The following is a 57,671-nucleotide window of genomic DNA, read 5'->3' as shown; positions in this document are numbered from 1 at the left end:
GGATGCGAAAAAGCGGTACAGGTGAAAGTGAAAACACTGCCAGACGCCCAGTTCGAAGTGGTTCATTCACTGGCGAAGTGGAAGCGTCAGACCCTGGGACAACACGACTTCAGCGCGGGCGAAGGGCTCTACACGCACATGAAAGCCCTTCGCCCCGATGAAGATCGCCTTTCACCGATTCATTCTGTTTACGTTGACCAGTGGGACTGGGAGCGCGTAATGGGTGATGGTGAACGTCATATCGGTACGCTGAAATCCACCGTTGAGGCGATCTACGCCGGGATCAAAGCAACCGAAGCGGCAGTGAGCAAAGAGTTTGGTCTGGCAACGTTCCTGCCGGATACGATCCACTTTGTCCACAGCCAGGAACTGCTGACCCGTTTCCCGGATCTGGATGCCAAAGGCCGCGAGCGTGCGATCGCCAAAGAATTAGGTGCTGTGTTCCTGATCGGTATCGGCGGCAAATTGTCTGATGGCAAACGCCACGACGTTCGTGCGCCTGATTATGATGACTGGAGTACTGCGGGTGAGGGCGAATTTGCCGGGCTGAACGGCGATATTCTTGTCTGGAACCCGATACTGGAAGACGCATTCGAGCTCTCTTCTATGGGGATCCGCGTGGATGCTGACGCGCTGAAGCGCCAGCTGGCGGTCACCGGTGATGAAGACCGTCTCAAACTCGAGTGGCACCAGGCGCTGCTGCGCGGAGAAATGCCGCAGACGATTGGCGGTGGTATCGGCCAGTCCCGTCTGACCATGCTGCTGCTGCAATTACCTCATATCGGTCAGGTTCAGTGTGGCGTCTGGCCGCAGCAGGTACGTGAAAGCGTTGGCTCTCTTCTGTAATTAACGCTGCCAGCGTCTGAGCAGGCGACTACGCAGCCCGGTATCAAAGCGCCAGATATGATCGAAGATGCGCATGATGCCGGGTTTTCCATGGGCGGACATCGCCACCGCATGAAAACGGTGTTGATGCACCCGCTGTAATTCCTTCACCTTATTGACCACATCATCCGGTAGCCGCTGGGCAATAAAATCGGAAATCACCACAGCGTCAGCGTCGTACCAGTCGCCGCCCTGCATACGCTCCACAATGCTGCGAAAACAGCTTGCCAGATCGGTTCCACCGCGAAAACGCTGGCTCAGGAAGCGGATTGCCTGCTCGATCCCCTGCTGGTTCGTCAGCTCATAGCCCACGACTTCGCTGGAGAACAGCATGATGAAGCAGCGACGGCGATCGGCGAGCGCCACGCGCATCAGTGCCAGACAGAACGCCTTCGCACACTGCTCGTTAAACCCACCCATCGATCCGGACGTATCCACGCAAACTATGAATGGCCCGCGCGGCTGTTCATCAAAATCCTGATGAACCACAGGACGCTGGCTTACCTTCTCGCGCCAGGCTTCGCCGTGCAGCCGGTAGGTGAGGAGCTGTTTTTCCACCAGCCGACGGTAAAACTCATACTCCAGCTCGGTCATCCCGAGCGTGCTCAGTTCCGTGGGCAGCAGGCGTAAAATGTCATCACTCTGCTGGAGCCCGTCGACCTGCTCCGGCACGGTAGCCGGTTCGCGCACCAGGGTGCGGAAAGTCTCCATGGGGGCATCTTTCTTTGGGACCGACTTTGCCTCCCTTGAGCGACCCAGCTGTTCTGCAAGCTTCATCAGCTCGGGCTGCTGCGCCAGAAAATCGCCGTATTTGACGATCAGCTGATAGTCCCCGCGCCGGAGCTGACCGGCGCTCATATCCCAGAGACGCCCTGCGGCGTTTTCATTCTCCACCAGCACCTGCTCAAGCTGGCCGCTTATGGTCATGCGCTCCTGAACTTCACTGAGCAGCTGTTCGCGCTCTTCGTCCAGCAGCTGCTGGTTTAGCGTCGTGGCCTGCACCACCAGGCTGAGGCGCCAGCGCTGTAAGAAGAGGGTGTGCAGTGCGGGAGTGAACGTGGCGTTATCCGTGACCAGCGCCCGGGCCTGGCTGGCAAACGGAGAGTGGACCTTGTCGAGCAGCGTCAGGGTTTGCGGAAGCTGAACGATAAACTGCGATGTGGAGAGCCGCTGGCACTGCTGATAACAGGCCACCTCTTCCGTTAGCTCAGGCGGAACTTCGGTCTCCCTGAACCGCTGACGCAAATTTTCCCGCCAGCGCGGAAGATCGTCCGTCATTGCTTTTTTGAGCTTCGGAAATTTTTCAAAGAAGGCTGCCAGCTGCGGCGAAGCCAGAAGGGTTATGACCACTTCTTCGATCAACCCTTCCTCGCTGACGGCCAGCATGACGTTAAGCGTATCCAGAGTTAGCATTGACGCGCCTGTTTAATCTGCGCGCTGACGTCCTGCAGGCTGGCTTCGATGCGACCTAGCCAGTCACTATGAATAAAGAGGCATTTTTGCTGCTCGCTAAAGCGGGTGTGCTGCTGGTGCCATTCCGTATCCAGCGCGTCCAGCTGCTGCTTAATCTCCTCGGGGACGCTGTCAGAGGCGGTTCCCGGCAGCGCGAGACGCGAGCCCTGCAGGCTGACGTCGCGGATCACCAGGTGCTGGCTGCTGTCCACTTCCATATTCAGCGGCTGCGCGAAACCGATGCCGTTGAGCTTTCCACGGATCTCTCCGCCCTTATCCAGCCACTGTGCCAGCGCCTCACGCTCAATCGTCACATGCACCACCTGCATATCATGCAGCTTAAGCGGCTGTTGGAGCAGCAGGGTCAGCGTCGGGCTGTTGAGTTCGGTGGGTAATTCATAGTGCGGTTTGCGTGCGAACATTCCCCCCAGGCGATTCACTTTCAGCGCGGTTTTATCACTTTGCTGCTGCTGGAGCTGGATGCGCCGCTGGGCAATCGCCCCCAACTGATTGAGCATCGCCTGCTGTCCCCAGGCGTGTCCGGTCATCAAAACGTCAAGCTGCTGCTGCATCAGGTTCATGCCTTCCGCGTCGTGCCAGAGGCAGTCTTTCAGCAGGATCAGATCAATGGGTGCCACGGCATCGCGGCCGCTGAACAGGGCGCTGGCCTGCAGCAGACGGATCGCTTTTTTCCAGCGGCGATCGGAGACATAGGGCGCCGAGGGAAGGTGATCAAGCTGCTGACGCAGCAGATAGATCAGCTCGAATACCGCGTCCGGCAATTTGATTTTGCCAATATCCTGCTGCCACTGGTGGTACTCCTCATCCGTCACCTGCAGCGAAGCGGGTACCGGATTTTCGCTCTCGTCCTGCTGGCTGACCAGCATGGAGCGGAAGTTGGATTTATCCTGTACTTTGTCCAGCCACAGGCGGATCAGCATACGGTCATACAGCGCTTCCAGGCTGCTGTCGGCTTCAGGCAGTTCGTTTGAGGCGGCCACCAGCAGGCGCATTGGGATTTTTTCTTCACTGGCGCCGTTGCGGAACCGACGTTCGTTTATCGCCGTGAGCAGGGTGTTCAGAATGGCCGGTCCCGCTTTCCAGATCTCATCAAGAAAGACAATTTCAGCCTCCGGAAGATACCCTTCTGTCAGACGCTGATAGCGCCCCTCATCTTTCAGTGCCTGAATGGAAAGTGGGCCAAAAACTTCTTCTGGGGTGGAAAACCGGGTCATGAGATATTCGAAGGCGCGGGCGTTCTGAAAAGCAAATTTTAGCCTGCGGGCAATCAGGCTTTTGGCAATGCCCGGCGGACCCAGCAAAAACACGCTCTCGCCGCTCAACGCCGCCAGTAAACAGAGGCGAATGGCGTGGCTACGCTCGAAAAGGCCTTTCTCCAGCGCGCTGCTAAGGCGGGAAATTCTTTCTGCTAATAAATGTGAGTGAGCCATAATAGTTTTGCATCCTTTCGCCGTCGTGGCGGCCAATTGAAGCGAGTATAGACGTTTCAGTCAGGGCTGGTAATAGACTGAAGTGCGGCGCAATTTTCTTTGCGCTACATTAATGCGGTTGCATTTAGGGGTACGATTTTGCAATGAATCGTGCATACTGTGCGCTTTTTGTGGGCCAAGGGACCAGGAACACATTTGTTATTTAAACGAAAAGACTAGTCTATGAGCACTGATAATAAGCAATCATTACCCGCAATAACGCTTGCGGCGATCGGGGTTGTCTACGGTGATATTGGCACCAGCCCGCTTTATACGCTTCGTGAATGTCTGTCCGGCCAGTTTGGCTTTGGTGTTGAGCGCGATGCCGTATTTGGCTTCCTGTCCCTCATCTTCTGGCTGCTGATCCTGGTGGTTTCCGTTAAATATCTCTCCTTCGTTATGCGTGCTGATAACGCAGGTGAAGGCGGGATCCTGACCCTGATGTCCCTTGCAGGGCGCAACACCTCAGCCAGAATGACCTCCGTTCTGGTGATTATCGGCCTGATTGGCGGCAGCTTCTTCTACGGAGAGGTGGTTATCACGCCCGCGATTTCGGTCCTCTCGGCGATAGAGGGGCTGGAAATTATTGCCCCGCAGCTCGATTCATGGGTTGTTCCTCTGGCCATTATTGTCCTGACGCTGCTGTTTATGATCCAGAAGCACGGTACCGGGCTGGTGGGCAAACTGTTTGCGCCGATTATGCTGGCCTGGTTCCTGATCCTGGCCGCGCTTGGTTTGCGCAGCATTATCGCGAATCCGGAAGTGCTGCATGCGCTAAACCCTTACTGGGCCGTGCATTTCTTCCTTGAATACAAAGTGGTTTCCTTCGTGGCGCTGGGTGCCGTCGTGCTCTCCATCACCGGTGTGGAAGCGCTATATGCTGACATGGGGCACTTCGGGAAACTGCCTATCCGCGTGGCATGGTTTATTGTGGTGCTACCGTCGCTGGTGCTGAACTATTTCGGCCAGGGCGCGCTGTTGCTTAAAAATCCGGAAGCGATCAAGAACCCGTTCTTCCTGCTGGCGCCTGACTGGGCGCTGGTGCCGATGCTGATTCTGGCGACGCTGGCGACCGTCATTGCCTCTCAGGCGGTGATTTCCGGCGTGTTTTCTCTGACGCGCCAGGCCGTGCGTCTGGGGTATCTCTCACCGATGCGCATCATCCATACCTCTGAGATGGAGTCGGGCCAGATCTACATCCCGTTCGTTAACTGGCTGCTCTATTTCGCGGTTGTGATTGTTATCGTCAGCTTCGAGCACTCCAGCAACCTGGCGGCGGCGTACGGTATTGCGGTAACCGGTACGATGGTGCTGACATCGCTTCTCTCCACCACGGTAGCGTACCGAAACTGGCACTGGAATAAATTCCTCGTGGCGATGATTCTGGTGGGCTTCCTGTGCATTGACGTGCCGCTATTCTCCGCAAACCTCGACAAGATTGTCTCCGGCGGCTGGCTGCCGCTGACGCTGGGTCTGGTGATGTTCATCGTCATGACCACCTGGAAAAGCGAGCGTTTCCGTCTGCTGCGCCGCATGCACGAGCACGGGAACTCTCTTGAGGCGATGATCGCTTCTCTGGAGAAATCCCCGCCGGTCCGCGTGCCGGGCACAGCGGTGTACATGTCTCGCGCCCTGAACGTCATTCCCTTCGCGCTGATGCATAACCTCAAGCACAACAAAGTGCTGCACGAGCGCGTGATCCTGCTGACGCTGCGTACCGAAGATGCACCTTACGTTCACAACGTGCGTCGTGTGCAAATCGAGCAGCTCTCCCCGACATTCTGGCGTGTGGTGGCGAGCTACGGCTGGCGTGAAACGCCAAATGTGGAAGAGGTGTTCCACCGCTGCGGTCTGGAAGGGCTGAGCTGCCGGATGATGGAGACGTCGTTCTTTATGTCTCACGAATCGCTTATCATCGGCAAGCGCCCTTGGTATTTGCGCCTGCGCGGCAAGCTGTACCTGATCCTGCAGCGTAACGCCCTGCGCGCGCCTGACCAGTTTGAGATCCCGCCTAACCGCGTGATAGAGCTGGGTACGCAGGTCGAGATTTAAGTCCTTTCGAAAATGCCGGGTGGCGCTGCGCTTACCCGGCCTACCAAACCCGTAGGCGCGTGCAAGTGAAGCGCCGTCGGGCTATTTCTCCCATCAATATTTCACTTAGCGAAACGTTTCGACGTCGATCACAAATCTGTTACGTCATGATGGTTTTCTGAACATTTCTGGCGCTACACTACTTTTAGCGAAACGTTTCGCTAGTGGAGCAAGAAAATGAAGAAAGGCACGGTACTCAACTCAGAAATCTCATCGGTTATTTCCCGTCTTGGGCATACCGATACGCTGGTGGTTTGCGATGCAGGCTTACCGGTTCCGCGCAGCACAACCCGTATTGATATGGCGTTAACGCAGGGTGTTCCTTCGTTTATGCAGGTACTGGAAGTCGTGACGGCGGAGATGCAGGTTGAGGCAGCCATTCTCGCGGCGGAAATCAAACAACATAATCCGCAACTCCACGAAACGTTGCTCAGCCATATTGAGCAACTGCAACAACACCAGGGAAACACCATAGAAATTCGTTACACAACGCACGAGCAGTTCAAACAACAAACCGCAGACAGTCAGGCGGTAATTCGCAGCGGGGAGTGTTCCCCGTATGCGAATATCATTCTCTGTGCTGGCGTCACCTTCTGAGGCCATCATGGACGCATTACTGCAACTCAAAGGGATCGATAAGTCGTTCCCGGGCGTAAAAGCCCTCTCCGGCGCGGCGCTGAACGTCTACCCCGGGCGCGTAATGGCGCTGGTGGGGGAAAACGGCGCCGGCAAATCAACCATGATGAAAGTGCTGACCGGTATCTATCAACGCGATGCTGGCTCACTCCTCTGGCTGGGTAAAGAAACCACCTTCACTGGCCCGAAATCTTCTCAGGAAGCGGGTATCGGCATTATTCACCAGGAGCTGAACCTGATCCCGCAGCTCACCATTGCGGAAAACATCTTCCTCGGCCGCGAGTTTGTTAACCGGTTCGGCAAAATCGACTGGAAAACTATGTATGCCGAAGCGGACAAGCTGCTGGCAAAGCTGAACCTGCGCTTTAAGAGCGACCGTCTGGTAGGCGATTTGTCGATTGGCGATCAGCAGATGGTGGAAATCGCGAAGGTGCTGAGCTTTGAGTCGAAGGTCATCATTATGGATGAACCGACCGACGCCCTGACCGATACCGAAACCGAATCCCTGTTCCGCGTTATCCGCGAGCTGAAGTCGCAGGGGCGCGGGATTGTCTATATCTCTCACCGCATGAAAGAGATCTTCGAGATCTGCGACGACGTCACCGTTTTCCGTGACGGGCAGTTTATTGCCGAGCGCGAAGTGGCCACGCTGACCGAAGATACGCTCATTGAAATGATGGTGGGACGTAAGCTTGAAGATCAATATCCGCATCTGGATAAAGCGCCGGGAGAGATCCGCCTGAAGGTAGACAACCTCTGCGGTCCGGGTGTGAACGACGTGACCTTTACCCTGCGCCAGGGCGAGATCCTGGGCGTGGCGGGCTTGATGGGTGCCGGACGTACCGAGCTGATGAAAGTATTGTACGGCGCACTGCCGCGCACCAGCGGTTATGTCACCCTTGACGGCCATGAAGTGGTCACCCGCTCTCCGCAGGATGGTCTGGCGAACGGCATCGTCTATATCTCCGAAGACCGCAAACGCGATGGCCTGGTGCTGGGCATGTCGGTAAAAGAGAACATGTCCCTGACCGCGCTGCGCTATTTCAGCCATAGCGGTGGAAGCCTGAAGCATAAAGACGAACAGCAGGCGGTCAGCGATTTTATCCGCCTCTTTAACGTCAAAACCCCGTCGATGGAGCAGGCGATTGGCCTGTTATCCGGCGGGAATCAGCAGAAAGTGGCGATTGCGCGCGGGCTGATGACGCGCCCGAAAGTGCTGATCCTCGACGAGCCAACCCGCGGCGTGGACGTGGGCGCGAAGAAAGAGATCTATCAGCTGATTAACCAGTTTAAGGCCGACGGTCTGAGCATCATTCTGGTCTCTTCCGAGATGCCAGAAGTATTAGGCATGAGCGATCGCATTATCGTTATGCATGAAGGGCATCTCGGCGGTGAATTCACTCGCGAGCAGGCCACCCAGGAAGTTCTGATGGCTGCCGCTGTGGGCAAGCTTAATCGCGTGAATCAGGAGTAAGAAGATGACTACCCAGGCTGTTTCTGGTCGCCGCTATTTCACAAAGGCGTGGCTGATGGAACAAAAATCGCTGATTGCCCTGCTGGTGCTGATCGCGATTGTATCGACCATGAGCCCGAACTTTTTCACCGTTAATAACCTGTTCAACATTCTGCAGCAGACGTCGGTGAATGCCATTATGGCGGTCGGCATGACGCTGGTAATTTTGACCTCAGGTATCGATCTGTCCGTCGGTTCCCTGCTGGCCCTTACCGGCGCGATCGCCGCTTCGCTTGTCGGGATTGAAGTCAACGCGCTGGTGGCCGTGGCCGCGGCCCTGGCGGCAGGGGCCGCGATTGGCGCCGTCACCGGCGTGATTGTGGCAAAAGGTCGCGTTCAGGCATTCATCGCCACGCTGGTGATGATGCTGCTGCTGCGCGGGGTGACCATGGTTTATACCAACGGCAGCCCGGTCAATACCGGCTTCACCGATAACGCCGATCTGTTTGGCTGGTTCGGTATCGGTCGCCCGCTGGGTGTTCCGACACCGGTCTGGATCATGGCTATCGTCTTCCTGGCGGCGTGGTACATGCTGCACCATACCCGTCTGGGCCGTTATATTTATGCGCTGGGCGGTAACGAAGCGGCAACGCGCCTGTCCGGTATCAGCGTTAATAAAGTCAAAGTTATCGTGTACTCCCTGTGCGGTCTGCTGGCGTCACTGGCGGGCATTATCGAAGTGGCGCGCCTCTCTTCCGCGCAGCCGACGGCGGGTACGGGGTATGAGCTGGATGCTATCGCGGCAGTGGTTCTGGGCGGTACGAGTCTTGCGGGCGGTAAAGGTCGCATTGTTGGGACATTGATCGGCGCACTGATTCTCGGTTTCCTGAATAATGGTTTGAATTTGTTAGGTGTTTCCTCCTATTACCAGATGATCGTTAAGGCAGTGGTGATTTTGCTGGCGGTACTGGTAGACAACAAAAAACAGTAACTGACGACACTACAGGACATCTTAGATATGAACATGAAAAAACTGGCTACCCTGGTTTCTGCTGTCGCGCTGAGCGCAACCGTAAGTGCTAACGCCATGGCGAAAGATACCATCGCGCTGGTTGTCTCAACCCTGAACAACCCGTTCTTCGTCTCCCTGAAGGACGGTGCGCAGAAAGAAGCTGACAAGCTGGGCTACAACCTGGTGGTGCTGGATTCACAGAACAACCCGGCGAAAGAGCTGGCTAACGTTCAGGACTTAACCGTTCGTGGCACCAAAATTCTGCTGATCAACCCAACCGACTCTGACGCCGTAGGTAACGCCGTTAAAATGGCAAACCAGGCGAAGATCCCGGTAATCACCCTGGACCGTCAGGCAACGAAAGGCGAAGTAGTGAGCCACATTGCGTCTGATAACGTGCTGGGCGGCAAAATCGCGGGTGATTACATCGCGAAGAAAGCTGGCGAAGGCGCGAAAGTTATCGAACTGCAAGGGATTGCCGGTACGTCTGCCGCCCGCGAGCGTGGCGAAGGCTTCCAGCAGGCTGTGGCTGCACACAAATTCAACGTGCTGGCGAGCCAGCCAGCAGACTTCGATCGTACCAAAGGTCTGAACGTCATGCAGAACCTGCTGACCGCACACCCTGATGTGCAGGCGGTCTTCGCGCAGAACGACGAAATGGCGCTCGGTGCGCTGCGTGCTCTGCAGACTGCAGGTAAATCTGATGTGATGGTTGTCGGATTTGACGGCACGCCGGATGGTGAAAAAGCAGTAAACGATGGCAAACTGGCTGCGACCATCGCTCAGCTGCCTGAGCAGATTGGCGCCACTGGCGTTGAAACTGCCGACAAAGTGCTGAAGGGCGAAAAAGTTCAGGCTAAATACCCGGTTGACCTGAAGCTGGTCATCAAGCAGTAAAAGGCGAATCAGGCAGTCGCTGGCTGCCTGAGGGACACCAATAAAAGAAAAGTGTGGCATACGCCACCGGGTAACACCGGTGGCGCTCTCAGATGGACAACCCAACCATGAAAACCGCAGGCAACCTCGTCGTCCTTGGCAGTATCAATGCCGATCACATTCTTAACCTTGAATCGTTCCCTGCACCGGGCGAAACCGTCACGGGTAATCATTATCAGGTGGCATTTGGCGGTAAAGGTGCCAACCAGGCCGTGGCCGCGGGTCGCAGTGGGGCGAATATTGCGTTTATCGCCTGCACGGGTGATGACGATACCGGTGAGCGTGTACGCAAGCAGCTGGCGAGCGACAACGTTGATATCGCACCGGTCAGCGTTGTTGCAGGGGAATCTACCGGCGTGGCGCTGATTTTCGTCAATGCTGAAGGTGAGAATGTCATCGGTATTCATGCTGGGGCTAACGCTGCGCTGACGACGGAGCGCGTAGAAGCGCAACGTGCAATCATCGCTGGAGCGGAAGCCCTGCTCATGCAGCTGGAATCACCGGTTGAAAGCGTGCTGGCCGCCGCAAAAATTGCACATGAAAATCATACCACTGTTGTACTGAATCCGGCCCCAGCACGTGTATTATCAGACGAGCTGCTGGCGCTGGTGGACATCATTACGCCGAACGAAACCGAAGCCGAAAAGCTGACGGGCATTCGCGTAGAAAATGATGACGATGCCGCACGAGCCGCGCGTGCACTGCATGATAAGGGCATAGGCACCGTGATTATCACCCTTGGCAGCCGTGGGGTGTGGGCAAGCGTCAATGGCGAAGGTCGTCGTGTGCCGGGCTTTAAGGTGAAGGCGATTGATACTATTGCAGCGGGAGACACCTTCAATGGTGCACTGGTGACCGCGCTGCTGGAAGGCAAGATAATGGATGATGCTATTCGCTTCGCTCACGCCGCTGCCGCGATTGCGGTGACGCGCAAGGGCGCCCAGCCTTCCGTTCCGTGGCGTAAAGAGATCGATGAATTCTTAAGTCAGCAGGGGTAACGCTTGGCTACAATGAAAGATGTCGCCCGTATGGCGGGCGTTTCTACCTCGACGGTCTCCCACGTCATTAATAAAGATCGCTTCGTCAGCGAGGCGATTCGGGAAAAAGTCGAAGCTGCGGTAAAAGAACTCAACTATGCACCGTCTGCGCTGGCGCGCAGCCTTAAGCTCAATCAGACGCGCACCATCGGTATGCTGATCACCGCAAGTACCAACCCCTTTTATTCAGAACTGGTTCGCGGCGTGGAGCGCAGCTGCTTCGAGCGCGGCTACAGCCTGGTGCTGTGTAACACCGAAGGTGACGAGCAGCGCATGAATCGTAACCTGGAGACGCTGATGCAAAAACGCGTCGACGGGCTACTGTTGCTCTGCACCGAAACGCACCAGCCCTCGAAAGAGATCATCCAGCGCTATCCTTCTATTCCCACCGTGATGATGGACTGGGCCCCATTCGACGGAACCAGCGATCTCATTCAGGATAACTCCCTGCTGGGTGGTGATATGGCGACTCAGTATCTGATTGATAAAGGCTATACCCGCATCGCCTGTATTACCGGTCCGCTGGATAAAACCCCGGCGCGTTTGCGTCTGGAAGGGTATCTCTCCGCCATGGATCGAGCAGGGCTCGCCATTCCTGATGGCTACCGGATCACTGGTGATTTCGAATTTAACGGTGGCTTCGAGGCAATGCAGAAACTGCTGACGCAAGCGCAGCGCCCGCAGGCGGTCTTTATTGGTAATGATGCGATGGCGTTTGGTGCCTATCAGGCGTTGTACCAGGCGGGGCTACGCGTGCCGGACGATATGGCGGTGATTGGCTACGATGATATTGAACTTGCCCGCTACATGACGCCGCCGCTGACTACTATTCATCAGCCGAAGGATGAACTGGGCGAGCTGGCCATAGATGTGTTGATCCACCGTATGGCGCAGCCCACGCTGCAGCAACAACGCCTGCAGCTTACTCCTGTTCTGATGGAACGCGGTTCGGTTTAGCTTTCTCTTTATGACGCTCTTTAATCAGGTTTCTGCCGTCTTTCGGTTTTAACAGCATAAAGACCAGCGCCGATACCACGGTAAGTGCGCCCATGGTGATAAAGGTATAGTGGAACTGCTCAACGGTATTTGCGTTATCAAAACCCTCATAAAACCTCAGCACCGCTGCACTCACGGCAACCCCTAAACTGATCGACAGCTGTTGCGTTACCGCCAGCACGCTGTTGCCGCTACTGGCGTTCTCGTCAGTCAGATCTGCGAGGGTGATGGTGTTCATCGATGTGAACTGCGTCGACATCGCCATGCCCAACACAAACAGCGGCAGGATCAGCATCCAGACGGGTAACGCGGCGGACTGCAGCGAAAACTGCGCAATCATCAAACCGATAAAGACCGTCACGCCAACCAGCGTCTTACGATAGCCAAACCAGCGCAGCACCTGCGTAACGGTTGATTTTGCCAGAATCGAGCCCATTGCCGTGGGCGCCATCATGCAGCCAGCAATCAGGGCCGGGTAGCCGAAACCCACCTGCAGCATCAATGGCATCAGGAACGGCACGCAACCCGTCCCCAGACGAGACGCAATGTTGCCTGCAATCCCTACGGAAAAGGTTCGGGTGTTAAAGAGCCCCAGGGAGATTAACGGTGTCGGGTGGCGGCGCGCGTGACGTATATAAAGAAGAAATAACAGAATACCGCTCAGGATAACGGAGAGCGCTATCCACGTTGCGACGATCTTCTCGCCAAACAGCTCCATCCCGCTGGAGAATAACACCAGGCTCAGGCCGAACAGGAAAAAGCCGCCCATGTCGAAGCTGCGCCTTGGCGTGGTGAAGTTCGGCATATATTTGCGGGCATACAGCAGCCCCGCAACGCCAATTGGGATATTAATCAGGAAGATCCAGTGCCAGCTTGCCCAGGTGACAAACACGCCACCGAGGACCGGGCCAAGTATCGGGCCAACAAGGCCTGGCATGGTAACGAAGTTGAGCACGGGAAGTAATTCGCTGCGCGGGTAGGCTCGCAGTAGGGCAAGGCGCGCCACGGGCATCATCATCGCGCCGCCGATGCCCTGCAATACGCGGAAGATGACCAGCTCTGTTAATGATGAGGAGAGCGCACAGGCCAGCGAACCGAGCGTAAAGAGCGTTACGGCCAGCATGAAAACTCTGCGGGTGCCAAAGCGGTCGGCCAGCCAGCCGCTGACCGGTATTAACATTGCCACCGTCAGGGTGTAGCTGATGATGGCGGACTGCATCGCCAGTGGGGAACGGTTGAGGCTTTGCGCAATAGCGGGAAGCGCGGTGTTGAGGATGGTGGCATCCAGTGCCTGCATAAAAAACGCCATGGCTGCAATCCACGGCAATCCGGCCATGCTGCGCGCTTTTTTCTTTGTCATTTATTTACCTGCTGGTGGGTTGGCGCGGCCAGCAATGCCTGGCACGCACTCAGGGCTCGTTGCCCGTCGCTTTCCTGGATGGCATCCACTATCGCCTGATGCAAATCCAGTTTTACCACTTCGTTTTGTGTAATAGAGGTAAAGTAGGTGTGATACACAGAATGAAATAAAGAAGCAAAAGAGGTAAGGAACGGATTGGCGCTCATCATATAGATGTGTTCATGCCAGGCCATATCGACCTCAACCCAGCGTTCGCGGTTGAAGTGTTTTTTCAGGAACACCATCTCTTCCATCAACGCGTTAAGCTGCGCTTTCTGCTCTGCTGTTCCCAGCGTAGCGGCAAGCAGACATGCCTGAGGTTCAAGGCTGCTGCGCATCACCAGAAAGTGATCGACGACCTGATGAAAGTTATCTTCCGTCATCCACCAGGAGAGCAACTCCTGATCGAGAAAATTCCAGTTACTCTGTGGCATTACGCGTGTGCCAATGCGAGGACGTGGAAGCACCATACCTTTTGCCGTCAGGGTTTTCACCGCTTCGCGCACGGCGGTACGGCTCACCCCAAACTGCTCACCCAGCTCCATCTCACCCGGCAGGATGCTACCGGGGGCATATTTACCCGCTAAAATCCGCTGCGCCAGCTTTTCTGCCAGCACGTACGACAGGTTTTTTTGGGCGGCCAGCTGTTGTGCGCTTAATGGCATCGCTTTTATTCCTTAAAGATTCATGCTGATAATTATGCCACCTCGAATGTGATTGTGGTTGCAGATACATCAAATAGAACAATTTGTAGCTTGATTTCACCTCTGGTGGTGAAAAAAAACGCGGATGAAAACTTTTTTTAAATTTCCTCTTGTCACGTCGGAATAACTCCCTATAATGCGCCTCCACTGACACGGAACAACGGCACACACGCCGCCAGGTCAGCAGAGAACAGCGTAAATAAACGCTTGACTCTGAAGCGGGAAAGCGTAATATGCACACCCCGCGCCGCTGCGAAAAGCGAAGCGGCACTGCTCTTTAACAATTTATCAGACAATCTGTGTGGGCACTCAAAGTGACATGGATTCTTAACGTCGCAAGACGAAAAATGAATACCAAGTCTCTGAGTGAACATGCGTAATTCATTACGAAGTTTAATTCACGAGCATCAAACTTAAATTGAAGAGTTTGATCATGGCTCAGATTGAACGCTGGCGGCAGGCCTAACACATGCAAGTCGAGCGGTAACACAGAGAGCTTGCTCTCGGGTGACGAGCGGCGGACGGGTGAGTAATGTCTGGGAAACTGCCTGATGGAGGGGGATAACTACTGGAAACGGTAGCTAATACCGCATAACGTCGCAAGACCAAAGAGGGGGACCTTCGGGCCTCTTGCCATCAGATGTGCCCAGATGGGATTAGCTAGTAGGTGGGGTAACGGCTCACCTAGGCGACGATCCCTAGCTGGTCTGAGAGGATGACCAGCCACACTGGAACTGAGACACGGTCCAGACTCCTACGGGAGGCAGCAGTGGGGAATATTGCACAATGGGCGCAAGCCTGATGCAGCCATGCCGCGTGTATGAAGAAGGCCTTCGGGTTGTAAAGTACTTTCAGCGGGGAGGAAGGCGTTGTGGTTAATAACCACAGCGATTGACGTTACCCGCAGAAGAAGCACCGGCTAACTCCGTGCCAGCAGCCGCGGTAATACGGAGGGTGCAAGCGTTAATCGGAATTACTGGGCGTAAAGCGCACGCAGGCGGTCTGTCAAGTCGGATGTGAAATCCCCGGGCTCAACCTGGGAACTGCATTCGAAACTGGCAGGCTAGAGTCTTGTAGAGGGGGGTAGAATTCCAGGTGTAGCGGTGAAATGCGTAGAGATCTGGAGGAATACCGGTGGCGAAGGCGGCCCCCTGGACAAAGACTGACGCTCAGGTGCGAAAGCGTGGGGAGCAAACAGGATTAGATACCCTGGTAGTCCACGCCGTAAACGATGTCGACTTGGAGGTTGTGCCCTTGAGGCGTGGCTTCCGGAGCTAACGCGTTAAGTCGACCGCCTGGGGAGTACGGCCGCAAGGTTAAAACTCAAATGAATTGACGGGGGCCCGCACAAGCGGTGGAGCATGTGGTTTAATTCGATGCAACGCGAAGAACCTTACCTACTCTTGACATCCAGAGAACTTTCCAGAGATGGATTGGTGCCTTCGGGAACTCTGAGACAGGTGCTGCATGGCTGTCGTCAGCTCGTGTTGTGAAATGTTGGGTTAAGTCCCGCAACGAGCGCAACCCTTATCCTTTGTTGCCAGCGGTTAGGCCGGGAACTCAAAGGAGACTGCCAGTGATAAACTGGAGGAAGGTGGGGATGACGTCAAGTCATCATGGCCCTTACGAGTAGGGCTACACACGTGCTACAATGGCGCATACAAAGAGAAGCGACCTCGCGAGAGCAAGCGGACCTCATAAAGTGCGTCGTAGTCCGGATTGGAGTCTGCAACTCGACTCCATGAAGTCGGAATCGCTAGTAATCGTAGATCAGAATGCTACGGTGAATACGTTCCCGGGCCTTGTACACACCGCCCGTCACACCATGGGAGTGGGTTGCAAAAGAAGTAGGTAGCTTAACCTTCGGGAGGGCGCTTACCACTTTGTGATTCATGACTGGGGTGAAGTCGTAACAAGGTAACCGTAGGGGAACCTGCGGTTGGATCACCTCCTTACCTTAAAGAACCTGCCTTTGCAGTGCTCACACAGATTGTCTGATGAAAAGTAAATAGCAAGGCGTCTTGCGATTGAGACTTCAGTGTCCCCTTCGTCTAGAGGCCCAGGACACCGCCCTTTCACGGCGGTAACAGGGGTTCGAATCCCCTAGGGGACGCCACTTGCTGGTTCGTGAGTGAAAGTCACCTGCCGTCATATCTCAAAACTGACTTGCGAGTCACGTTTGAGATATTTGCTCTTTAAAAATCTGGATCAAGCTGAAAATTGAAACGACACATCTTAATGGTGTGTTCGAGTCTCTCAAATTTTCGCAATCAGAAGTGAAACATCTTCGGGTTGTGAGGTTAAGCGACTAAGCGTACACGGTGGATGCCCTGGCAGTCAGAGGCGATGAAGGACGTGCTAATCTGCGAAAAGCGCCGGCGAGGTGATATGAACCTTTGACCCGGCGATGTCCGAATGGGGAAACCCAGTGCAATTCGTTGCACTATCGTTAACTGAATACATAGGTTAACGAGGCGAACCGGGGGAACTGAAACATCTAAGTACCCCGAGGAAAAGAAATCAACCGAGATTCCCCCAGTAGCGGCGAGCGAACGGGGAGCAGCCCAGAGTCTGAATCAGCTTGTGTGTTAGTGGAAGCGTCTGGAAAGTCGCACGGTACAGGGTGACAGTCCCGTACACGAAAGCACACAGGCTGTGAACTCGAAGAGTAGGGCGGGACACGTGGTATCCTGTCTGAATATGGGGGGACCATCCTCCAAGGCTAAATACTCCTGACTGACCGATAGTGAACCAGTACCGTGAGGGAAAGGCGAAAAGAACCCCGGCGAGGGGAGTGAAAAAGAACCTGAAACCGTGTACGTACAAGCAGTGGGAGCACCTTCGTGGTGTGACTGCGTACCTTTTGTATAATGGGTCAGCGACTTATATTCTGTAGCAAGGTTAACCGTATAGGGGAGCCGAAGGGAAACCGAGTCTTAACTGGGCGTTAAGTTGCAGGGTATAGACCCGAAACCCGGTGATCTAGCCATGGGCAGGTTGAAGGTTGGGTAACACTAACTGGAGGACCGAACCGACTAATGTTGAAAAATTAGCGGATGACTTGTGGCTGGGGGTGAAAGGCCAATCAAACCGGGAGATAGCTGGTTCTCCCCGAAAGCTATTTAGGTAGCGCCTCGTGAACTCATCTTCGGGGGTAGAGCACTGTTTCGGCTAGGGGGCCATCCCGGCTTACCAACCCGATGCAAACTACGAATACCGAAGAATGTTATCACGGGAGACACACGGCGGGTGCTAACGTCCGTCGTGAAGAGGGAAACAACCCAGACCGCCAGCTAAGGTCCCAAAGTCATGGTTAAGTGGGAAACGATGTGGGAAGGCACAGACAGCCAGGATGTTGGCTTAGAAGCAGCCATCATTTAAAGAAAGCGTAATAGCTCACTGGTCGAGTCGGCCTGCGCGGAAGATGTAACGGGGCTAAACCATGCACCGAAGCTGCGGCAGCGACGCTTATGCGTTGTTGGGTAGGGGAGCGTTCTGTAAGCCGTTGAAGGTGTGCTGTGAGGCATGCTGGAGGTATCAGAAGTGCGAATGCTGACATAAGTAACGATAAAGCGGGTGAAAAGCCCGCTCGCCGGAAGACCAAGGGTTCCTGTCCAACGTTAATCGGGGCAGGGTGAGTCGACCCCTAAGGCGAGGCCGAAAGGCGTAGTCGATGGGAAACAGGTTAATATTCCTGTACTTGGTGTTACTGCGAAGGGGGGACGGAGAAGGCTATGTTAGCCGGGCGACGGTTGTCCCGGTTTAAGCATGTAGGCGGAACGATTAGGTAAATCCGGTCGTTTTTTAACGCTGAGGTGTGATGACGAGGCACTACGGTGCTGAAGTAACAAATGCCCTGCTTCCAGGAAAAGCCTCTAAGCATCAGGTAACATCAAATCGTACCCCAAACCGACACAGGTGGTCAGGTAGAGAATACCAAGGCGCTTGAGAGAACTCGGGTGAAGGAACTAGGCAAAATGGTGCCGTAACTTCGGGAGAAGGCACGCTGATATGTAGGTGAAGCCCCTGCGGGTGGAGCTGAAATCAGTCGAAGATACCAGCTGGCTGCAACTGTTTATTAAAAACACAGCACTGTGCAAACACGAAAGTGGACGTATACGGTGTGACGCCTGCCCGGTGCCGGAAGGTTAATTGATGGGGTTAGCGGTAACGCGAAGCTCTTGATCGAAGCCCCGGTAAACGGCGGCCGTAACTATAACGGTCCTAAGGTAGCGAAATTCCTTGTCGGGTAAGTTCCGACCTGCACGAATGGCGTAATGATGGCCAGGCTGTCTCCACCCGAGACTCAGTGAAATTGAACTCGCTGTGAAGATGCAGTGTACCCGCGGCAAGACGGAAAGACCCCGTGAACCTTTACTATAGCTTGACACTGAACACTGGTCCTTGATGTGTAGGATAGGTGGGAGGCTTTGAAGCGTGGACGCCAGTCTGCGTGGAGCCGTCCTTGAAATACCACCCTTTAATGGCTGGTGTTCTAACGTAGACCCGTGATCCGGGTTGCGGACAGTGTCTGGTGGGTAGTTTGACTGGGGCGGTCTCCTCCCAAAGAGTAACGGAGGAGCACGAAGGTTAGCTAATCCTGGTCGGACATCAGGAGGTTAGTGCAATGGCATAAGCTAGCTTGACTGCGAGAGTGACGGCTCGAGCAGGTGCGAAAGCAGGTCATAGTGATCCGGTGGTTCTGAATGGAAGGGCCATCGCTCAACGGATAAAAGGTACTCCGGGGATAACAGGCTGATACCGCCCAAGAGTTCATATCGACGGCGGTGTTTGGCACCTCGATGTCGGCTCATCACATCCTGGGGCTGAAGTAGGTCCCAAGGGTATGGCTGTTCGCCATTTAAAGTGGTACGCGAGCTGGGTTTAGAACGTCGTGAGACAGTTCGGTCCCTATCTGCCGTGGGCGCTGGAGAATTGAGGGGGGCTGCTCCTAGTACGAGAGGACCGGAGTGGACGCATCACTGGTGTTCGGGTTGTCATGCCAATGGCACTGCCCGGTAGCTAAATGCGGAAAAGATAAGTGCTGAAAGCATCTAAGCACGAAACTTGCCCCGAGATGAGTTCTCCCTGACCCTTTAAGGGTCCTGAAGGAACGTTGAAGACGACGACGTTGATAGGTCGGGTGTGTAAGCGCAGCGATGCGTTGAGCTAACCGATACTAATGAACCGTGAGGCTTAACCTTACAACGCCGAAGATGTTTTGGCGAAGAGACAAAACAATCAATTTCAGCCTGATACAGATTTAACAGAATTTGCCTGGCGGCTTTAGCGCGGTGGTCCCACCTGACCCCATGCCGAACTCAGAAGTGAAACGCCGTAGCGCCGATGGTAGTGTGGGGTCTCCCCATGTGAGAGTAGGGAACTGCCAGGCATCAAACAAGTGAAGAGGCCATCCGGAAGGATGGCCTTTTTGCGTTTATGGGTCAAAAAACGGTAGGCCGGATAAGGCGAAGCCGCTACCCGGCAAGTCGTCAGATCGCACTCCACTCCATAATAAACTCCGCAATCCCATCCACATCATTTAAATCCAGTACCGGAACTTCAAGTGGCAATACAACATCACTGACCACCGCAATGACATGCTCATCAAGCGTTAACTCGCTGATGTCATGCCCGGCATCGCTTCTGAATAGCAGGATCTTAGGCACGGCCTCATGCTTAAATCCCTCAATCAGCACCAGATCCAGGGTGGAGTGATCCATCCTACTGACAAGATAAGCGAGATCCAGCGGCGCCTCGTCCGGCGTTTCTGCCATTAACGCCCAGCGTTGAGAACTTGCCACCATCGTTTGCGCTGCACCCGCTTTACGCAGCTCAAAGCTGTCTTTTCCCGGTTTATCGACATCCATATTATGGTGCGTATGCTTAATCAATCCTGGACGAATACCTCTGGCACATAGCGCAGGAATGAGCTTTTTCAGGAGCGTGGTTTTCCCGGTCCCACTCCATGCGGAAATGGCTAAAATAGGTATCATTTTTTCTCCTGCATCATCTGCAAATCTTCATGCGTATTCACGTTCACAAACGCTGATTTTAAATCGCTAAAATCAACGGAATGGCCGCCAGACTCACGCATGAAGACCATTACCCTGCGCTCTCCCCCAGCCAGATAGCTCTGCAGAGCAAGCGCTAGCGATCGGTGCATTAATGCGATAGCAGGATGGTCACGCTCGCCGTCATGTACCCAAACCACAGGAGCTGTACCGCGAAGCTGTAATAAACGCTCGGCAAGACAGGACGGAATAAACGGGGTATCGCAGGGGCAGAAGATAAACCACTCTCCTTGAGACTGTTGTATGACCGAAAGCATACCGGCCAGCGGTCCTGGGTAATCCTCAACGATATCCTGGTAGACGGCGTACCCGCTGCTTCGGTAAGTGTCGATATGCCGGTTAGCGCTGATGGCCATTGTCGACACCTGGCCTGAGAGCGTATCGGCGACATGCTGCCATAAGGGTTTTCCATTAAGAAGCTGAAGCCCCTTATCTTTTCCGCCCATTCGCGTTGCTCTGCCGCCTGCCAGAACGACCCCGATGATTTCCTGGCTAAGATTCACGAATATCGCCTCTTTTATTGTGGGATTGACCCTGCTAACGTGTCACTCTAAATGAAAGGAGCACCACCATGAAATGTAAACGTCTGAATGAAGTTATTGAACTCCTACAGCCCGCCTGGCAAAAAGAGCCAGAGCTAAATCTGATGCAATTTTTACAGAAACTGGCGAAAGAGTCAGGTTTTGACGGCGATCTGGCTGACCTTTCTGACGACATCCTGATCTACCACCTTAAAATGCGCGACTCTGCCAAAGATGCTGTTATTCCTGGTATTCAGAAAGATTATGAGGAAGATTTTAAGACCGCATTATTGCGCGCACGAGGCGTAATTAAAGAGTAAAAGCTTGTAAGCGGCGGCACCGAAATCGCCACAAGATGATATCCTGAATCATTCGTATAATTTCCGGATGATCGGATGAACGACCAGGCTTTTACTTTCCAGACATTACACCCGGACACCATTATGGATGCCCTGTTTGAACAGGGTATTCGGGTGGATTCCGGGCTAACACCGTTAAACAGCTACGAAAACCGCGTCTATCAATTTCAGGACGAGGATCGTCAGCGATTCGTTGTAAAGTTCTATCGTCCTGAACGCTGGTCCGCAGAACAAATTCAGGAAGAGCATCAGTTTGCTCACGATCTGCTGGATGACGATGTTCCCGTTGCCGCACCGCTAAAATTCAATAACCAAACGCTCCTCACGCACGAAGGGTTTTACTACGCTGTATTCCCGAGCCTGGGGGGGCGCCAGTTTGAAGCGGATAATATCGATCAGATGGAGTGGGTTGCCCGCTATCTTGGGCGTATACACCAGACGGGACGCAAAAAAGCCTTTATTGCCCGCCCGACTATCGGGATTCAGGAATACCTTCTTGAACCGCGCCAAGTATTCGAAACGTCTGCAATGATCCCCGCAGCGCTAAAGGATGATTTCCTCAACGCCACCGATAAGCTTATTGCTGCAGTGAAAACCTGCTGGCGCGATGATATTTCCGTCCTGCGCCTGCATGGCGATTGTCACGCCGGGAATATTCTCTGGCGTGACGGCCCGCTCTTTGTCGATCTCGACGATGCGCGCATGGGGGCAGCGGTTCAGGACCTGTGGATGCTGCTCAATGGCGATAAAGCCGAGCAGCGCATGCAGCTTGAAACCATTATTGAAGCTTATGAAGAATTTAGCCCGTTTAATTCAGACGAAATTGCCCTGATTGAGCCTTTACGTGCGATGCGTTTTGTTTATTATCTCGCATGGTTAATCAGGCGTTGGGACGATCCGGCATTTCCTCGCAATTTCCCGTGGCTTACCGGAGAGGATTACTGGCGTAGCCAGATATCTACATTTACTGAGCAGGTTAGGGTTCTTCAGGAGCCCCCTCTGCAATTAACGCCGATGTATTAATGGACACACCCAGGAGAGAGTTAATCATGAAAAAAATTTGGCTGGCGCTGGCAGGTATGATTCTGGCATTTAGCGCTTCTGCTGCGCAGTTTACCGACGGCAAACAGTACATCACGCTGGACAAGCCGGTCGCTGGCGAGCCACAGGTTCTGGAGTTCTTCTCGTTCTATTGCCCACACTGCTATCAGTTCGAGCAGGTGCTGCATGTTTCTGACAACGTGAAGAAAAAGCTGCCGGAAGGCACAAAAATGACCAAGTACCACGTCGAGTTCCTGGGCCCATTGGGTAAAGACCTGACTCAGGCATGGGCGGTGGCGATGGCACTGGGCGTGGAAGATAAGATCACTTCGCCAATGTTTGAAGCCGTACAGAAAACACAGACCGTTCAGACCACTGCGGATATCCGTAAAGTGTTCGTTGATGCCGGCGTGAAAGGTGAAGAGTATGATGCCGCGTGGAACAGCTTCGTGGTGAAATCACTGGTTGCCCAGCAGGAAAAAGCGGCTGCTGACCTCCAGCTTCAGGGCGTTCCGGCGATGTTTGTTAACGGCAAATATCAGCTGAACATGCAGGGCATGGACACCAGCAGCATGGATATCTTCGTACAGCAGTATGCTGATACCGTGAAATACCTGGTTGAGAAGAAGTAATTTCACTGATGTAAAAACGCCGGTCACTGACCGGCGTTTTTGTATGAAGATTTAATCCTGCCTATCTGTTCGTCTTTCTCTTTCCAGAGCGTATTAAGCCACTGCTGGAAACGACGTTTGAAATTCTTGTCGTTTACGTAATCACCGTGCAGTTCAGCGTCAATCGGAACCAGGTCGACATGCACGACAATGCGCGTCAGTTTGCCGCTGAGCATATCGAAGAATGGCGTCCTGTCGTTTTCCGGATAGCAGAGCGTGACGTTAAGAAGTTTATCGAACTGTGCTCCCAGCACGTTAAGCGCCATCGCAATCCCCGCTGCCTTTGGCGGCAACAGATGCTGATAAGGAGAGCGAGTTTGCTGGCGCTTCTCTTCCGTAAACCGGGAACCTTCAACAAAGTTCACGATAGTCGTTGGATGCGCGCGAAACTTTTCGCAGGAACGGCGCGTGGTCTCCACATCTTTGCCGCGACGCTCGGGATGACGAATCAAATAGCTGCGCGAATAGCGTTTCATAAAGGGCATATCTAGCGCCCAGCAGGCCAGCCCAATAAAAGGCACCCAGGCGAGCTGCTGTTTCAGAAAGTATTTGTTCATCGGGATGTGTTTGCGAAAAAGCACGCATAACACCACGATGTCCGCCCAGCTGTGGTGATTGCAGATCAGCAGGTACCAGTTCTTCTTGTTAAGACTCTCCAGTCCTTTGATATCCCACTTCAGATGCGGGTTCAGGCACAGCAGGATCGCCAGCCCTTCGCACCAGCAGTACATCATGAAATTACAAAATGCGGACACGGCTCGCCACACCATGGGGACAGGCAGCAGCAGTTTAATGATCCCGGCTACGATGATCGGCACAGAACATGCGACAGTCACCAGAATAGTTAAAATGATGCTTAACAGTAATGTTATTGCAGCGAGCAATCTCGACATGATGAGCTTTTTCAGGTAGTTAGCTGTAAGTTAGCGGCCGGCTATTCGACGCTGGGCGCTGATTTTACCAGAAAACGGACAAATTAATGGCGCTTTCATGTGATGATTTGGCCGCTTTTACCCTGTCGTAGACGATTTCACTGTGATTCCGCGCTTATCAAGGCTTATATCCACATAGACTAAATTGCCATCAGTTGGCCATATAGATAAGATCTAATGCCATAACATCATGATAATTAAGATCTAAAAAATAACTCATATGTGTATTTTGTGTCTGTTATTCATATGAAGTGAAAATATGCACAAACTTATCCACAGTTTGAATTTTGCGAGCGATCCTCACGATCGCAAAATCTTTTCCTGTATCAGGCGCTAATAACTGATGTTTTCATCCTTCTGTGGCATCCTTTACCCATAAATTGATTAAAGGCACGGACATTATGGTTCAGATCCCAGAAAACCCTCTTATTCTCGTCGATGGCTCTTCTTACCTGTATCGGGCATACCATGCGTTTCCTCCTCTGACCAATAGCGCAGGGGAACCCACCGGCGCAATGTACGGCGTGCTGAACATGCTGCGCAGCCTGATCCTTCAGTACCAGCCAACCCATGCGGCTGTGGTCTTTGATGCGAAAGGCAAAACGTTCCGCGATGAGCTGTTTGAGCATTACAAATCTCACCGTCCGCCAATGCCTGACGATCTGCGTGCGCAGATTGAACCGCTGCACACCATGGTAAGAGCGATGGGGCTGCCGCTGCTGGCCGTCTCTGGCGTTGAAGCCGATGACGTCATCGGTACGCTGGCGCGTGAAGCAGAAAAGATGGGTCGTCCTGTACTGATCAGCACCGGTGATAAAGATATGGCGCAGCTGGTGACGCCAGGTATCACCCTGATTAACACCATGACCAACACCATTCTGGGGCCTGAAGAGGTTGTCACTAAGTATGGGGTGCCGCCTGAGCTGATTATCGACTTCCTCGCGTTGATGGGCGACTCCTCGGATAACATCCCGGGTGTCCCTGGCGTTGGTGAGAAAACCGCGCAGGCGCTGCTTCTGGGGCTGGGCGGGCTGGATAAGCTCTACGCGGAATCAGACAAAATAGCCGGCCTATCCTTCCGTGGCGCAAAAACCATGGCCGGAAAACTGGAAGAGAACAAAGAGGTGGCTTATCTCTCCTATAAGCTGGCTACAATCAAAACCGATGTCGAACTGGAGCTGGGCTGTGAGCAGCTTGAGGTGCAACAGCCTTCTGCTGACGATCTGCTGAGCCTGTTTAAGAAATACGAATTCAAGCGCTGGATCACTGACGTGGAAGCCGGTAAATGGCTACAGGCAAAAGGGGCCAAACCTACTGCAAAGCCGAAGGAGACGATTGTTGTTGAAGCAGAAGATCAGGCTGAAGAAGAAGCCGTGGCGCTTTCATTCGACAACTACGAAACCATTCTTGAAGAGTTACAGCTGATCGCCTGGATCGAGAAACTGAAAAAGGCGCCGGTCTTTGCCTTTGATACCGAAACTGACAGTCTCGATAACATCTCTGCCAATATGGTTGGCCTGTCATTTGCGACAGAGCCGGGTATTGCAGCCTACGTTCCTGTGGCGCACGATTACCTGGATGCGCCGGAGCAGATCTCCCGTGAACGCGTGCTTGAGCTGCTGAAGCCGATCCTGGAAGACGAAAAGGTGCTCAAGGTTGGGCAAAACCTCAAGTACGACCGCGGCATTCTGCAAAACTACGGCATTGAACTGCGTGGGATCGCCTTCGACACCATGCTCGAATCCTACATTCTGGACAGCGTCGCGGGCCGCCATGATATGGATTCCCTATCTGACCGCTGGCTCAAGCACAAAACCATCACCTTTGAAGAGATTGCCGGAAAAGGGAAAAATCAGCTCACCTTTAACCAGATTGCTCTTGAAGAGGCGGGTCGCTACGCGGCGGAAGATGCTGACGTCACGCTGCAGCTGCATCTGAAGATGTGGCCAAAACTGCAGAAGCACGAAGGTCCGCTGAACGTGTTCCAGCATATCGAGATGCCGCTGGTGCCCGTGCTATCCCGCATTGAACGCAACGGCGTGAAAATCGACCCAACGGTGCTGCATAACCACTCCGGGGAGCTGGCGCAGCGCCTGACCGAGCTTGAGCAAAAAGCGCATGAGCTTGCAGGCGAGCCGTTTAACCTCTCTTCACCGAAGCAGCTGCAAACCATTCTGTTTGAAAAGCAGGGCATCAAGCCGCTGAAGAAAACCCCTGGCGGCGCACCGTCAACCTCTGAAGAGGTGCTGGAAGAGCTGGCGCTGGATTACCCGCTGCCAAAAGTGATTCTGCAGTACCGTGGTCTCGCGAAGCTGAAGTCGACCTACACCGACAAGCTTCCGCTTATGATCAACCCGAAAACGGGTCGCGTGCACACGTCGTATCATCAGGCTGTCGCGGCGACCGGTCGTCTCTCGTCAACCGATCCCAACCTGCAGAACATCCCGGTACGTAACGAAGAGGGCCGTCGTATTCGCCAGGCTTTCATCGCACCAGAGGATTATCTGATTGTCTCTGCTGACTACTCGCAAATCGAACTGCGCATTATGGCGCATCTGTCCCGTGACAAAGGCCTGCTTACCGCGTTTGCCGAAGGGAAGGATATCCACCGGGCAACCGCGGCGGAAGTCTTCGGCTTGCCGCTGGACAGCGTGACCAACGAACAGCGCCGCAGTGCTAAGGCGATCAACTTCGGTCTGATCTACGGCATGAGCGCGTTCGGCCTTTCACGCCAGCTCAACATTCCACGTAAAGAGTCGCAGAAGTATATGGATCTCTACTTCGAGCGTTATCCGGGCGTGCTGGAATATATGGAACGCACACGCGCGCAGGCGAAGGAAAAAGGTTACGTCGAAACCCTGGATGGCCGCCGTCTCTACCTACCGGACATCAAATCCAGCAACGCGGCGCGCCGCGCTGGCGCAGAGCGTGCGGCGATCAACGCCCCGATGCAGGGTACCGCGGCGGATATTATTAAGCGTGCAATGATCGCCGTTGATGCCTGGCTGGAAGAAGAGAAGCCTCGCGTGAAAATGATCATGCAGGTACACGATGAACTGGTATTTGAAGTGCACAAGGACGACCTCGACGCCGTGTCGAAGAAGATCCACGAACTGATGGAAAACAGCATGACGCTTGATGTGCCGTTGCTGGTGGAAGTGGGAAGTGGTGAAAACTGGGATCAGGCTCACTAACGATTCTTCGCATAACGCGCTATTTATGTAAGTTTGCAACATTAGAACGCGCGTTTTGTGACGATCATTAGAATTCCCTATGTAAAGAATGAAAAAAAACTACAAAAAGTGCTTTTTCTGCAGCACAAAAAGGGGTAGAGTTATCGGCGTAGGGTACAGAGGTAAGATGTTCTATCTTTCAGACCTTTTACTTCACGTAATCGGATTTGGCTGAATATTTTAGCCGCCCCAGTCAGTAATGACTGGGGCGTTTTTTATTGCGGCAAAGAAATGTTCAGGCAAAAAAAGCGCGGACATTGCCGCGCCCGGTATTACTCTTCTTCCGCTTCCTTCGCGGGTTCCAGCTCGCTAAACCAGGTATCGAGTTTCTGACGCAACTTGTCCACGCCCTGCTTTTTCAGCGAGGAGAACGGCTCAACCTGTACATCACCGTTGAACGCCAGCACCGCTTCGCGAACCATATTCACCTGCGCTTTACGCGCGCCGCTCGCCAGCTTATCGGCTTTCGTCAGCAGCACCAGTACGGCGATATCGCTTGCTACAGCCCAGTCGATCATCTGCTGATCGAGATCTTTTAGCGGGTGACGAATATCCATCAGCACCACCAGACCTTTCAGGCACAGACGTTTTTCCAGGTATTCACCCAGCGCACGCTGCCACTTGATTTTCATCTCTTCCGGTACCTGCGCGTAACCGTAGCCCGGTAAGTCGACCAGGCGTTTGCCCTCTGCGACTTCAAACAGGTTGATCAGCTGGGTACGGCCAGGTGTTTTTGAGGTACGCGCCAGGCTCTTCTGATTGGTCAGCGTATTCAGGGCGCTGGATTTCCCCGCATTTGAGCGGCCAGCAAAGGCCACTTCAATACCGGTATCAGAAGGCAGGTGGCGAATATCGGGCGCACTAGTGACAAAATGCGTCTGTTGGTAGTTCCAGGTAGTCACGTGGTCGTCTCCAAAATCGTAATCTGAAGGGGATTATACCCGAATGCAGGCAAAAGGCTTTTCTGATTGCTAATGACCTGTAGGCAAATGCCTCAGGCAGTGTGAGAGATCGGCCAGTAATGCCCTGGGATATTTCAGAGAATTCGCAGGCGTCAAAAAATCCAAACTGTTTTAAATCATAAGCTTATTTTCGGGTAATTGTCTGAAAATCCTTTTTTGTACCGTTTCGTTGCTTGTTAGTTTAACGGAACAAGGTAAAGTGTGCGTCAGGGCGAGGAAGCCAACAGGAAATCGACTTAAGGATTAGGGTCAGGAGCGCCAGGAGGCGAAGACGCAGGATTGTCAGGACGACCAGCGCCTGGAGGCGTTTTAAAAGGAAATGGAACCGTATCACGGACGGTATTAGCCAAGGGATAAACAGGGTTTGTTGTTGGCAAACATGGAATGTCTGACCCGCTAAGGGTTGTGAGTCAGGAAAAAAGGCGACAGATTGCTCTGTCGCCTTTTTTCTTTGCTTGCTTTCTGCTAGATTTCGCCGCAATTCTATACTGAAGAAAACGACTTAAAGATAAAACATCATGAAAAAACCAACCTCCGCTGCGGGCGCGAAACGCCCTGCAAAAGCACGCCGCAAAACGCGCGAAGAACTGAACCAGGAAGCGCGCGACCGCAAACGCGACAAAAAACATCGCGGTCATGCTGCGGGTAGCCGTGCCAACGGTGGTGGTGCAGCGGGCGCTTCTGCAAAAGGCAAGCAGCAGAAAGATCCTCGTATCGGCAGTAAAACTCCCATTCCACTGGGCGTGACAGACACCCCGGTCACTAAGCAGCACAAACCAAAGAGCGAGAAACCTATGCTTTCACCGCAGGCTGAGCTGGATTTGCTGGAGAACGATGAGCGCCTGGACGCGCTGCTGGAACGTCTTGAAGAGGGTGAAACCCTGACCGCTGAAGAGCAGTCATGGGTGGATGCCAAACTGGATCGTATTGATGAACTGATGCAGAAGCTGGGCCTGTCATACGACGATGACGAAGATGAAGAAGAAGACGAGAAGCAGGAAGATATGATGCGTCTTCTGAAGGGTGGAAACTAACATTTGCACCCGGCAGGCACGATAGTCCTGCTTATAACCCTTCCGGTTATATGTTATCTGGTGTGGTTATTCGTTAAACTACGGCGGTTGTCGCGGCGACAGAAGTGGCTGCGCACCCGAATGATGGCCCGCAATGGGGTCAGAACGGGCCGCCGTATACGAACGCGACACCAACGGAAGGAGTGAGCATGTCAGCATCAACTATCGACTGGGATTTGGCCCTAATCCAGAAATATAACTATTCCGGGCCGCGTTATACGTCATACCCCACCGCGCTGGAGTTCTCCGATGCCTTCGGAGAGCGTGATTTCCAGCAGGCTGTCGCGCGCTATCCTGAGCGTCCGCTGTCGCTCTACGTCCATATTCCGTTCTGCCACAAGCTTTGCTACTTCTGCGGCTGCAATAAAATCGTGACCCGCCAGCAGCATAAAGCCGACCAGTATCTTGATGCGCTCGAACAGGAAATTGTGCATCGCGCGCCGCTGTTTAAAGGCCGTCACGTGAGCCAGCTCCACTGGGGCGGCGGTACGCCAACCTATCTGAACAAAGCGCAAATAAGCCGCCTGATGGCGCCTCTGCGCAGCAATTTCAGTTTTAATGCTGACGCTGAGATCTCGATCGAAGTCGATCCGCGTGAAATTGAGCTGGATGTCCTGGATCATTTACGCGCAGAAGGATTCAACCGCCTGAGTATGGGCGTACAGGATTTCAATAAAGAGGTTCAGCATCTGGTGAACCGCGAGCAGGACGAAGAATTTATCTTTGCCTTACTCAACCACGCGCGTGAGATTGGTTTCACCTCGACCAATATTGACCTGATTTACGGCCTGCCAAAGCAAACGCCGGAAAGCTTCGCCTTCACGCTGAAGCGCGTGGCTGAACTTAACCCGGACCGCCTGAGCGTCTTTAACTATGCGCATCTGCCAACGCTCTTTGCCGCCCAGCGCAAAATCAAAGATGCCGATCTTCCTTCTGCCCAGCAGAAGCTGGATATCCTGCAGGAAACCATCACCTCGCTGACCGACACCGGCTATCAGTTTATCGGCATGGATCACTTTGCCCGTCCGGATGACGAGCTGGCCGTTGCTCAGCGCGAAGGGGTCCTGCACCGTAACTTCCAGGGATACACGACGCAGGGCGATACCGATTTACTGGGAATGGGTGTCTCCGCCATTAGCATGATTGGCGATTGCTACGCGCAGAACCAGAAAGAGCTGAAGCTGTATTACCAGCAGGTTGATGAGACCGGCAACGCGCTGTGGCGCGGCATTGCGTTAACGCGTGATGACTGTATCCGTCGCGATGTGATTAAGGCGCTTATCTGCAACTTCCGTCTCGATTTCAGCGATGTGGAAGCGCAGTGGGAACTGAACTTCAGCGATTATTTCGCGGAAGATCTGAAGCTTCTGGCGCCGCTGGCTAAAGACGGGCTGGTGGATGTGTCGGAGAGAGCGATAGAGGTCACCCCGAAAGGGCGTCTGTTGATCCGTAATATCTGCATGTGCTTTGACGCGTATCTGCGTCAGAAAGCGCGAATGCAGCAGTTCTCGCGAGTGATTTAAACTGTAATGCCGGGTGGCGGCTTCGCCTTACCCGGCCTACAAAAGTGCGAAATGTAGGCCGGGTAAGCGAAGCGTCACCCGGCTTTTCATCGCCAACTCGCTAGCTAAACAGCCCAACCAGCGCCGCGCACAACATAGCCGCAACGGCTGTTTGTGGCGTGTGGCTTTCAGCGGCTCCGCTAGAGAGCATATTCACGAATGTTTCCAGCATGATGTTCACCCCCAATTTCCGGGCACGATCATACAAAACTCATCGGAACAGTAAAGCGCAAAATAACGACGATTTGCGTTCAATTAATAACCTTTACACAGCGGCGTGAGATCATTCCATTCCCAGCTCTTTCAGCTTGCGCGTCAGGGTATTGCGACCCCATCCCAACAGGCGAGCGGCTTCCTGTTTGTGACCCTGCGTATGACGAAGCGCGGTGGTCAACAGCGTACGCTCCATCTCAGGCTGAGCCTCAGACAGCAGGTTTTGATGACCGGAACGCAGCGCGCGGTCGGCCCACTGCGCCAGCAGCGTCGCCCAGCTGTCCGGCAGCGCGTGTCCGCTACTGCTTTCCGGCGCGGTCGCCTCAAACAGCTCGGCCGGTAAATCCTGAATCAGCACTTCCTGACCGGCAGCCATCACGGTTAACCAGCGGCAGGTGTTTTCCAGCTGACGCACGTTGCCCGGCCACGCCAGACGCGTTAGAGCGGCATCGGTTTCAGGGTGAAGCTGCTTGGCTTCCACGCCCAGCTCGCGGGCAGCCACCTGCAGAAAATGACGCGCCAGGCGGGGAATATCTTCCCGACGTTCACGCAGCGGCGGCAGATGAACGCGGATGACGTTCAGACGGTGGAATAAATCCTCACGGAATTTTCCTTCCTGCACGCGTTGCTCCAGGTTCTGGTGGGTCGCGGCGATAATACGCACGTCCACTTTCACCGGCGCATAGCCGCCCACGCGATAAAACTGCCCGTCGGCCAGCACGCGCAGCAGGCGGGTCTGGACATCCAGCGGCATATCACCGATTTCATCCAGGAACAGCGTGCCGCCGTCAGCCTGTTCGAAGCGCCCCTGGCGAATGGTATTTGCGCCGGTAAATGCCCCTTTTTCATGGCCGAACAGTTCGGACTCAATTAAATCCTTCGGGATCGCCGCCATATTCAGGGCGATGAACGGCGCTTTTGCCCGCGGGCTATGGCGATGCAGTGCATGCGCCACAAGCTCTTTACCGGTGCCCGATTCGCCGTTAATCAAGACGCTGATGGACGAGCGGGACAGACGGCCAATAATGCGAAACACGTCCTGCATCGCCGGCGCTTCGCCAATGATGTCGGTGGTTGGCCCAAAATCGGGCGCGTGGCGTGGCTGTTGCTGCTCCTGATAATGGCTAATCGCGCGCTCAACCAGCGCCACCGCTTCGTCGATATCAAACGGTTTGGGCAGGTAATCGAACGCCCCTTGCTGATAGGCGCTCACTGCGGCATCCAGATCGGAGTGCGCGGTCATTATGATGACCGGTAGCATAGGGTGGCGTTGTTTGATCTGCTTTAACAGCGCCAGCCCGTCCATGCCCGGCATACGGATATCCGACAGCAGAACATCGGGCGTTTTAGTGGTGAGTGCGTCGAGCACTTCGCTGCCGCTCTCAAACGTCGTGCAGCTTAATCCTGCCCCTGTGAGCGCGCGTTCAAGCACCCAACGGATGGAGCTATCGTCATCGACTACCCAGACTATCCCTCGTTGCATAAACGTCACCTTTATTTTTTAATCGGCAGGAAAACCGAAAACTCGGTATGTCCCGGCCAACTGGTAAATTCAATTTTTCCAGAGTGTTGGTCGATCAAACTGCGGGCAATGGATAAGCCCAGGCCGGTTCCGCCTTCACGGCCGCTGACCATCGGGTAGAACAGGGTGTCCTGCAGATGCGATGGAATGCCGGGCCCGTTATCCTCAACGTCGATTCGGGCCGCAAGCCGGTAGCGCACGCCGTGTAACGTGAGCTGGAAGGCGGTGCGGGTGCGTAAAATAATCTCGCCGCCTTCAGGTCCCAGCGCCTGCAGGGCATTGCGCACAATGTTCAACAGGACCTGCTCAATCTGGTCCGGGTCATGGGCCAGTTCCGGCAGGCTTGGGTCGTAATCACGTACCAGCGTGACGTTCTCCGGCAGCTCCATTGAGACGAGCTTCACCACCCGCTCAGCCACTTTATGGATGCTTTCAGTGACGTGCATTCCCGGCTGCTGCGGACCGAGAAGACGGTCTACCAGATTCCGCAGACGGTCCGCCTGCTCAATGATGACGTTGGTATATTCCGCCAGCGCAGGGTCAGGCAGCGCCTTGGTCAGAAGCTGCGCCGCGCCGCGTAAACCACCCAGCGGGTTTTTGATTTCATGCGCCAGACCGCGCACGAGGTCACGGGCTGCAATCTGCTGCGCATGCTGAAGCTGCTCCTGGCTCAGTCGACGCTGATTATCCATCGGCGCCATTTCCAGCAGGATCAGGCCTTCGGGAAGACGTTGCGCGGTTAGCGACAGAATGTGCGAGCGCCCGTCGATCACCAGCGTCACTTCGTTATCGGTGAAACCCTGGCCTGCCTGTAAGCTTTCCTGCATCAAGCCAATATTCAGCGAAAAATAGCTCAGGAGTTCCGGAAGCGGGGTACCGAATAGTTTACGTGCGCTTTGGGCAAGCAGCTGCTGTGCCGCCGGGTTGGCGTAATGAACGGCCAGCTCGTCATCGACCAGCAAAATGCTGTTAATCAAAGAATTGAGGATCTGCCCAGCATCGGGCAGCGTGCCAGTTGCCATTCAGCAGTCTCCTAGAGTCGTTTGCACTAATTTAGTGCAGTATAGCGTTTTCGGCGTAAAAAGCGCGTGAGATCAGATTGTTGGTGGAGAAAAAAGCCCATCCGGAGATGGGCTAAAAGTTTCCACGGCAACTACTCCCGGCGCTTGTCACGCCGGGTAAAACAACTTAATTAAACGCTGTAATACAGTTCGAACTCAACCGGATGCGGAGTCATGCGCACGCGGTCGTTCTCTTCAGTGCGCAGTGCGATGTAAGCATCGATAGCGTCGTCAGTGAATACGCCACCTGCAGTCAGGAACTCACGGTCTGCGTCCAGCGCCTGCAGGGCTTCTTCCAGAGAGCCAGCAACCTGTGGGATCTCTTTCGCTTCTTCTGGCGGCAGGTCGTACAGGTTTTTGTCCATCGCTTCGCCCGGGTGGATCTTGTTCTTGATACCGTCCAGACCTGCCATCAGCAGTGCTGCGAAGCACAGGTATGGGTTAGCCGCTGGATCCGGGAAGCGTACTTCGATACGACGCGCTTTAGGAGACGCTACTACCGGGATACGGATAGAAGCAGAACGGTTACGTGCAGAGTAGGCCAGCATCACTGGCGCTTCGTAGCCCGGGACCAGACGCTTGTAGGAGTTGGTGGTTGGGTTCGCCAGGGCGTTGATCGCTTTAGCGTGTTTGATTACGCCGCCGATGTAATACAGCGCCTGCTCGGACAGGCCAGCATATTTGTCGCCAGAGAACAGGTTGGTACCGTTTTTGGACAGAGACATGTGGCAGTGCATACCGGAACCGTTATCGCCAAACATTGGTTTTGGCATGAAGGTCGCGGTTTTACCGAAACGGTGCGCAACGTTGTGCACAACGTATTTGTAGATCTGAATTTCGTCCGCTTTTTTGGTCATGGTGTTGAAGCGGGTTGCCACTTCGTTCTGACCAGCAGTCGCCACTTCGTGGTGGTGAGCTTCAACAACCAGGCCCATCTCTTCCATCACCAGACACATGGTGGAACGAATGTCCTGTGCAGAATCGACCGGAGGAACCGGGAAGTAACCACCTTTAACGCCAGGACGGTGACCTTTGTTACCACCTTCATATTTGGTGGAGGAGTTCCATGCACCTTCGATGTCGTCGATAGCAACGTGGGAGCCAGAAATAGAAGCACCGAAACGGATGTCATCGAACAGGAAGAACTCTGGCTCTGGCCCGAACAGAACGGTGTCTGCGATGCCGGTAGAACGCAGGTACTCTTCAGCGCGTTTAGCGATAGAACGCGGGTCGCGGTCGTAGCCCTGCAGCGTGCCTGGCTCGAGGATGTCGCAACGGATGATCAGGGTTGGTTCTTCGAAGAACGGATCAATGACCGCAGTGGTCGCATCTGGCATCAGAACCATGTCGGATTCGTTAATGCCTTTCCAGCCACCAATGGAGGAGCCGTCAAACATTTTGCCTTCTTCAAAGAATTCGGCGTTCACCTGATGAGCAGGGATTGTGACGTGCTGTTCTTTACCTTTGGTGTCGGTGAAGCGGAGATCAACAAACTTCACTTCATGTTCGTTCAGCATCGTCAAAACGTGTTCAGCGGACATACTTAACTCTCCAGATTGGTCATTGTCGTCGTGGTAACGAGGTCTTCAGTTTCTGTTTGTACTGGCTGTTGCCATGTATTTTTATAAAGCGAAATCTGTGCCAACTTTTAAATCACCCCAAAAAGGCGTTATCATGCGCACCATAGTGCAAAAGGGCTGCACCACGATGGATTTGTTGCACCAGTATAGTGCTTCAATGTGAACATTGAGCACCATATTGGTGCAATTTACGTTAAAGTGCCCTTTTTCGCTCCGTGAAAGCGATCACAAAGCATCTCTGCAATACTTGTTTGCGGAGGATGTTTGTGATCCTGTTTTGTAGTGCGATTAATCCGTGTACAATAACGCGCTATTTCTAATGCCTGAGGCAAAGTTGTGATCGAAAATTTGCGTAACATCGCCATCATCGCGCACGTTGACCATGGTAAAACTACCCTGGTTGATAAGCTGCTGCAGCAATCCGGTACGTTTGATGCGCGTGCCGAAACTCAAGAGCGTGTGATGGACTCCAACGATTTGGAGAAAGAGCGTGGGATTACCATCCTCGCGAAAAACACCGCGATTAAATGGAATGACTACCGTATCAACATCGTTGATACCCCAGGGCACGCCGACTTCGGTGGTGAAGTTGAGCGCGTGATGTCCATGGTGGATTCCGTGCTGCTGGTGGTTGACGCATTTGACGGCCCAATGCCGCAAACGCGCTTCGTGACCAAAAAAGCATTTGCCCATGGCCTGAAACCAATTGTTGTTATCAACAAGGTTGACCGTCCTGGCGCACGTCCTGACTGGGTTGTTGATCAGGTATTCGACCTGTTCGTTAACCTCGACGCGACCGACGAACAGCTGGACTTCCCTATCATTTACGCTTCGGCGCTGAATGGTATCGCGGGTCTGGATCACGAAGATATGGCGGAAGACATGACCCCGCTGTATCAGGCGATTGTCGATCACGTACCGGCACCGGATGTTGATCTGGATGGTCCACTGCAGATGCAGATCTCCCAGCTGGACTACAACAACTACGTTGGCGTCATCGGTATCGGCCGTATCAAACGCGGTAAAGTGAAGCCAAACCAGCAGGTTACTATCATCGATAGCGAAGGCAAAACCCGTAACGGTAAAGTTGGCAAAGTGCTGACTCACCTGGGTCTGGAGCGTATCGACAGCGATCTGGCTGAAGCGGGCGACATCATCGCTATCACCGGTCTGGGCGAGCTGAACATCTCTGACACCATCTGCGACCCGCAGAACGTGGAAGCGCTGCCAGCCCTGTCTGTTGATGAACCAACCGTTACCATGTTCTTCAACGTCAACACCTCTCCGTTCTGTGGTAAAGAAGGTAAGTTCGTTACCTCTCGTCAGATCCTTGACCGCCTGAACAAAGAGCTGGTGCACAACGTTGCGCTGCGTGTTGAAGAAACCGAAGACGCTGATGCATTCCGCGTTTCTGGTCGTGGTGAGCTGCACCTGTCTGTTCTGATCGAAAACATGCGTCGTGAAGGTTTCGAAATGGCGGTTTCCCGTCCGAAAGTTATCTTCCGCGAAATCGACGGCCGTAAACAAGAGCCGTTCGAAAACGTGACGCTGGACGTTGAAGAGCAGCACCAGGGTTCTGTGATGCAGGCGCTGGGTGAGCGTAAAGGCGACCTGAAAAACATGAATCCAGATGGCAAAGGCCGCGTACGTCTCGACTACGTGATCCCAAGCCGTGGCCTGATCGGCTTCCGTTCTGAGTTCATGACTATGACCTCTGGTACCGGTCTGCTGTACTCCACCTTCAGCCACTACGACGACGTGCGTCCGGGCGAAGTTGGCCAGCGTAACAACGGCGTGCTGATCTCCAACGGTCAGGGTAAAGCGGTTGCGTTTGCGCTGTTCGGTCTGCAGGATCGCGGTAAGCTGTTCCTGGGTCACGGTGCTGAAGTTTACGAAGGCCAGATCATCGGTATTCACAGCCGTTCTAACGACCTGACCGTAAACTGCCTGACCGGTAAGAAACTGACCAACATGCGTGCGTCCGGTACTGACGAAGCAACGGTTCTGGTTCCACCGATCAAGATGACCCTGGAGCAGGCTCTGGAATTCATCGATGACGACGAACTGGTAGAAGTGACTCCGCTGTCTATCCGTATCCGTAAACGTCACCTGACCGAGAACGATCGTAAACGTGCTATGCGCGGTGCGAAAGAAGAGTAATACGGTCAATCTATAGGTCGGGTAAGCGCATGTACCACCCGGCCGGTAAAAAGCCGCTGATCCCTCAGCGGCTTTTTTATTCGATGATCGCCAGAATTCTTCATTACCCGGGGGAGTTATGTCCCAACGCTATCTTTTTCCTGCGAAATTCACGGATTAGGGTAGCTCTGCTCCATTTATCACGAACACCCGATCTGCCGATGAAATCGTGGTTTCGCGATGCGCGATAATAATCCTCGTAATGTTCATCGCCTGTATAGACTGATTGACCTGACTTTCACTGGTTTTATCAAGGTGGCTGGTCGCCTCGTCCATGAATAAAATACCCGGTTTACGGTATAATGCCCGGGCAATATAAATCCGCTGTTTTTGACCGCCGGACAACCCTTCCCCAAGTTCACCAATCAGTGTCTCGTAACCCATTGGTAGCTTTAAAATGTCATTATGAATATGGCTTGCGATAGCGCATTGCACCATCCACTGCTCGTCAATGTCAGGCCGAAAACCGGCGATATTCTCTTTGATTGAGCCTGAAAACAGCTTATCTTCCTGCATGATACAGGCAATGCGTTCAGCATAATGCTCGAAACCAAGTTGCTTAATATCAATGCCATTAATTCGGACGCAGCCGTTCGACGGTTCGAATAAACCGCACAACACTTTCATCAAGGTGCTTTTACCTGAACCCGATACGCCCGTAATAGCAATACTCTCTCCGGCATGAATGGTCAGATTCAGTTTGCTGAAGATAGGGTCCGCATGGTTATCATAACGGTAAGTCAGATCCTGAATTTCGAGCGTTAAGGCTCCGTGTAGTAAACGCAGCGGGCTGGTGGCCGTTGAAGAAGATGCTTCCTGCAGCGCAATATCGGCAACGCGTTCATTGTGTAAGTTGATGATCTTCAGCTGAATGATAAAGTTGATCAGGGCATTTATTCGGTCATAGAACTGACTCCTGAAGGTGTTAAATGCGATAAACATACCGATGGTTAAATGACTATCCATCATCAGCCTGCCGCTAACCCACAGGATAACAATTTGGTCGCAGGCGGCGATAAAAGAGACGACGCCACCAAAGAAAAGATCCATTCGCGTCAAACGAATGCCTGTATTGACCTTATCTGAAAAAAGATTAAACCAGTTATTGATTCTCAGGTCAGTCATCCCCTGAATCTTAATCGTCGCGATACCGTACAGGGTTTCCATGAAATAAGAATTAAGGCGTGCTTCCTTGATTAACTCTTCTTCGGATAGCTGGCGATAGTATCGATAGGTAGCAAACCTAATGAAGGTGTATATTGCGGTAAAAGAGACCACTATCATGCTGAGCTGCAGGTTGTATAAAAACATCATTACCAGCAAACCCATGAGCATTAGCGTATCAATAATGCTACCAGTCAAACCTGTGGTAAAAGTGGCCCGTATAACATCAAGCGAGTGGAAGCGAGACTGAATGTCCCCCAATTTGCGTCTTTCAAAATAGGTGGTCGGAAGCTTTATAAGGTGAGAAAAGAGGCTAAAACTCCACTGGACGTCGATGAGTGTTCCCAGTATCAGCGTGGTCCAGGAGCGTATGACACTGACCGTCAAACGTAACAGAATCAGAATAAACAACCCAAGACAGATGATATTAAGTAAACCGTAATCTCCGGATGCAATCACATTATCCGTGACTAATTGTGTCCCCACTGGCAATAGCAGGCTGATCAACTCAATCACCAGCGATAAGAAAAATATCTTCGTCAGTGATGTCATCAGTCCATTGATATTCTTTAATAACGTGGTGGCTTTTAACCTGTTTTGCTTCTTTTGAACTGAGAAAGTAGTTCCCGGCCATACCTCAAGCACAACACCAGTAAAATGTTGGGACAATTCGGGCATGCTAATCACCCGTCGTCCAAACGCAGGGTCGTGGATCACCGCGCTGTTCTTATCGACCTTAATCAGTACGACAAAATGGTTAAAATCCCAATGCAATATGCAGGGCTTACGCACGTCATGTAATTCCTGAAGGTCCACGGACAATGCGCGTGACGACATCTCCAGTTCACTGGCAATTGCTTTTATCGCATTGAGGTTGACCCCACGTGATGACAAATTGAATTGTTGCCGGAGTTGCAGTAGATCCACCTGCTTGCCATAAAAACTGCATATCATTGAAAGACAGGCCAGGCCACATTCGGACGCTTCGGTTTGAAAGACAACTGGGATGCGTTTAAATATTTTAAGATCCAACTTGCGCAGCAGCGTCTCAAGTGTATAAAGATTATTCATTACCCGCGTCCGTTACGCTCATTTTCATTTCGTAAAATGGCGATAATAACCACTCATAGATATGTCTCTTTTCAAGGAAAAGAGAAATCTGCGCTTTGGCTCCCTGGCTCAGTGAGAGTTGTTTTCCATGAACTTGCACAGACTGTAGGTCAGGTTTGATCATGATTTTGTACCAGGACTTTTTATCGTCATAGAATTCATGTGCGATGGTCTGCTTTGACAGGAGTTCTGGCTTCGATGCCGGAAGCCTGGATATTGCTGATATTGATGCCCTGAACTGACCAAATTTTTCATAAGGAAAGGCGTCGTAACTAACATTAACGCGCTGGCCAATCGCCAGATAAGGAAGAACTTCATCCGGAACCCAGGTTTCGAGATAGCATGGTGAATGGATATTCTGCTGAACTCGCGCCAGTACATCGCCTGCGCCGATCATCTTACCTTGCGCCGTATTGATGGAGTCGATTAAGCCATCGGCTGTTGCCACGATGACATAATTACCTTCCGCTTCTGTATTTAACTTTTCTTTTTGCAGTTCGTATATTTGTTGCTCAAGCTGGTAAATCTGTTGGTCATAATCAGCGCTCTGGGACTGGATTTGCTGATTGAGCGCATCGATCTGAACCTGGTCCTGTGATTTTCTGGCGACCAGGTCAGAAACATTGCTCTGCTGTTGGTAGAGTAGTGCGTTTTGGCTACTCATCTGGTCTTTGGTGACCAGACCTTTTTCCTGATAACCACGGTAATCGTTAACGTTCTTCTCAATCTGATGCAGTTCCCGCTCAGCCTGCACCAGTAGCCCAGATGAGGTATTAAAACTGGACTGATAATGATCTTTTTGAGTCGTCAGCGCGTTGAGCGTACGGTTTTTCGAAGAGTTCAAATTTGCCATCATTACGCTGATACTCTTTATCTGTAGCGCGATCTCCTTTTTTTTATTCTCATCAACCAGGCCTGATTGCGTCGATACACCCGAATGAATGAGAAAGAGAGCATCACCTTTTTTTACGCGATCGCCTTCATTAACAAAACTCTGCACGACTGTACCCTGCATTGATGCAGAGATATTCACTGAGCCAGGGAAAGTGGTTATTTCACCGTGAACGATGACGCGACGGGTGTAGGAACCTTTGGTAATAAAAATAGAAATGGAAGCAATAAAAAAAATGCTGAGCAATATGATAAGAGCAAAAGGGATGCCCGGCAGAAGAACAGCTTTCCCTTCCCACCGTTTACTCTGATATTCAATAGCTTCCTTGCGAAACATACCTGGCCTCTTGCGGGGTGGAAATAGCCGCCAAATATCAGCGGCTATGAGTTATAATGGTTCAGGAATTAATGTCTACCGTGATCATTACCCTGGCGGCCACCGCCACTTTTCGAACCACCATTACCTTTTGATGAACCACCGCTTTTACCACCAACGTTAACCGAGCAACCACCGCTAAAGGATGTGCTTTCAGAGTGAGAACCATCTTTGTTAGTGGTGCTGGTGTGAGAATAGCTGCCATTACAACCAGCGCTACCACCACCGAACATCCCACCAATCGCACTACCGATAGAACCCCACATTCCTGCACCGCTGACGTTACTTAATTCACTTTCATTGAGTTCACGCATTATTAATTTTCCTTGCAATAGTGAGCAAAAGGTATACCCATAATATCCATAGACTTTTTCCATACCATTTCACCATCCGTGAATGAAATGTTTTTTACGCCAAAACGCGTAAAATCCTTTTCGCTGTACGTCGACAGACCTGTGTCTGGATCACCAATATTTTCTTTTTGCCCGCAAAGTGGCATCATCCATGACACATTTATATCTTTGTAGAATGCTTTATCCGTTTTTCTTATTTCTGAGAAAATGCGATCTGTTATCGTTGTGTCTGTATTGATTTCTCCGTTAACCGTAGTTGTTAACTTATTGTCATCAGAATTAGGCGACCCATGGAAACCAATAATGGAACCATAATTGATGATTTTGTTTTTTGCCGCTGGGAAAAGATAGTTAGCACAGGAAGAAAGGCATAATCGCCTGACCTCAATGTTAATTTCTTTATCATGAATAACTTGTGCTATTTTTATTGCAGTTTCGACATCGCCGCCACCACTGTTTATGGATATCGTTCTGACAGGGATAAGGTTTTTTCTGATAAGCCCCACAATGATTTTGTCATCATCTTTGGATATGTTTCCGTCGATATATAACGTATCAAAAACGAGGTGGGTTGAAAGTTTTGGTTCAAGCCCTTGCTTCACAATCAGTTGGCTGGAGAGTTGATATAAAATATCTCTGCTGGCTTTTTTAAATCGGTAGGCATTGTATGAATAAATAGCGAAAGCGCAGAGTAAAGCTATTAAAACGGCACTGAGGACGTATCCCTTTTTAATCTTCACGAAAGTGCAGCTCCATGTGTAAAGTAATGTAAACTTATCATTATAAAAAAGAAGATAAATAGAGTATTTGTATCTAAATGTAAATTTAAGTAAAGTGAACTTGTTGCGATTTCGAGCAAAGCCGCGCGAAATGGGATTGCCATGGCAAAAATGGGGGAATATGGTGATGAGAAAAAATATTACGGAAGCGTTTTTCTATAATTTTTTGCAGATTGAACTAAAACGTATATCTTCGCAAAATCGAACTTAAATAAAACTCATCCCTGCCTATCGCCAGTAAGCCAATATCATCTTCCTGGCTAAATTTTTGTTCTTCATACTGCTCCCTCTAAGCTGAATCTCGTGCATAGCCAAACTTTATCTTTCCCGCTACAGTTACCTCTCCACGGCGAGCAGGAGATAAACATGCTTTATATCTTTGATTTAGGAAACGTCATCGTCGATATCGATTTTAATCGCGTGTTGGGCGCATGGAGCGATTTTAGCCGCGTGCCGCTGGCGACCTTAAAGCAGAATTTCGCAATGGGCGAGACTTTCCACCAGCATGAGCGCGGTGAAATCAGCGATGAAGCATTCGCTGAACGTTTCTGTCAGGAGATGGGGCTTTCGTTAAGCTATGAACAGTTTTCCCACGGTTGGCAGGCGGTATTTGTCGCCATCCGGCCTGAAGTGATCGACATCATGCACAAACTGCGCGATCAGGGGCATCGTGTCGTTGTGCTATCAAATACCAACCGCCTGCATACCACGTTCTGGCCTGAAGAATACCCTGAAGTTAAGGCGGCGGCTGATAAAATCTATCTCTCGCAGGAGATGGGCATGCGTAAGCCTGAAGCGCGAATTTATCAGGCTGTTCTGCAGTCAGAAGGATTCACCGCGGCCGATGCGGTCTTTTTCGACGACAACGCCGATAATATAGAGGGAGCTAACCAGTTGGGTATTACGTCAATTCTGGTGACCGGAAAAGAGACGATACCTGACTACTTTGCGAAGCAGCTATGCTAAAAACCGTTCATCAAAAAGCCACGCACCATACTCGCCCGCTGCGGGCCTGGCTGAAACTGCTCTGGCACCGGATTGATGAGGACAATATGACCACGCTGGCGGGTAACCTCGCCTACGTGTCATTGCTCTCGTTAGTGCCGCTGGTGGCGGTTATCTTTGCCCTGTTTTCCGCCTTTCCGATGTTTGCGGACGTCAGCGTGCAGCTTCGTCATTTTGTCTTCGCGAATTTCATTCCGGCAACCGGGGATGTTATCCAGAACTACATTGAGCAGTTTGTTGCCAATTCCAGCAAGATGACGGCAGTGGGGGCGTGCGGTCTTATCATCACCGCGCTGCTGTTGATGTACGCCATCGATAACGCGCTAAACACGATCTGGCGGAGTAAAAAAGCGCGGCCAAAGGTCTATTCTTTTGCCGTGTACTGGATGATCCTCACGCTGGGGCCGCTGCTGGCCGGGGCGAGCCTGGCAATCAGTTCTTATCTGCTCTCCCTGCGCTGGGCGAGTGATTTAAACGGCGCTATTGATAATGTGCTTCGCATCTTTCCGTTGATCCTGTCGTGGCTCTCGTTCTGGCTGCTCTATAGCGTGGTGCCGACCACGCGCGTGCCTAACCGCGATGCGGTCGTGGGGGCGCTGGTGGCGGCATTGCTCTTTGAGCTCGGTAAGAAAGGGTTTGCCCTCTACATCACCATGTTTCCGTCCTATCAGCTGATTTACGGCGTGCTGGCGGTGATCCCCATTTTGTTTGTCTGGGTCTACTGGACCTGGTGTATCGTCTTGCTTGGTGCTGAAATAACTGTCACTCTCGGTGTATACCGCGAACTTAAAAAAGCAGCAGAAGCTGAAAAACAACAAGAAGCAGACCAACCATGATTGCATTGATACAGCGCGTAACCCGTGCCAGCGTCACCGTGGAGGGAGAGGTGACGGGTGAAATTGGCCCAGGACTTTTGGTGTTGTTAGGTGTCGAAAAGGATGACGACGAGCAAAAAGCCAACCGCTTGTGCGAGCGCGTGCTGGGCTACCGTATTTTCAGCGATGCGGAAGGCAAGATGAACCTGAACGTCCAGCAGGCGGGAGGCTGCGTGCTGGTGGTTTCCCAGTTTACGCTGGCAGCGGATACCGAGCGCGGCATGCGCCCGAGTTTCTCGAAAGGTGCCGCGCCGGATCGTGCTGAAGCACTTTACGAGTACTTTGTAGAGCGTTGTCGCCAGCAGGAAATGAATACGCAAACCGGACGATTCGCTGCAGATATGCAGGTATCGCTGGTGAACGATGGCCCCGTCACATTCTGGCTCCAGGTATGAGCCAACTGGCGGCATGGCCGCGGGTAACAAGAGAGAGTACAGCTATGTATCACCTTCGAGTACCGCAAACGGAAGAAGAGTTAGAAGCCTATTACCAGTTCCGCTGGGAAATGCTACGCAAGCCATTACATCAGCCAAAAGGCTCTGAGCGCGACGCCTGGGACGCGATGGCCCACCATCAGATGGTGATGGACGAAGACGGCAACCTCGTGGCCGTCGGGCGTTTGTACATCAACGCCGATAACGAAGCGTCTATTCGCTTTATGGCGGTTCATCCCTCCGTGCAGGACAAAGGTCTGGGGACGCTAATGGCGATGACCCTGGAATCCGTCGCCCGTCAGGAAGGCGTTAAGCGCGTTACCTGTAGCGCCCGCGAAGATGCCGTGGAATTCTTCGCTAAACTCGGTTTTGTGAATCAGGGGGAGATCACAACCCCGCAAACCACCCCGATTCGTCATTTTTTGATGATCAAACCCATCGCCACGCTGGACGATATTCTGCATCGCGCCGACTGGTGCGGACAGCTGCAGCAGGCCTGGTATCAGCACATTCCGCTCAGCGAAAAAATGGGCGTGCGCATTCAGCAGTACACCGGACAAAAATTTATTACCACCATGCCGGAAACTGGCAATCAGAACCCCCACCACACCCTCTTTGCTGGAAGTCTGTTCTCACTGGCCACGCTCACCGGCTGGGGACTTATCTGGCTGATGCTGCGCGAGCGCCATCTGGGTGGCACCATCATTCTTGCTGATGCTCATATCCGCTATAGCGCACCGATCAGCGGTAAACCGAGCGCGGTGGCCGATCTGGGATCGCTGGGCGGCGATCTGGATCGCCTGGCACGCGGCCGCAAGGCTCGCGTACAAATGCAGGTTGAACTATTTGGCGATAAAACACCGGGCGCGGTGTTTGAAGGCACCTATATCGTTCTTCCGGCGAAGCCTTTTGGCGCGTATGAAGAGGGCGGGAACGAGGAGGAGTAATCTTCTGTTCACGTTATCCGGGCGTGCTGAATCCGCCCGGCGATATCCCGCATAACGTCTCGCGCAGACTGGCTAACGCCGCCAAGCTGAAAGAAGCCATGGATGACGCCCAGCCAGCGCTGAGCGGTACACTTCACACCCTGCTCAGTCAAATGCTGATATAACATTTCTCCCTCATCGCATAGCGGATCGTACTCTGCGGTAATGATGTGCACTGGCGGAAGTCCGTAAAAATCATCGCGCCACAGCGGGCTCGCTTCGGGATGCTGGCGGTCGATGTCGGCGAGGTACATTTCATACCCGCTGAGCAGGGTATCGCGGGTGATAATGTAATCCGTGCCATTGAGGGCATAGCTTTCAAAACTGGCGGTGGCGTCGAGCATGGGATAGATAAGAATGAGCTGCGCGGGTTTCCATCGTCCTTTCGCGTTGAGCCGCAATGACGTCACCAGCGCAAGATGGCCTCCTGCGCTGTCTCCGCAAAGTGTGATCCGGTTTTTATCCACGCCCAGTTTGTCCGCATAATGCCAGACCAGATCTGCACCTTTTTCCGCATCGTCATGTGCTGCGGGGAAAATATGCTCCGGGGCCAGCCTGTACTGAATCGCGATCACCCGGCAATTGCCGTAGCAGGCTAACTGGCGGAGTTGGTTGTCATGGGTATCAAAGCCGCCGCTGATGAAACATCCACCATGATAGTAAATGGCAGCAGGCAATATTTCAGGCGCATTGAGAGGTGAAAATACCCGAATGGTAAGACCCTCAAGAACAAGCGTCTCCACCTGAACGCGCGTTTCGGTCTCCCCGGCAAGCCCCGTGCTGGCAATATAACCTGCTCGTCGCACCTCAACGCTCTGGCGACGTGACGAGGGTCGCCCTGCAGCGATAAATCCCTGAACCAGCTGTGCAATACCCTGTTCCAGCGCCATGAAAATTCCCTTTTACTGTATGGATAAACAGTTTTATAGCCTGGTTTGATTCAAAAGAAAACAAGAATATTGTTGAGGGCAACAATCTGGAAAGCGGCTCGCAAAGGCGATAACGCGTCTCTCAACGAGAATGGAGAGCATCTGACATGAAAGACGGCGGGTAATGCTGTCGAACTGCAGGCCGGGCAAGCACGCGCCGCCCGGCACTGTAACAGGGAGTTATTCCCCTTCACCCGGGAACAGGAACGGGTTGATCGAGCTGCGGGCGAATCCCTCCTGCTCCATCTTCGCGTCCAGAATCAGCGAGGCAAGATCGTCGGCCACCGCTTCGACTTTCGGGTCTTTTTCCTGATACAGAATCTTCAGGTAAGTGCCACAGTCGCCGCAGCTTTCGGCTTTCACTGCTGCTTCTTCATTTTCCAGCGACCAGTAGTTCAGATCGCGGGTCTGCTCGCAGTTGCTGCACTTGATGCGAACCACGTGCCACTCGGTTTCACACAGGTTGCAGTGCAGGTAGCGCAGCCCCTGAGTGGTGCCGATTTGCACCATGCTCGATACCGGCATGGAGCCGCAGACCGGGCAGAACTGGCGCGCCTCGCCGTATTCGGCGCGAGCTTTGCCGGGGATCAGGCTCGCCATTTGCGCCCAGTAAAGCGACAGCGCAGCCCAGATAAACGGCGCTTTATCGCTGCTCACCAGAGCAAAGTCGGAGGCAAACAGCGCGCTCGCCATCTCTTCCAGCTCCAGGTCAGAGGCTTTTTCCAGATTCTCAATGACCGCCAGCGCGGTTCCGCTCATCTCCGGCTTCAGCTCGGCAATTAGCGAATGCAGCAGCTTTTGCCAGTGCTTGTCGCGCGGCAGGACGTGAATGTCCAACGGCGGCTTGCCCTGCGCGTTGGCTTCTTTGATACGCGCGGTCAGATCCATTTGCAGCGGGTGGTCATACAGCACCACTTCCTGCGCATGGGCGACCAGCGCGGCAAAGCGCAGAAAATCGCCCAGCGGGTTGTTCTCTGCCAGCTCGCGCAGACGCTCTGCGCGGCGGTTGTAGAGGTTCTTGAGTCTGGGGAATAACAACGGCGGAATATAATCCGCCGTGCGTTTCTCGCTCGACCCCAGCTCATCTTGCGGGATTATGCGAATACTCATTCAGATGACTTTTCCTGTTTCTGGCGGACTTCACGGTACCAGCGCGGGTGATGTTTCTTCGCCCACGTACTGGTTACCCATCCTTCCACCATCGCGGTAATGGTGCCTTTCACCCAAAGGGCGGCGTAGATATGCACCATGATAACCACAATTAACGCCACTGCGGCAAATGAATGCAGCATCAGCGCGAATCGGATCACCGGGATTGAGAAAGCAGGCGCAAAGTACGGACGCCAGATGATCACGCCGCTCACCAGCAACAGGACCAGGAAGATAATCGCCGCCCAGAATACGCATTTCTGGCCGAAGTTATAACGCCCGGTGTCACCCACTTCCTCGTTGACGACGATCTTACGAATATTCTTCGCCCAAAAGATATCATCCCGATTGATTAGGTTATGGTGCCAGTAGCGGAAAAACATGATGATGAACGACGCGAACATAATGACGCCCACAAACGGGTGCAGGATGCGCGCCAGCTGTGGAGTCCCCATGATCTGCATCAGCCAGTTGAAGGACGGGAAGAAGAACCCCAGCCCGCTTATCGCCGCCAGCATGAAGCAGAAGGCGGTGACCCAGTGGTTGATGCGTTCCGGCGCGGTGTAGCGCACGATGGTGTCACGTTTTCTCATTTGCGCACCTCGTCTTTCTCTTCATGCAGGTTGTCGTCTTCCTCTTCCGCGCGGTTCGGACCGACGCCGACGTAGTGGAAGATGCTCGCTGCGAAGGTGGCAGCAAAACCGACCGCTGCCAGCGGTTTCCAGATGCCTTTCCAGAACTTCACGGTGGCGCTGATTTCCGGGTTCTCCGGCAGACCGTGATACAGATTCGGCTTGTCGGCGTGGTGCAGCACGTACATCACGTGCGTACCGCCAACCCCGGCCGGATCGTACAGGCCCGCGTTGTCGTAACCACGGGTTTTCAGCTCGCCCACGCGCTCTGCCGCCAGCGTTTTCATATCCTCTTTGGAGCCAAAGTGGATAGCGCCGGTTGGGCAGGTCTTCACGCACGCAGGCTCCTGGCCGACGGTTACGCGGTCAACGCACAGGGTGCATTTGTAGACGCGGTTGTCTTCCGGGTTCAGGCGCGGTACGTCGAACGGACAGCCCGCGATGCAGTAGCCGCAGCCGATGCACTGTTCGGACTGGAAGTCGACGATGCCGTTGGCATACTGAATGATAGCCCCTTCTGACGGACATGCCTTCAGGCATCCCGGATCCGCACAGTGCATACAGCCGTCTTTGCGAATAAGCCATTCCAGTTTGTCGTTCTGCTCAACTTCCGAGAAACGCATCACCGTCCAGGACTTGGCGGTCAGGTCCGCCGGGTTGTCGTACACCCCGACGTTGTGACCCACTTCGTCACGCAGATCGTTCCACTCAGAGCAGGCCACCTGACAGGCTTTACAGCCGATACAGGTGGTCACGTCGATAAGCTTCGCCACTTCCTGCTGGTGGTCCCGCGCCTGAGGCGCGGGCGTGAAACCATTAGTCGCGGAACGACGGATAATGTCTTGAGATTGATAAGCCATAAGTCGTCTCCGTTACACCTTTTCCACGTTCACGAGGAAGGCCTTAAACTCCGGCGTCTGCGTGTTCGCATCACCGACGAACGGCGTCAGGGTGTTCGCAATGAACCCTTTCTTCGCCACGCCCTCATAGCCCCAGTGAATCGGAATACCGATGGTATCCACCTGCTGACCGTGAACGTTCAGCGTGCGAATACGCTTAGTCACCACCGCCTTGGCTTTAATGTAGCCACGGTTAGAGGAGACCTTCACGGTATCGCCATGGGCAATGCCGAGCTTGTTCGCCAGCTTCTCACCGATCTCCACAAACTGTTCCGGCTGCGCGATCGCGTTAAGTAGCGCGTGCTTGGTCCAGTAGTGGAAGTGCTCGGTCAGACGGTAGGTGGTGCCCACGTACGGGAACTTGTCCTTTTTACCCAGCGCTTCAAAGTCGCCTTTGAAGATACGGGCTGCCGGGTTTGAGACCACGTTCGGGTGCAGCGGGTTGGTGCCCAGCGGCGTCTCAAACGGCTCGTAGTGTTCCGGGAACGGACCTTCCGCCATCTTATCGATAGCAAACAGACGCCCCATCCCTTCAGGCTGCATGATAAACGGCCCGACATCGCTGCCCGGTGCGGCAGTGCTGTAGTCCGGAATATCCACGCCGCCCCATTTCGCGCCGTCCCACTTCAGAAGCTGACGCTTCGGATCCCACGGGTTACCCTGCGGGTCAGCGGATGCGCGGTTATAGAGGATACGGCGGTTGAGCGGCCACGCCCATGCCCAGCCCAGCGTATTGCCAAGGCCCGACGGGTCGGCGTTATCGCGGTTTGCCATCTGGTTGCCTTTCGGCGTCCAGCTACCGGCAAAGATCCAGCAGCCGCTGGAGGTGGTACCGTCATCGCGCAGGTGCGCGAAGGTGCTGAGCTGATCGCCTTTCTTCGCCAGTACGGTGCCGGTGGCCGGGTCAATAACGTCCGCCAGCGCCTTACCGTTGCTCTCCATCGCCACTTCTTCTGGCGCAGGATTTTCCGGCGTCGAGTAGTTCCAGGTCATGTTCAGCACGGGTTCCGGGTTCGCGCCGCCTTCTTCCGCATACATCTTACGCAGGCGTAAGAAGATGCCGGCCAGGATCTCGCCGTCGTTCATGGCGATGCCCGGGGCGTCCGCACCTTTCCAGTGCCACTGCAGCCAGCGTCCGGAGTTAACGATCGACCCGTTCTCTTCCGCGAAGCAGGTTGACGGCAGACGGAATACTTCGGTCTGAATCTTCGACGGATCGACGTCGTTCGATTCGCCGTGATTCTGCCAGAAGGTCGAGGTCTCGGTATTGAGCGGGTCAATCGTCACCAGGAACTTCAGTTTCGACAACGATTCAACAACCTTGTTCTTGTTAGGGAACGAGGCCACCGGGTTAAAGCCCTGGCACAAATAGCCGTTCACTTTGCCCTGGTGCATCATCTCGAAATACTGCAGAACGTCATAACCTTTGTCCCACTTCGGCAGCCAGTCAAAGCCCCAGCTGTTTTCAGACGTCGCTTTATCACCGAAGAACGCTTTCATCATCGAGACGAAGAACTTCGGATAGTTGCCCCAGTAGTTCACCTGGCCTTCAAGCAGCGGTTTAGGCGTGCTGGCCGTCAGGTAGGTTTGCAGGTCGGTCTGTTTCTCGCTTGGCAGGTTCATGTAACCCGGCAGGCTCTGAGACAGCAGGCCGAGGTCAGTCAGACCCTGAATGTTGGAGTGACCGCGCAGGGCGTTCACGCCGCCGCCAGCCATACCCATGTTGCCGAGCAGGAGCTGAACCATCGCCATGGTGCGGATGTTCTGCGCACCGATGGAGTGTTGCGTCCAGCCGAGGGCATACAGGAATGACGCGGTTTTGTCCTTCGCGCTGGTTTCGGCGATAAGCTCGCACACCTTCAGGAAGTCCGCCTTCGGCGTACCGCAGATGTTTTCGACAACCTCCGGCGTGTAGCGGGAAACGTGCTCTTTCAGCAGGTTCCACACGCAGCGCGGGTGCTGCAGGGTGGTGTCGCGCTTCGCAAAGCCTTTTTCATCCAGCTCGTAGTTCCAGCTGGTTTTGTCGTATTTGCGTTTTTCGGCGTCGTAACCGCTGAACAGGCCATCTTCGAAGTGGTAATCCTCACGTACGATCAGGCTGGCGTTGGTATAGGCTTCGGTGTATTCGCGGTTATATTTTTCGTTGGTCATCAGGTACAGCAATACGCCTGACAGGAAAGTGATGTCAGTACCTGAACGAATAGGGGTGTAAAAATCCGCCACTGACGCAGTTCGCGTAAAGCGGGGATCGATCACAATCAGTTTCGCACCGTTGTGGATTTTGGCTTCCATCGCCCAGCGGAACCCGACCGGGTGCGCTTCAGCGGCGTTACCGCCCATCACCACAATGAGGTTGGCGTTCTTGATGTCGACCCAGTGGTTGGTCATCGCACCGCGACCAAATGTTGGAGCAAGACTTGCTACCGTTGGTCCGTGTCAGACACGCGCCTGGTTGTCGACCGCGAGCATACCGAGTGCGCGCGTAAATTTCTGGGTTAAATAACCGGTTTCGTTGCTTGAAGCGGAGGCACACAGCATCCCGGTGGAGAGCCAGCGGTTGACCGTGACGCCGTCGGCATTCTTCTCAACAAAGTTGGCATCGCGGTCTTCTTTAATGTGTTTTGCGATGCGGTCAAACGCCTCTTCCCAGCTGATTTGCTGCCATTTGTCGGATCCAGGCGCACGATATTCAGGGAATTTGAGACGGCTTTCGGAGTGGATAAAGTCCACCAGACCGGCCCCTTTCGGGCACAATGCGCCGCGGTTAACCGGATGATCCGGGTCGCCTTCGATATGGAAAATAGACGCTTTGGCGTTTTTAGCACCGTCGCCGAGGCTATACATTAACAGCCCGCAACCGACAGAGCAGTACGTACAGGTATTACGGGTTTCACGGGTGCGCAGCAGTTTATACTGCCGCGTTTCCGCCAGCGCTACGCCGGGCGCAAAGCCCAGTGCCGCTGCCGTGGTGCCTGCCATACCGCCAGCGCAGATCTTAAAGAACTGCCTTCTGCTGACCTGCATGGGTCACTCCTTGTTTCGACATTGCTTACATATGTAGTTTTGACTTCGCGGCTGAAGAATGACCGCAAAGGAAAAAATTTGCGTTAATCCCTCAATTCCACGAGGGATATCATCAGAATACCACATTGTCGGTACCGCTGTTCTAATGGCGTTAATACAAAGTGAACGTATTATCACCATGTTGATTATAAAGTGTGATATTGATCACATTAAAGGCTCTGCATGTTAAAGCGGTGTAGCCAGTGTCAGGTTGCACCCCTGCTAAATGAGTAGGAGAATGGTTGTCGAAAAGTTGATCCATACTATGCATACAGCCTGTGGTTTATGCTGCAATAGCACGCTCACCTCCGTGGTTGTTCAGGAATACCGCTGTGTCTAAACAAAACCGTGCTCCCCACTCGTCACCACTACCTGCAGGTATTGTGGAACTGTCGGTACACCGACCGCCCCACATCACCCATACCACGCCGGATTTTCTGGCGGAAGAAGTACCCGTTGCGCTCGTTTACAACGGTATCTCGCATGTGGTGATGATGGCGTCTCCGAAAGATCTTGAGCTGTTCGCCATCGGTTTTTCCCTCTCGGAAGGCATCATCGAGAATCCGCAGGAGATCTACGGTATGGACGTGGTGCAGGCCTGCAACGGTCTTGAAGTGCAAATCGAACTCTCCAGCCGCCGCTTTATGGGGCTGAAAGAGCGCCGTCGCGCGCTGGCCGGGCGTACCGGCTGCGGCGTGTGTGGCGTTGAGCAGCTCAATGATATTGGTAAACCCGTTGCGCCATTGCCGTTTACTCAGACCTTTAATCTGGCGCACCTCGACCATGCGCTTAAGCACCTGAATGATGTACAGCCCATCGGCCAGCTGAGCGGCTGCACGCACGCGGCGGCATGGGTGTTGCCGTCGGGGGATATTGCCGGGGGACATGAGGACGTTGGCCGCCACGTGGCGTTGGACAAGCTGCTCGGTCGCCGGGCTCGTGAAAGTGAGGTCTGGAAGCAGGGGGCAGCACTCGTTTCCAGCCGCGCCAGCTACGAGATGGTGCAAAAATCCGCGATGTGCGGTGTGGAAATTCTGTTTGCGGTCTCAGCCGCAACAACGCTGGCGGTGGAGGTGGCGGAGCGCTGCAACCTGACGCTGGTGGGCTTCTGCAAGCCGGGAAGGGCGACGATTTATACCCATCCACAACGATTGATAGTTGATCAGTAATTTTGAATGATAATAGCAAATCCTTCCGCTTTTAGTTGTTCATGATGAGGTCTAGTATTTATCTCATCAAGGCACGGTGCCTTACCAAAACAACTTAATGAAAGGGTTTATATCATGAAAAGCATCAAAACTTTTGTCGCTGTAATCGCTCTGGCTACTTCTTTCGGTTCTTTCGCTGCACAGACCGTAACCGCAACCGCCTCTACCATTGATGGCGCAGAAGCTAAAATCGCGGCTCAGGCTCAGGAAGCCGGCGCGTCATCGTACAAAATTACCCAGGCGTTCTCAGGTAACCGCGTACACATGACCGCTGAACTGACTAAATAAGCTGTCACACCGTCGAAAGAGCGCCCCCGGGGCGCTTTTTTAGTTTATGCCCGCCACGCGCAGCAGCGCGGTTACCACTGCCGCCGCTACGATCACCACAATTAACGGCATCTTCCGCCAGGCCAAAAACACTGCAAACGCCACGCCCAGCACGCGCGCCATGCCGGCAAAGTGGTCACCCTCATAAAACGTGGTCGCCAGCGCCACGGAAAACAGCAATACCGTTGCCGCATCTGACAGCAGCGCCTGTGAACGCTCTGACAATGCCAGCCTGCTGCCCAGTTTCGCTCCGCCAAGACGCATCAAATAGGTTCCCGCAGACAAAATGGCGATGCCGAGAATAAAGAACGTCATGTTTTCCATTATTTTTTCCTCGCGGCAAGACCGAGTAAAGAGAGCAGTACCGGCAGACCTACGGGGGCAAATGGCACGGCGGCCAGCGACAGAACGGCACCGCTGCAGGCGCGGATCAGCGTGGTGCGGTTTTTAAATGCGGGAACCACTAATGCCAGCAGTATCGCCGGGAATACCGCATCCAGGCCTATGGTTTCCGGGTCCGGCAGCAGTTTGCCGACCATGGCACCCAGCAGCGCGCCAAGCGGCCAGACGATGGCGACGCCTAAACCGCACAGCCAGTAGGCGGCTTTACGCTGCTCGGCGGTTTTTTGCGACAGGCCAAACACCACGCTTTCATCGTTCATGATGTGGCAGCCCAACAGGCTCAGACCGCGCTTACCGACCAGCTCTCGCACCGTCACTCCAAACGGCACATGGCGCGCGTTGACCAGTAATCCTGCGGCTGCAGCCGCCAGCGGGTTACCGCCGCTTGCTACAATGCCGATAAACATAAACTCTGACGCGCCCGCGAGTACGGTGATGGAGAGCACAAACGGCACCCAGACAGGGAAACCATAGGCCATCGCCAGCGAGCCGTAGGACATCCCCACCACGCCCACCGCGAGGCAGACCAGGATGATTGCTTTTATGGTGTCGCCTTTCAAACAAGAGAGATGATGCTTCATACATTTTTAGCCATATCGAACGTGTATCCATTATAATGAACGCAACGAAACTGATTTTCAAGGCGAACGATTCGTTCGTTTTATAGAACAAGAGGCCGTTATATGACGCAGCCAATCAGCCTGATCGCTAAAAGTCTGGTGCGGGAACGTCTGCGCACCGGGCTTTCGCTGGCGGAAATTGCCCGCCGTGCCGGGATCGCTAAATCCACGCTTTCCCAGCTGGAGTCCGGCAACGGTAACCCTAGCCTGGAAACGCTGTGGTCGCTGTGCGTGGCGCTGGATATTCCTTTCGCCCGCCTGCTTGAGCCGCAGTTGCCGACCACGCAGGTGATCCGCCGTGGTGAAGGGACAAAAGTGGTCGCCGGACAGGCTAATTATGAAGCCATTTTACTGGCGGCATGCCCACCCGGCGCGCGGCGCGATGTCTATCTTCTGATGACCCAACCGGGCGCAGATCGTATTTCTCAGCCGCATCCGCCGGGCTCTGTTGAACATATTATTGTGACGCAGGGCCGGGCGCTGGTCGGCCTGCTCGACGCGGCGGAAGAGCTCGGCGCAGGGGATTACATTTGTTATCCCGCCGACCAGCCGCACATCTTCAAGGCCCTGGAGCCAGACACTTACGCGCTGCTGGTGGCGGAACAAAACTAACAGAGATACGGAAACTCATGTCGCTTAAAGCCATTGCCAAAGAACTGGGGCTGTCAGTCACCACCGTCAGCCGCGCCCTCAACGGATATGACGACGTCTCCGCCGAGACGCGCGCTCGCGTAGAAGCGGAAGCCCAGCGACGCGGCTATCGGCCTAACACCTTCGCCCGCCGCCTGAAGATGGGCAAAATTGATGCCGTTGGGCTGGTGTTCCCGGTCCATCCTGTTCCGCTCAATAACAGCGTATTTATGGATATGGTCGGCGAAATTAGCCACGAACTGGCGCGACATGAGATCGACTTATTGCTTATCGCCGACGACGATCTCGCGGATAAGCACAGCTATATGCGCATGGTGCAAAGCCGCCGCGTGGATGCGCTGATTGTGGCCCACACGTTGGATCGCGATCCGCGACTTGAGCAGCTGCAGGCCGCCGGATTTCCCTTTCTGGCGCTTGGTCGCAGCCAGCTACCGCAGCCGTACGCGTGGTTCGACTTCGACAACTATGCCGGTACGTACAATGCTACACGCTGGCTAATCGGGAAAGGCCATCAGCGCATTGCCCTGCTGGGCGAAAGCAACAATCAGGCATTCATCACCCAGCGTCGTCAGGGCTATCTGGACGCGTTGCGGGAAGCCGGGCTTTCCAGCGAATGGCTGCGCGCCATGCCCCCTTCGCGCCGCGTGGGTTATGCCACCACGAAAGAGCTTCTCTCGCTGTCGCAGCCGCCCACGGCCATCATTACCGACTGCAACACTCACGGTGACGGCGCAGCGATGGCGCTGGCAGAGCTGGGCCGTCTGACCGGCGAGAGCGCCGTTGCGCTGGTTGTTTATGACGGGCTCCCGCAGGACAGTATCGTCGATGCCGACGTGGCGGCAGTGATCCAGTCCACCCGCCAGGGGGTCGGGAAACAGATTGCCGATATGGTGCGTCAGCTGATTAACGGCGACGATATTGAACGGCTTCAGGTGCTCTGGCAGCCCGAATTCTCTCCCGGCCAGACGGCCTGAATCTCTCCATTTTCTAAAGCCGATCACAAAACCGAAACGTTTTGGTTTGTATCCGAAACGTTTCGGATCAACACTCAGATCATCCCGATGACAGGAGATGTCTGATGCAAGATTTCGTTTTACGACTTGAAAGCAACACGGTAGACGTGGTGATCAAAACGTACCCGTTCGCCGAAATTCTCTACTGGGGGCCGCACCTTCAGCACTTTTCGCCACAGGATGTTGCTATGCTCGCGCGCCCTGTTGCCAACGGCAGGCTTGACGTCGACTCCCCGGTCACGCTGATGGCCGAGCTGGGGCACGGTCTGTTTGGTGCTCCCGGCATTGAGGGGCATCGGCAGGGGCTGGACGGTTCACCCATGTTCACCACCACAGACGTACAGCAGTCAGGACAACCCCTGACGGTGACGGCGGAAGATGAACATGCGGGCCTGCGTCTGACCAGCGAGCTGGCGCTGGATGCCAGCGGCGTGCTGGTGGTTCGTCACGGTTTAACGAACCTGAAAGCGCAGGCGTGGCAGGTGGACCGTTTTGCCATAACGCTACCCGTGGCCGAGCGCGCGCGGGAGGTGATGGCCTTCCATGGACGCTGGATCCGGGAATTTCAGCCGCACCGCGTAAAGCTTGAACACGACAGCTTCGTGATTGAAAACCGTCGGGGTAAAACCTCCCACGAGCACTTCCCGGCGCTGATTGCCGGTACGCCGTCGTTTAGCGAAATGCAGGGTGACGTCTGGGGCGTGCATCTGGGCTGGAGCGGCAACCACCGCCTGCGCGCGGAAGCGAAAACCGATGGTCGTCGCTACCTGCAGGCCGAAGCGCTCTACCTGCCGGGCGAAATGGCGGTTGAGGAGGGCGATACGCTCTGGACGCCGCGCCTGTATGCCAGCTATTCCACGCATGGCCTGAACGGCATGAGCCAGCCGTTTCATCGCTACCTGCGCAACAACGTTATCCGCTTCCCGGAAAACAAACCGCGCCCGGTGCACCTCAATACCTGGGAAGGGATCTACTTCAACCACGATCCGGACTACATCATGCGCATGGCCGACGAGGCGGCGACGTTGGGTGTGGAGCGCTTCATCATTGACGACGGCTGGTTCAAAGGTCGTAACGACGACCATGCCGCGCTGGGCGACTGGTACCTGGATGAGAAAAAATACCCGAACGGCCTGACGCCGGTGATCGACCACGTCAAACGGCTCGGCATGGAGTTTGGCATCTGGGTTGAGCCGGAGATGATCAACCCAGATTCAGATTTGTACCGCGCGCACCCTGACTGGGTGCTGGCGCTGCCGGGCTACAAACAACACACCGGGCGGCACCAGCTGGTGCTCAATCTGAGTATCCCGGAAGCATTTGATTATCTTGTGGAACGCATGAGCTGGCTTCTGGGTGAACATGAAGTCGACTACGTGAAGTGGGACATGAACCGTGAGCTGGTACAGCCGGGTCACGACGGGAAGGCCGCCGCTGACGCGCAAACCCGCCAGTTTTATCGCCTGCTGGACGTGCTGGGTGAACGTTTTCCGCACATCGAATTTGAATCCTGCTCATCCGGCGGGGGGCGAATTGACTATGAGGTGCTGACGCGCTGCCACCGCTTCTGGGCCTCGGACAACAACGATGCGCTGGAGCGCAACACCATCCAGCGCGGCATGAGCTATTTCTTTCCGCCGGAGGTGATGGGGGCGCATATCGGTCATCATAAATGTCACGCTACCTTCCGCCAGCACAGCATTGAATTTCG

Annotated in this window: 47 protein-coding genes, 1 tRNA gene and 3 rRNA genes (2 of these 51 running past the window's edge); 28 read left to right on the top strand and 23 right to left on the bottom strand. The window is 53.8% G+C overall.

Going from position 1 to position 57,671, the window contains the following annotated elements; all coding sequences use genetic code 11:
- A protein-coding gene (gene asnA, locus KGP22_RS22175) for an aspartate--ammonia ligase (protein WP_133295375.1) crosses the window boundary here: on the top strand, window positions 1–846 show its 3' portion. Its footprint begins 147 nt before the window's first position; the window shows 846 of its 993 coding nt (coding positions 148–993); the start codon falls outside the window, past its left edge; its stop codon occupies window positions 844–846.
- Here asnA and viaA read toward each other — a convergent pair whose 3' ends face one another.
- Together viaA and ravA are read right to left on the bottom strand one after the other, a co-directional pair.
- Window positions 847–2,298 carry an ATPase RavA stimulator ViaA gene (viaA, locus tag KGP22_RS22170; protein ID WP_223580803.1) on the bottom strand — a complete coding sequence of 484 codons (1,452 nt, stop codon included), beginning with the start codon at window positions 2,296–2,298 and terminating at the stop codon, window positions 847–849. It lies immediately after the preceding gene.
- Window positions 2,292–3,788, bottom strand: a complete 1,497-nt coding sequence (gene ravA / locus KGP22_RS22165) for an ATPase RavA (protein ID WP_223580801.1) — start codon at window positions 3,786–3,788, stop codon at window positions 2,292–2,294. Before ravA ends, viaA begins: the two co-directional genes overlap by 7 nt.
- 222 nt (window positions 3,789–4,010) lie before the next feature.
- Here ravA and kup point away from each other — a divergent pair, with 222 nt between their 5' ends.
- The 7 genes from kup (at window position 4,011) to rbsR (ending at window position 11,949) form a co-directional block, all read left to right on the top strand.
- Window positions 4,011–5,879: a low affinity potassium transporter Kup gene (gene kup, locus KGP22_RS22160; protein ID WP_023309781.1), complete on the top strand. Its 1,869-nt coding sequence runs from the start codon at window positions 4,011–4,013 to the stop codon at window positions 5,877–5,879.
- A gap of 216 nt (window positions 5,880–6,095) precedes the next feature.
- On the top strand, window positions 6,096–6,515 hold the full coding sequence (gene rbsD, locus KGP22_RS22155) for a D-ribose pyranase (RefSeq protein WP_003862392.1): 420 nt from the start codon (window positions 6,096–6,098) through the stop codon (window positions 6,513–6,515).
- Window positions 6,516–6,522: 7 nt separating this feature from the next.
- Window positions 6,523–8,028, top strand: coding sequence for a ribose ABC transporter ATP-binding protein RbsA (rbsA, locus tag KGP22_RS22150; protein WP_021242658.1), 1,506 nt, complete (start codon window positions 6,523–6,525; stop codon window positions 8,026–8,028).
- A 4-nt stretch (window positions 8,029–8,032) separates the two neighbouring features.
- On the top strand, window positions 8,033–8,998 hold the full coding sequence (gene rbsC / locus KGP22_RS22145) for a ribose ABC transporter permease (RefSeq protein WP_021242657.1): 966 nt from the start codon (window positions 8,033–8,035) through the stop codon (window positions 8,996–8,998).
- A 27-nt stretch (window positions 8,999–9,025) separates the two neighbouring features.
- Complete coding sequence (rbsB, locus tag KGP22_RS22140; RefSeq protein ID WP_010426610.1) at window positions 9,026–9,916, top strand: ribose ABC transporter substrate-binding protein RbsB; 891 nt, start codon at window positions 9,026–9,028, stop codon at window positions 9,914–9,916.
- Window positions 9,917–10,023: 107 nt separating this feature from the next.
- The gene (rbsK, locus tag KGP22_RS22135; protein WP_223582505.1) at window positions 10,024–10,953 is read left to right on the top strand and encodes a ribokinase; all 930 of its coding nucleotides are present in this window, start codon (window positions 10,024–10,026) and stop codon (window positions 10,951–10,953) included.
- Window positions 10,954–10,956: 3 nt separating this feature from the next.
- Window positions 10,957–11,949, top strand: a complete 993-nt coding sequence (rbsR, locus tag KGP22_RS22130; RefSeq protein WP_111964226.1) for a ribose operon transcriptional repressor RbsR — start codon at window positions 10,957–10,959, stop codon at window positions 11,947–11,949.
- Here rbsR and mdtD read toward each other — a convergent pair.
- Together mdtD and KGP22_RS22120 are read right to left on the bottom strand one after the other, a co-directional pair.
- The gene (gene mdtD / locus KGP22_RS22125; RefSeq protein ID WP_223580799.1) at window positions 11,915–13,348 is read right to left on the bottom strand and encodes a multidrug transporter subunit MdtD; all 1,434 of its coding nucleotides are present in this window, start codon (window positions 13,346–13,348) and stop codon (window positions 11,915–11,917) included. The two genes, rbsR and mdtD, sit on opposite strands and share 35 nt — an antisense overlap.
- Window positions 13,345–14,052, bottom strand: coding sequence for a FadR/GntR family transcriptional regulator (locus KGP22_RS22120; protein ID WP_023309775.1), 708 nt, complete (start codon window positions 14,050–14,052; stop codon window positions 13,345–13,347). The genes mdtD and KGP22_RS22120 overlap by 4 nt, the downstream gene beginning before the upstream one ends.
- A gap of 454 nt (window positions 14,053–14,506) precedes the next feature.
- Between KGP22_RS22120 and KGP22_RS22115 the strand changes: the two genes are divergently transcribed.
- The 4 genes from KGP22_RS22115 to rrf all read left to right on the top strand — a co-directional run bounded on the left by KGP22_RS22115 (window position 14,507) and on the right by rrf (window position 19,483).
- Window positions 14,507–16,046 (top strand): 16S ribosomal RNA (locus KGP22_RS22115).
- An 85-nt stretch (window positions 16,047–16,131) separates the two neighbouring features.
- Window positions 16,132–16,207: transfer RNA gene (locus KGP22_RS22110), tRNA-Glu, on the top strand.
- Window positions 16,208–16,389: 182 nt separating this feature from the next.
- Window positions 16,390–19,295, top strand: a 23S ribosomal RNA gene (locus tag KGP22_RS22105).
- Window positions 19,296–19,367: 72 nt separating this feature from the next.
- Window positions 19,368–19,483, top strand: a 5S ribosomal RNA gene (gene rrf / locus KGP22_RS22100).
- Together the 16S, 23S and 5S rRNA genes with 1 tRNA gene alongside form the textbook arrangement of a ribosomal RNA operon.
- 100 nt (window positions 19,484–19,583) lie before the next feature.
- On the opposite strand, the gene mobB is transcribed toward rrf, so the two are convergent.
- Together mobB and mobA are read right to left on the bottom strand one after the other, a co-directional pair.
- Window positions 19,584–20,087, bottom strand: coding sequence for a molybdopterin-guanine dinucleotide biosynthesis protein MobB (mobB, locus tag KGP22_RS22095; protein ID WP_111963932.1), 504 nt, complete (start codon window positions 20,085–20,087; stop codon window positions 19,584–19,586).
- Window positions 20,084–20,668, bottom strand: a complete 585-nt coding sequence (mobA, locus tag KGP22_RS22090) for a molybdenum cofactor guanylyltransferase MobA (protein WP_223580797.1) — start codon at window positions 20,666–20,668, stop codon at window positions 20,084–20,086. The genes mobB and mobA overlap by 4 nt, the downstream gene beginning before the upstream one ends.
- 68 nt (window positions 20,669–20,736) lie before the next feature.
- Here mobA and KGP22_RS22085 point away from each other — a divergent pair, with 68 nt between their 5' ends.
- The 3 genes from KGP22_RS22085 to dsbA all read left to right on the top strand — a co-directional run bounded on the left by KGP22_RS22085 (window position 20,737) and on the right by dsbA (window position 22,718).
- Window positions 20,737–21,006, top strand: a complete 270-nt coding sequence (locus KGP22_RS22085) for a YihD family protein (RefSeq protein WP_008501866.1) — start codon at window positions 20,737–20,739, stop codon at window positions 21,004–21,006.
- 75 nt (window positions 21,007–21,081) lie between these two features.
- Window positions 21,082–22,068, top strand: a complete 987-nt coding sequence (locus KGP22_RS22080; protein ID WP_111963934.1) for a serine/threonine protein kinase — start codon at window positions 21,082–21,084, stop codon at window positions 22,066–22,068.
- A gap of 26 nt (window positions 22,069–22,094) precedes the next feature.
- On the top strand, window positions 22,095–22,718 hold the full coding sequence (gene dsbA, locus KGP22_RS22075) for a thiol:disulfide interchange protein DsbA (RefSeq protein ID WP_045285687.1): 624 nt from the start codon (window positions 22,095–22,097) through the stop codon (window positions 22,716–22,718).
- Between the two features lie 23 nt (window positions 22,719–22,741).
- Here the strand turns inward: dsbA and KGP22_RS22070 are convergent, their stop codons facing one another.
- A complete protein-coding gene (locus tag KGP22_RS22070) occupies window positions 22,742–23,650 on the bottom strand; it encodes an acyltransferase (protein WP_111963936.1) in 909 nt (302 codons plus the stop codon).
- Window positions 23,651–24,090: 440 nt separating this feature from the next.
- Between KGP22_RS22070 and polA the strand changes: the two genes are divergently transcribed.
- Complete coding sequence (gene polA / locus KGP22_RS22065; RefSeq protein ID WP_223580795.1) at window positions 24,091–26,883, top strand: DNA polymerase I; 2,793 nt, start codon at window positions 24,091–24,093, stop codon at window positions 26,881–26,883.
- Between the two features lie 311 nt (window positions 26,884–27,194).
- Here polA and yihA read toward each other — a convergent pair whose 3' ends face one another.
- A complete protein-coding gene (gene yihA / locus KGP22_RS22060; protein ID WP_111963937.1) occupies window positions 27,195–27,824 on the bottom strand; it encodes a ribosome biogenesis GTP-binding protein YihA/YsxC in 630 nt (209 codons plus the stop codon).
- Between the two features lie 578 nt (window positions 27,825–28,402).
- On the opposite strand from yihA, the gene yihI reads away from it, so the two are divergent.
- On the top strand, window positions 28,403–28,918 hold the full coding sequence (gene yihI / locus KGP22_RS22055) for a Der GTPase-activating protein YihI (RefSeq protein WP_032644299.1): 516 nt from the start codon (window positions 28,403–28,405) through the stop codon (window positions 28,916–28,918).
- Window positions 28,919–29,106: 188 nt separating this feature from the next.
- Window positions 29,107–30,480 (top strand): oxygen-independent coproporphyrinogen III oxidase, encoded by a 1,374-nt coding sequence (gene hemN / locus KGP22_RS22050; protein ID WP_223580793.1) that lies wholly within the window; start codon window positions 29,107–29,109, stop codon window positions 30,478–30,480.
- A 100-nt stretch (window positions 30,481–30,580) separates the two neighbouring features.
- Here the strand turns inward: hemN and KGP22_RS22045 are convergent, their stop codons facing one another.
- The 4 genes from KGP22_RS22045 to glnA all read right to left on the bottom strand — a co-directional run bounded on the left by KGP22_RS22045 (window position 30,581) and on the right by glnA (window position 34,856).
- Window positions 30,581–30,691: a YshB family small membrane protein gene (locus tag KGP22_RS22045; RefSeq protein ID WP_136196048.1), complete on the bottom strand. Its 111-nt coding sequence runs from the start codon at window positions 30,689–30,691 to the stop codon at window positions 30,581–30,583.
- A 111-nt stretch (window positions 30,692–30,802) separates the two neighbouring features.
- Window positions 30,803–32,215, bottom strand: a complete 1,413-nt coding sequence (gene glnG / locus KGP22_RS22040; protein ID WP_008501858.1) for a nitrogen regulation protein NR(I) — start codon at window positions 32,213–32,215, stop codon at window positions 30,803–30,805.
- Window positions 32,216–32,226: 11 nt separating this feature from the next.
- Window positions 32,227–33,276, bottom strand: coding sequence for a nitrogen regulation protein NR(II) (gene glnL, locus KGP22_RS22035; protein ID WP_008501857.1), 1,050 nt, complete (start codon window positions 33,274–33,276; stop codon window positions 32,227–32,229).
- A gap of 170 nt (window positions 33,277–33,446) precedes the next feature.
- Window positions 33,447–34,856, bottom strand: coding sequence for a glutamate--ammonia ligase (gene glnA / locus KGP22_RS22030; RefSeq protein ID WP_008501856.1), 1,410 nt, complete (start codon window positions 34,854–34,856; stop codon window positions 33,447–33,449).
- A gap of 375 nt (window positions 34,857–35,231) precedes the next feature.
- Here glnA and typA point away from each other — a divergent pair, with 375 nt between their 5' ends.
- Window positions 35,232–37,055, top strand: coding sequence for a ribosome-dependent GTPase TypA (gene typA, locus KGP22_RS22025; RefSeq protein WP_008501854.1), 1,824 nt, complete (start codon window positions 35,232–35,234; stop codon window positions 37,053–37,055).
- A gap of 156 nt (window positions 37,056–37,211) precedes the next feature.
- Here typA and KGP22_RS22020 read toward each other — a convergent pair whose 3' ends face one another.
- From KGP22_RS22020 to KGP22_RS22005, 4 genes are all read right to left on the bottom strand, one after another.
- Window positions 37,212–39,329 carry a peptidase domain-containing ABC transporter gene (locus tag KGP22_RS22020; protein ID WP_223580791.1) on the bottom strand — a complete coding sequence of 706 codons (2,118 nt, stop codon included), beginning with the start codon at window positions 39,327–39,329 and terminating at the stop codon, window positions 37,212–37,214.
- Complete coding sequence (locus tag KGP22_RS22015) at window positions 39,322–40,596, bottom strand: HlyD family secretion protein (protein ID WP_223580789.1); 1,275 nt, start codon at window positions 40,594–40,596, stop codon at window positions 39,322–39,324. The genes KGP22_RS22020 and KGP22_RS22015 overlap by 8 nt, the downstream gene beginning before the upstream one ends.
- A gap of 68 nt (window positions 40,597–40,664) precedes the next feature.
- On the bottom strand, window positions 40,665–40,949 hold the full coding sequence (locus KGP22_RS22010) for a hypothetical protein (RefSeq protein ID WP_023309759.1): 285 nt from the start codon (window positions 40,947–40,949) through the stop codon (window positions 40,665–40,667).
- A 2-nt stretch (window positions 40,950–40,951) separates the two neighbouring features.
- Complete coding sequence (locus tag KGP22_RS22005) at window positions 40,952–41,728, bottom strand: hypothetical protein (protein ID WP_058841944.1); 777 nt, start codon at window positions 41,726–41,728, stop codon at window positions 40,952–40,954.
- 405 nt (window positions 41,729–42,133) lie between these two features.
- Here KGP22_RS22005 and yihX point away from each other — a divergent pair, with 405 nt between their 5' ends.
- Genes yihX through fabY form a run of 4 tightly spaced genes read left to right on the top strand, consistent with a single transcriptional unit; the run spans window position 42,134 to window position 45,028 of the window.
- A complete protein-coding gene (gene yihX / locus KGP22_RS22000) occupies window positions 42,134–42,733 on the top strand; it encodes a glucose-1-phosphatase (protein WP_223580787.1) in 600 nt (199 codons plus the stop codon).
- Window positions 42,727–43,608, top strand: coding sequence for a virulence factor BrkB family protein (locus KGP22_RS21995; RefSeq protein WP_111963943.1), 882 nt, complete (start codon window positions 42,727–42,729; stop codon window positions 43,606–43,608). The genes yihX and KGP22_RS21995 overlap by 7 nt, the downstream gene beginning before the upstream one ends.
- Window positions 43,605–44,042, top strand: coding sequence for a D-aminoacyl-tRNA deacylase (gene dtd, locus KGP22_RS21990; protein WP_223580785.1), 438 nt, complete (start codon window positions 43,605–43,607; stop codon window positions 44,040–44,042). Before KGP22_RS21995 ends, dtd begins: the two co-directional genes overlap by 4 nt.
- A gap of 44 nt (window positions 44,043–44,086) precedes the next feature.
- Window positions 44,087–45,028 (top strand): fatty acid biosynthesis protein FabY, encoded by a 942-nt coding sequence (gene fabY / locus KGP22_RS21985; RefSeq protein ID WP_223580783.1) that lies wholly within the window; start codon window positions 44,087–44,089, stop codon window positions 45,026–45,028.
- Between the two features lie 8 nt (window positions 45,029–45,036).
- Here fabY and KGP22_RS21980 read toward each other — a convergent pair whose 3' ends face one another.
- The 5 genes from KGP22_RS21980 to fdnG all read right to left on the bottom strand — a co-directional run bounded on the left by KGP22_RS21980 (window position 45,037) and on the right by fdnG (window position 51,700).
- A complete protein-coding gene (locus KGP22_RS21980; RefSeq protein ID WP_223580781.1) occupies window positions 45,037–45,957 on the bottom strand; it encodes an alpha/beta hydrolase in 921 nt (306 codons plus the stop codon).
- Window positions 45,958–46,176: 219 nt separating this feature from the next.
- Entirely contained in the window at window positions 46,177–47,106 is a 930-nt protein-coding gene (fdhE, locus tag KGP22_RS21975; protein WP_023309751.1) for a formate dehydrogenase accessory protein FdhE, read from the bottom strand.
- Window positions 47,103–47,738 (bottom strand): formate dehydrogenase cytochrome b556 subunit, encoded by a 636-nt coding sequence (fdoI, locus tag KGP22_RS21970; RefSeq protein ID WP_008501832.1) that lies wholly within the window; start codon window positions 47,736–47,738, stop codon window positions 47,103–47,105. The genes fdhE and fdoI overlap by 4 nt, the downstream gene beginning before the upstream one ends.
- Complete coding sequence (gene fdxH / locus KGP22_RS21965; protein ID WP_008501831.1) at window positions 47,735–48,637, bottom strand: formate dehydrogenase subunit beta; 903 nt, start codon at window positions 48,635–48,637, stop codon at window positions 47,735–47,737. The genes fdoI and fdxH overlap by 4 nt, the downstream gene beginning before the upstream one ends.
- A 12-nt stretch (window positions 48,638–48,649) precedes the next feature.
- Complete coding sequence (fdnG, locus tag KGP22_RS21960) at window positions 48,650–51,700, bottom strand: formate dehydrogenase-N subunit alpha (RefSeq protein WP_223580779.1); 3,051 nt, start codon at window positions 51,698–51,700, stop codon at window positions 48,650–48,652.
- A 371-nt stretch (window positions 51,701–52,071) separates the two neighbouring features.
- On the opposite strand from fdnG, the gene fdhD reads away from it, so the two are divergent.
- Together fdhD and KGP22_RS21950 are read left to right on the top strand one after the other, a co-directional pair.
- On the top strand, window positions 52,072–52,908 hold the full coding sequence (fdhD, locus tag KGP22_RS21955; RefSeq protein ID WP_115876973.1) for a formate dehydrogenase accessory sulfurtransferase FdhD: 837 nt from the start codon (window positions 52,072–52,074) through the stop codon (window positions 52,906–52,908).
- Window positions 52,909–53,022: 114 nt separating this feature from the next.
- Window positions 53,023–53,235, top strand: a complete 213-nt coding sequence (locus tag KGP22_RS21950) for a DUF1471 domain-containing protein (RefSeq protein ID WP_023309747.1) — start codon at window positions 53,023–53,025, stop codon at window positions 53,233–53,235.
- Window positions 53,236–53,274: 39 nt separating this feature from the next.
- Here the strand turns inward: KGP22_RS21950 and KGP22_RS21945 are convergent, their stop codons facing one another.
- Together KGP22_RS21945 and KGP22_RS21940 are read right to left on the bottom strand one after the other, a co-directional pair.
- Window positions 53,275–53,598 (bottom strand): AzlD domain-containing protein, encoded by a 324-nt coding sequence (locus KGP22_RS21945; RefSeq protein WP_111963949.1) that lies wholly within the window; start codon window positions 53,596–53,598, stop codon window positions 53,275–53,277.
- The gene (locus tag KGP22_RS21940) at window positions 53,598–54,257 is read right to left on the bottom strand and encodes an AzlC family ABC transporter permease (RefSeq protein ID WP_008501825.1); all 660 of its coding nucleotides are present in this window, start codon (window positions 54,255–54,257) and stop codon (window positions 53,598–53,600) included. The genes KGP22_RS21945 and KGP22_RS21940 overlap by 1 nt, the downstream gene beginning before the upstream one ends.
- Before the next feature lie 102 nt (window positions 54,258–54,359).
- Here KGP22_RS21940 and KGP22_RS21935 point away from each other — a divergent pair, with 102 nt between their 5' ends.
- The 3 genes from KGP22_RS21935 to KGP22_RS21925 form a co-directional block, all read left to right on the top strand.
- Window positions 54,360–54,908 carry an XRE family transcriptional regulator gene (locus KGP22_RS21935; RefSeq protein WP_023309744.1) on the top strand — a complete coding sequence of 183 codons (549 nt, stop codon included), beginning with the start codon at window positions 54,360–54,362 and terminating at the stop codon, window positions 54,906–54,908.
- Between the two features lie 17 nt (window positions 54,909–54,925).
- On the top strand, window positions 54,926–55,921 hold the full coding sequence (locus KGP22_RS21930) for a LacI family DNA-binding transcriptional regulator (RefSeq protein WP_127732649.1): 996 nt from the start codon (window positions 54,926–54,928) through the stop codon (window positions 55,919–55,921).
- 104 nt (window positions 55,922–56,025) lie between these two features.
- On the top strand, window positions 56,026–57,671 hold the 5' portion of the coding sequence (locus KGP22_RS21925) for an alpha-galactosidase (protein ID WP_223580777.1). 478 nt of this gene lie beyond the right edge of the window; the window shows 1,646 of its 2,124 coding nt (coding positions 1–1,646); it begins with the start codon at window positions 56,026–56,028; its stop codon lies beyond the right edge, outside the window.

Source organism: Enterobacter sp. JBIWA005, from assembly GCF_019968805.1.
Taxonomy (GTDB): Bacteria; Pseudomonadota; Gammaproteobacteria; order Enterobacterales; family Enterobacteriaceae; genus Enterobacter; species Enterobacter vonholyi.
The sequence above is the reverse complement of the archived record's forward strand: the minus strand, read 5'-3'. Positions and strand labels throughout refer to the sequence as shown.

Bases quoted from the DNA above. Each gene is read 5' to 3' on its own strand.
- viaA (WP_223580803.1), bottom strand. From the start codon at position 2,298: ATGCTAACTCTGGATACGCTTAACGTCATGCTGGCCGTCAGCGAGGAA.
- ravA (WP_223580801.1), bottom strand. From the start codon at position 3,788: ATGGCTCACTCACATTTATTAGCAGAAAGAATTTCCCGCCTTAGCAGC.
- kup (WP_023309781.1), top strand. From the start codon at position 4,011: ATGAGCACTGATAATAAGCAATCATTACCCGCAATAACGCTTGCGGCG.
- rbsD (WP_003862392.1), top strand. From the start codon at position 6,096: ATGAAGAAAGGCACGGTACTCAACTCAGAAATCTCATCGGTTATTTCC.
- rbsA (WP_021242658.1), top strand. From the start codon at position 6,523: ATGGACGCATTACTGCAACTCAAAGGGATCGATAAGTCGTTCCCGGGC.
- rbsC (WP_021242657.1), top strand. From the start codon at position 8,033: ATGACTACCCAGGCTGTTTCTGGTCGCCGCTATTTCACAAAGGCGTGG.
- rbsB (WP_010426610.1), top strand. From the start codon at position 9,026: ATGAACATGAAAAAACTGGCTACCCTGGTTTCTGCTGTCGCGCTGAGC.
- rbsK (WP_223582505.1), top strand. From the start codon at position 10,024: ATGAAAACCGCAGGCAACCTCGTCGTCCTTGGCAGTATCAATGCCGAT.
- mdtD (WP_223580799.1), bottom strand. From the start codon at position 13,348: ATGACAAAGAAAAAAGCGCGCAGCATGGCCGGATTGCCGTGGATTGCA.
- KGP22_RS22120 (WP_023309775.1), bottom strand. From the start codon at position 14,052: ATGCCATTAAGCGCACAACAGCTGGCCGCCCAAAAAAACCTGTCGTAC.
- mobB (WP_111963932.1), bottom strand. From the start codon at position 20,087: ATGATACCTATTTTAGCCATTTCCGCATGGAGTGGGACCGGGAAAACC.
- KGP22_RS22085 (WP_008501866.1), top strand. From the start codon at position 20,737: ATGAAATGTAAACGTCTGAATGAAGTTATTGAACTCCTACAGCCCGCC.
- KGP22_RS22080 (WP_111963934.1), top strand. From the start codon at position 21,082: ATGAACGACCAGGCTTTTACTTTCCAGACATTACACCCGGACACCATT.
- dsbA (WP_045285687.1), top strand. From the start codon at position 22,095: ATGAAAAAAATTTGGCTGGCGCTGGCAGGTATGATTCTGGCATTTAGC.
- KGP22_RS22070 (WP_111963936.1), bottom strand. From the start codon at position 23,650: ATGTCGAGATTGCTCGCTGCAATAACATTACTGTTAAGCATCATTTTA.
- polA (WP_223580795.1), top strand. From the start codon at position 24,091: ATGGTTCAGATCCCAGAAAACCCTCTTATTCTCGTCGATGGCTCTTCT.
- yihI (WP_032644299.1), top strand. From the start codon at position 28,403: ATGAAAAAACCAACCTCCGCTGCGGGCGCGAAACGCCCTGCAAAAGCA.
- hemN (WP_223580793.1), top strand. From the start codon at position 29,107: ATGTCAGCATCAACTATCGACTGGGATTTGGCCCTAATCCAGAAATAT.
- KGP22_RS22045 (WP_136196048.1), bottom strand. From the start codon at position 30,691: ATGCTGGAAACATTCGTGAATATGCTCTCTAGCGGAGCCGCTGAAAGC.
- glnG (WP_008501858.1), bottom strand. From the start codon at position 32,215: ATGCAACGAGGGATAGTCTGGGTAGTCGATGACGATAGCTCCATCCGT.
- glnL (WP_008501857.1), bottom strand. From the start codon at position 33,276: ATGGCAACTGGCACGCTGCCCGATGCTGGGCAGATCCTCAATTCTTTG.
- glnA (WP_008501856.1), bottom strand. From the start codon at position 34,856: ATGTCCGCTGAACACGTTTTGACGATGCTGAACGAACATGAAGTGAAG.
- KGP22_RS22020 (WP_223580791.1), bottom strand. From the start codon at position 39,329: ATGAATAATCTTTATACACTTGAGACGCTGCTGCGCAAGTTGGATCTT.
- KGP22_RS22015 (WP_223580789.1), bottom strand. From the start codon at position 40,596: ATGTTTCGCAAGGAAGCTATTGAATATCAGAGTAAACGGTGGGAAGGG.
- KGP22_RS22010 (WP_023309759.1), bottom strand. From the start codon at position 40,949: ATGCGTGAACTCAATGAAAGTGAATTAAGTAACGTCAGCGGTGCAGGA.
- yihX (WP_223580787.1), top strand. From the start codon at position 42,134: ATGCTTTATATCTTTGATTTAGGAAACGTCATCGTCGATATCGATTTT.
- KGP22_RS21995 (WP_111963943.1), top strand. From the start codon at position 42,727: ATGCTAAAAACCGTTCATCAAAAAGCCACGCACCATACTCGCCCGCTG.
- dtd (WP_223580785.1), top strand. From the start codon at position 43,605: ATGATTGCATTGATACAGCGCGTAACCCGTGCCAGCGTCACCGTGGAG.
- fabY (WP_223580783.1), top strand. From the start codon at position 44,087: ATGTATCACCTTCGAGTACCGCAAACGGAAGAAGAGTTAGAAGCCTAT.
- KGP22_RS21980 (WP_223580781.1), bottom strand. From the start codon at position 45,957: ATGGCGCTGGAACAGGGTATTGCACAGCTGGTTCAGGGATTTATCGCT.
- fdhE (WP_023309751.1), bottom strand. From the start codon at position 47,106: ATGAGTATTCGCATAATCCCGCAAGATGAGCTGGGGTCGAGCGAGAAA.
- fdoI (WP_008501832.1), bottom strand. From the start codon at position 47,738: ATGAGAAAACGTGACACCATCGTGCGCTACACCGCGCCGGAACGCATC.
- fdxH (WP_008501831.1), bottom strand. From the start codon at position 48,637: ATGGCTTATCAATCTCAAGACATTATCCGTCGTTCCGCGACTAATGGT.
- KGP22_RS21950 (WP_023309747.1), top strand. From the start codon at position 53,023: ATGAAAAGCATCAAAACTTTTGTCGCTGTAATCGCTCTGGCTACTTCT.
- KGP22_RS21945 (WP_111963949.1), bottom strand. From the start codon at position 53,598: ATGGAAAACATGACGTTCTTTATTCTCGGCATCGCCATTTTGTCTGCG.
- KGP22_RS21940 (WP_008501825.1), bottom strand. From the start codon at position 54,257: ATGAAGCATCATCTCTCTTGTTTGAAAGGCGACACCATAAAAGCAATC.
- KGP22_RS21935 (WP_023309744.1), top strand. From the start codon at position 54,360: ATGACGCAGCCAATCAGCCTGATCGCTAAAAGTCTGGTGCGGGAACGT.
- KGP22_RS21930 (WP_127732649.1), top strand. From the start codon at position 54,926: ATGTCGCTTAAAGCCATTGCCAAAGAACTGGGGCTGTCAGTCACCACC.